The organism is Streptomyces chumphonensis (assembly GCF_014779715.1).
In the GTDB taxonomy this organism is placed as follows: Bacteria; Actinomycetota; Actinomycetes; order Streptomycetales; family Streptomycetaceae; genus Streptomyces; species Streptomyces chumphonensis.
In genome coordinates, this window is sequence record NZ_JACXYU010000014.1 from 1 (window position 1) to 57671 (window position 57671).

Consider the following 57671-nt stretch of genomic DNA (forward strand, 5'->3'; position numbering starts at 1 on the left):
ACACGCCGCAACCACCGCCTGACAGCCGCAGACGCCCGAGCCGCTCCCGCCACCGGGCTGACGGAACCGCCGGTCGGTCCGTGTGGCGGGGACCGGATCAGCCACGCCGCGGCGCCCCGGCGGGCCGTGGTCCCGGGTTGCCGGGTCTGGCGGTGAGGGGGCGTTGCGGGGCCTACGCTGGGGCACGTGCAGGATGTGAGGCGGCCTCCCCACAGAGGGGGCTGCTTCACCGTGCCCCGTGCTTAGCCCGACAGCTCCAGAAAGCGCGCCGTGTTCCGCACCTACCTGTTGCCCGTCGAGACGGCGGTCACCCTCTTCCCGCTCGTCGCCGCCGCGATCCTGGTGCCGGCGGCCGTCCGCGGGTACCGCAGGCGTGGGCGGGCCGGGGGCTGGCCGGTCCTGGTGTTCTACAGCTTCGTCTTCTACCTGCTGGCCGCGCTGCTGCAGACCGTGATGCCGCTGCCCGCCGACACCGAGGCCCACTGCGCGAGGGTCCACTACGCCAGGGAACCGCAGTTGGAGCCCTTCGCCTTCCAGGCGTCGATCGCCTCGGCGAGCGGGGGCGACTGGTCGGCGGGGCAGTTGGTGGGGCTCGCACCGACCTGGACGACCCTGCTCAACCTCGTGCTGCTGCTGCCGTTGGGCGTCTACCTGCGCTACTACCTGCGGCAGCGGTTCCTGCCGGCGACGGTGCTCGCGTTCGCCACCTCGCTGTTCTTCGAGACCACGCAGTACACCGGCCTGTGGTTCGTCTACGCATGCCCGTACCGGCAGTTCAACGTCGACGACCTGATCCTCAACACGGCCGGCGCCGTGCTGGGCTGGTGGGCCGTGGGCCCCTTCCTGCGCCTGCTGCCCGTCAACGACCCCGACCGGGAACGCCGTCGCTACGCCGCGCGCATCACCCTGACGCGGCGGCTGCTCGCCCTGCTCACCGACCTGGCGGGCTGGCTCGTCGTCTGGACGCTGGCCATCGGGCTGCTTGGCGTCACCACGTCCTGGTACACCGGCCGCCAGTACGCGCTGCCACTCGGCGCGGCCCTGGGGCTGCTCTGGTTCTGGCTGCTGCCCGCCGTGTTCGCCACGACGCCGGGCAAGCGCGCGGTGCTGCTGCGCCTGGCCCGGTACGACGGCGCCCGGCCGGGCCCGCTCCGGCTGACGGCGCGCGCGTGCCTGCTCTACAGCCCGCTCGCCGTGGCCTGGACCGCCCTGGCCCACCGCACCGGCACCCTTGAGATCCCCGAGCTCGCCGGACGGCTGCTTCCGCACCTCACCGTGCTGCTCGTCCTGCTGGTGTGGGGCGCGCCGGGGTTGGCCTTCCTGCTCCGCAGGGAGCGGGGGGCCTGGTACGAGCGGTGGACGGACACGGTCGACACGGCGGTCCTGGAACGCGGCGCGACCCCGGTGCCGCCCCGGCGGGAGGCCGAGAAGGCGTATGCCCCGGCCGCTCCGAACGCCTCCGACGGCGAGCCCTGACGCCGCCGCGTCCAGCCCTCAGGTCGGGGACGGGGTGGGGGCCGAGGGGTGCACGGGGGCGTCGGGGACGTCGGCGGGGCGATCGGCGGCGAACTCCTTGCGCAGCACGGGGACGACCTGCTCGCCGAGCAGGTCGAGCTGTTCCAGGACCGTCGTGAGCGGCAGCCCGGCGTGGTCGAGGAGGAACAGCTGGCGCTGGTAGTGCCCGGCGTACGCCCGGAAGCCCAGCGTCCGTTCGACGACCTGGGCGGGCGAGCCGACGGTGAGCGGGGTGCGGGCGGCGAACTCCTCCAGCGTCGGGCCGCCGCCGTAGACCGGGGCGCGGTCGAAGTAGGGCCGGAACTCCCGCACGGCGTCCTGGCTGCGGGGGCGCATGAAGACGTGCCCGCCGAGCCCGACCACGGCCTGGTGGGCCGCGCCGTGGCCGTGGTGCTCGTAGCGGCGGCGGTAGAGCTCGACCATGCGGCGGGTGTGCGAGGGGGGCCAGAAGATGTGGTTGGCGAAGAACCCGTCGCCGTAGTAGGCGGCCAGTTCGGCGATCTCGGGCGTGCGGATGGAGCCGTGCCAGACGAACGGGGGCACGCCGCCGAGGGGGCGCGGCGCGAGCCGGAAGTCCCGCAAGGGGGTGCGCAGCCTTCCCTGCCAGGTGACGGTCTCCTCCCGCCAGAGCCGGTGCAGCAGCCCGTAGTGCTCGACGGTCAGGGGGAGCGCGTTGCGGATGTCCTGGCCGAACCAGGGGTAGACCGCCTCGGTGTTGCCCCGCCCGAGCATCAGGTCGACGCGTCCGTCGGCGAGGTGCTGGAGGACGCTGTAGTCCTCGGCGATCTTGACGGGGTCGTTGGTGGTGATGAGCGTGGTGGACGTCGAGAGGATGATGCGCTCGGTCAGGGCGGCGAGGTGGCCGAGCAGGGTGGTGGGTGAGGAGGGGACGAAGGGCGGGTTGTGGTGCTCGCCGGTCGCGAAGACGTCCAGGCCGACCTCCTCGGCCTTGCGGGCGATGGCGACGGTGGCCCGGATGCGTTCCGCCTCCGTGGGCGCGCGGCCCGTGGTGGGGTCCGGGGTGACGTCACCGACGGTGTAGATCCCGAACTGTGTGCCGGTCATGCGCGGGCCCTCCCGTGGGCTGCGATCCAGCCGGGTCGACGCGGACCGTCGCCGGTCCGGGCGGGCCGCCGCGCGGGGTCGTCCGCCGGTCTCCGGGCCGGCTCCGGAGGCGGTGCGTCACCCGGACACGACCTCCACCACCTATCGGTCGCGGCTCGTGGCCTCGTCGAGGACGAAGCCAAGGCCGACGCCGAGCAGCCAGACGTCCTTGGCCAGGGCGGTGCCCTCCTGGGTGGGGCGCAGGCTGCCCTCCTCGCGCATGCCGGGTGTGCGCAGGTACAGGCCGACCAGTCCGGCCGAGAACGCCGTGAGGGCGGCCCCGGCCAGGGCGGTCGGCACGACGGGCAGCAGCAGGGCCGCGCCGAGCGCCGTCTCCCCGGCGGAGAGCAGCCGGGCGAACGTCGTCGGGGGGAGCTTGTCCAGGAAGGGGTAGGCGTGGGTGGCCATGCCGTGGAGCCCGGCGGCGCTCTCCGGGTCCATGCGGCGTTTGCTGAGGCCGGAGTTGAGGATGAAGGCGCCCGTGGCGAGGCGCGGCGCCACGTGGCGGAGCTGGAGGGGCGGACGCATGGGACTCCCCGCGGTGCGGACGGACGGTGTCCCGGTCGAGCGTAGGACGGGGCCCGCGCGTGGGCAGCCGGAGCGCGTCCGTCCGGACGGGCGGGCGGGTCGGACGGGCGGGCGGGTCGGACGGGCGGACGGGCGGGCGGTCGGGCGGGCGGTCAGCGAGGCCGGTGGGCGTCAGGGGCGGGCGTCCGGGGGTGGGGGGAGGCAGTCGCGGACGGCGTCGCGGGCGGCCTCGCGGTCGGAGGGCACCAGGGCGATGCGGGTGCGGCGTTCGAGGAGGTCGGCCTCGTCGAGCGCGCCCTCGTGGCGCAGGCCGAAGCGCAGTTCGGCGCCGGTGATCCCGGCGGCCAGCGGGCGCAGGAGGTCGGGCCGCCCGGCGGCCTCGGCGAGGACGGCGGGGGCCTCCGTGCCGTAGCGGGCGACGAGCCGGGCGGGTGCGTCGACGCGGGCGAGCTCGGCGGGCGTGGCGGCGCCGACCAGCGGCAGGTTCCGCGTCCGGCACGGGCCCACGGGGAGACCGGCGTTGGCGGCTGCGGTGTCGACGGCGTCCTCGGCCATGCGCCGGTAGGTGGTGAGCTTGCCGCCGACGACGGTGATGACGCCGTCGCGCGAGGTGAGGACGGCGTGTCGGCGGGAGAGGTCGGCGGTGCTGCCCGCGCGGGCCTGGAGGAGGGGCCGCAGCCCGGCGAAGGTGCCGATCACGTCGGTGCGGAGCAGCGGGGTCGCGAGGACGGAGTTGACGATGTCCAGGAGGAAGACGACGTCGCTCTCGGGGGCGGTGGGGACGTCGGGGAGCGGGCCGTCGAGGGGTTCGTCGGTGAGGCCGACGTAGACGCGCCCGTCGGACTGCGGCAGGACGAGGGCGAACCGGCCGCGCGCGCCGGGCACGGGGATCGTGAGCGCGCTGCGCAGACCGCCGAAGGCGGCTCCGGGGAGCACGAGGTGGGTGCCCCGGCTCGGGCGCAACCGGACGTCGGGGACGAGCCGGTCGGCCCAGACCCCGGTGGCGTTGACGACGGCGCGGGCGCGGAGCTCGACGCGCTCACCGGTCGCCGTGTCGCGCAGGACCGCGCGGTCGCCGTGCAGTTCCTCGGCGGCGCAGCGGGTGAGGACGCGGGCGCCGTGGGCGGCGGCGGTGCGGGCGAGGCCGACGACGAGACGGGCGTCGTCGACGAGTTGCCCGTCGTGGGCGAGGTGGCCGCCGCGCAGCCCGTCGGGTCGCAGGCCGGGTGCGAGTTCCAGGGCGCGGCGGCGGGAGACGCGGCGGGCGGCGGGGAGGGTGCGCCCTGAGGTGCCGGCGCTGAGCCGCAGGGCGTCGCCGAGGAGGAATCCGGCGCGCAGGACGGCGGAGGCGGGCCGGGGGACGCCGGGGTGCAGCGGCAGCAGCATGGGCAGGGCGCGCACGAGGTGGGGCGCGGTGCGGGTGAGGAGGAGGTGGCGTTCGCGGGCGCTCTCGTGGGCGATGCCGAGTTGCCCGGTGGCCAGGTAGCGCAGGCCGCCGTGGACGAGTTTGGAGCTCCACCGGCTGGTGCCGAAGGCCAGGTCGTGCCGCTCGGCGAGGACGACGGTCAGGCCGCGCGCGGCGGCGTCGAGGGCGATGCCGGTGCCGGTGACGCCGCCGCCGACGACGACGAGGTCGACGTGCGGGCGTTCGCCGAGTGCTTCGAGGTCGCGGCGGCGGCGGGCGGCGTTGAGGGAGGCGCGGGGGTCGGCGGTGGTCACGGGGTGTCCTCCTCGGGACGGAGGTAGGCGTCGAGCAGGCGGCGCAGCTCGGCGGTGAGCCGGGGCAGCGGCAGGACGTCGTCGACGAGCCGCCAGGACTGGACGGTGGTCTGCACGACGAGGAGGACCATGCGGGCGAGTTCGGCGGGTTCGCCGTCGCGGATGGACCCGTCGGCCTGCCCGGCGCGCACCTGCTCCTCGGTGAAGCCCAGGGCGTCGCGCTGGCTGGAGCCGAGCCGCTGGAAGGTGTAGGTGACCAGGACCTCGGGCTCGGTGTCGAGGATGCGGGCGAGCAGGGCGTGGTCGCGCAGCGCGGTGACGATGTGCGCGGCGCCGGCGACGAGCCGGGTGCGGCCGTCGTGGCCCTCGGCGGCGGCGCGGGGGACGGCGGCCAGGGTGACGGCGCGCATTTCGCGGGTGAGGAGGTCGCCGACGAGGGTGTCGATGTCGCGCCAGCGCCGGTAGATCGTGGGTCTGCTGACCCCGGCGCGGCGGGCGACGTCGGTGAGGGTGAGGCGGCGCAGTCCGAAGGTGGCGATGGCCTCGTGGGCGGCGTCCAGAAGGGTCTCCGCGAGGGGGTCGGGGCCCGCCTCCCGGTCGCGGGCTTCGGCGTCGACCCCGTCACCGTCGTTACTGATTGACATCATATGCAAGACTGTAACGCATGACGAAACCGAGCCGCCGCGTCGCGCCGATGTCCTGGAACGCCTGGGGCGACCCCGCACACGCCACGTCCCTGCCCGAGTCGGTGCGCGCCCTGGTCGCCGACGTGCTCGGGGCGCCCCCGTGCCCGAGCCCGAGCGTCGCCCGGGAGGAGCTGGAGCTGCCGCCGAGCGCACTGCCCGCCGCCGCCCGCACGGCGCTGGAGGCGGCGGTCGGCGCGGCGCACGTCGTCACGGACGACGCCGAGCGCGTCCTGCACACCGGCGGCAAGAGCACGCCCGACCTGCTGCGCCGCCGGGCCGGTGACGTGGCCGCCGCCCCGGACGCCGTCGTCCTGCCCGCCGACCACGCGGAGGTGGGTGCGGCCCTGCGGGCCTGCGCCGACCACGGCGTGGCCGTCGTCCCGTTCGGCGGCGGCACGAGCGTCGTGGGCGGGGTGGAGCCGCTGCGCGGCCGTTTCGGCGCCCTCGTCGCGCTCGACCTGCGGCGGCTGGACCGGCTGGTGGCCGTCGACGAGGTGGCCCGGACGGCCACCCTCCAGGCCGGGCTGCGCACGCCGGAGGCCGAGGAACTGCTGGCCGCGCACGGCCTGACCCTCGGGCACCAGCCGCAGAGCTACGAGTACGCCACCATCGGCGGTTACGCGGCCACCCGCTCCTCCGGCCAGTCCTCGGCCGGGTACGGGCGCTTCGACGCCATGGTGCTCGGTCTCAGGGCCGCCACCCCGCGCGGGACGCTCGACCTCGGCCGCTCCCCCGGCACCGCCGCCGGGCCCGACCTGCGGCAGCTCCTGCTCGGCTCCGAGGGCACGCTCGGCGTCATCACCGAGGTGACGCTGCGGGTGCGGCCACTGCCGGAGGCGCGGCTGGACGAGGCGTGGGCCTTCCCCGACTTCGCCACCGGCACCGCCGCGCTGCGCGCCCTGGCGCAGGGCGGCACCCGCCCCACCCTCGTGCGGCTCTCCGACGAGACGGAGACCTTCGTGAACGCCGCGCTCTCGGGCCGGGAGGCCGTCCCCGGCTGCCTGGCCGTCGTCGCGCACGAGGGCACCGCGGAGCAGGCCGCCGCCGTGCGGGAGCTGACCGCCGCCACACTGCGGGCCGCCGGGGGCACGGAGCTGGGCGGGGAGCCCGTCGCGCACTGGCGGCACAGCCGCTACTCCGGCCCGTACCTGCGCGACGCCCTGCTGGACGCCGGCATCCTCGCCGAGACCCTGGAGACCGCCACCACCTGGTCGGCGCTGCCCGGGCTGCGGCAGGCCGTCACCGACGCGCTCACCGGCGCCCTGACGACGGCGGGCGGGCCACCCGTCGTGACCTGCCACATCTCACACGTCTACCCCGAGGGCGCCTCCCTCTACTTCACCGTCGTGGCCGCCTCCGGCGCGGACCCGGCGGCCCGGTGGCACAGCGCGAAGCGGGCGGCCGGGGACGCGATCGCGGCGTGCGGCGCTACCATCAGCCACCACCACGCCGTCGGCACCGACCACCTGCCCTGGATGGAGGCCGAGGTCGGCGCGCTCGGACTGGAGGTGCTGCGGGCGGTGAAGGACGTGCTGGACCCGGCCGGGGTCCTCAACCCGGGCAAGCTCGTCCCGGAGCTGCCGTGAGCACCGGCGGCCCCGGCGCGGCGCGGCCCCGCCGGATGACCCTCCTGGTCAACCCGGCCTCCGGTGGCCGGGCCGGGGAGCAGGTCGCCGCCTCGGCGGCCCGGCGGCTCCTGGCCCACGGCGTCGAGGTGGACGTCGTCGCCGGGCGGGACGCGGCCGAGGCCCGCGCCCGGGCGGCGGCGAGCGTCGCCGCCGGGGCCGACGTGCTCGCGGTGGCCGGCGGGGACGGCATGGTGCACCTGGCGCTCCAGGAGGTCGCGGGCACGGGGACCGCGCTGGCCGTGCTGCCCTGCGGCACCGGCAACGACTTCGCGCGCGTCCTCGGCATACCGCGCACGGACCCGACGGCGGCGGCGGAGGTGCTCCTCGGCGGCCACCGCCGCAGGCTCGACCTCGGCCGCTGCACCGAGCGGTCCGGCGCCGCGCCCGCGTCCCGCTGGTTCGCCACCGTGGTCACCAGCGGATTCGACTCGCTCGTCCTGGAGCGGGCCAACCGCATGACCTGGCCGCGCGGCCAGGCCCGCTACCGGCTGGCCGTCCTCGCCGAGCTGGGCGTCCTGCGGCCCCGGGCGTTCACCCTGGAGGTGGACGGACGGCGCGAGGAGCTGGAGGCGACGCTGATCGCCGTCGGCAACACGACGACGTACGGCGGCGGCATGCCGATCTGCCCGCACGCCGTCCCGGACGACGGTCTGCTCTCCGTCACCGTCGTCCCGGCGCTGACCCGGGCCCGGCTGGTGCGTTCCTTCCCGCTGATGCAGCGCGGCGCGCACGTGGAGCGGCCGAACGTGCGGACCTTCCACGCCCGCAGCGTGGCGCTGGACACGCCGGACATGCTGGCCACCGCCGACGGGGAGCCGCTGGGACGGCTGCCGGTGGCCGTCGAGGCGGTGCCCGGGGCGGTCGACGTCATCGTGCCGGCGCCGGTTGTCGGTGCGGGGGACTAGCCTGCGTCGACATGAGCTACGCAGAGGTCCGGGAGCTGCAGAACGCGCTGAGCACCGCGAACGACATCGCCTTCAACCTGGACGGGCAGCCGCCCGCCGACCAGCTCGCCGAGGTGGCGGACGCCTTGGCGCGCGCGCTCGGCGCCGTCCGGGCCATCCAGTCCGCCCGGAGCGGGACGACGGGCTGCCGCGAGCACCCGATGGGCGCCGTCGACCCGCTGTACGGCGACAAGGACGACCCGCTGCCGCCCGGCTGGGGCAAGTGCCTGCTGTGCAACGACCGCCGCCGCCGGGCCATGACCGACCGCCGCCGCTACCACCGCTGACGGCGGGCGCGGGCGCACCGGGGCCGTGCGTGGGGGCCGTGCGTGGGGGCCGTGCGTCAGAACACCGACCAGTCGGAGCGTTCGGTGAAGTCCTCCAGGGCGGCCATGGCGCCCACCGAGTTCCCGACGGCGTCCAGCCCCGGGCTCCACGCGCACACCGCGCCCCGGCCCGGCACGATGGCCAGGATGCCGCCGCCCACGCCGCTCTTGCCGGGCAGCCCCACACGGTAGGCGAAGTCCCCGGCGGCGTCGTACGTCCCGCAGGTCAGCAGCACCGCGTTGATCCGCTTGGCGTCGCTGCGGCTCAGCAGCCTGCTGCCGTCGGCGCGCAGCCCGTGCCGGGCGAGGAAGCCCCCCGCCAGCGCCAGGTCGCGGCAGTCGGCCGTGACGGAGCAGTGCGCGAAGTAGTGCGCCAGGACCTCGTCGACCGGGTTGTGCAGGTTGCCGAAGGAGGCCATGAAGTGGGCCAGCGCCGCGTTGCGGTGGCCGTGTCCGGCCTCCGAGGCGGCCACGGCCGGGTCGACGGCGATGTCCGGGTTGCCGGACTCGGCGCGCAGGAAGTCCACCACCGCCCCCTGCGCGTCGCCCGTGAGGCTCAGCAGGGCGTCGGTGGTGACCAGCGCCCCCGCGTTGATGAACGGGTTGCGCGGGACGCCCTGCTCCGACTCCAGCTGGATGAGGGAGTTGAACGGGTTGCCCGACGGCTCACGGCCCACCCGGCGCCACAGGCTCGTCCCGCCGTGCGCGAGGGCGAGGGCGAGGACGAAGAGCTTGGAGACGCTCTGCACGGAGAACGGCTTGCGCCACTCCCCCACGCCGTGCACCTCGCCGTCCACCGTGGCCAGCGCCATCCCGAAGTCGTTCGGATCGGCGCAGGCCAGCGCGGGGATGTAGTCGGCCGGGACGCCGCGCCCCAGCACCCGCGCCGCCACGTCCCTGGACCGCTCCAGCAGCTCGTCGTAGTTCACCGGCCCATTGTGTCCGCCGTGCGCGCGGTGGGGCGGCAGGGGTCCGGGCGGCCGGGGTCTCGGGTGCGGCCCGGCGTCGTCAGCGGTCGATGACGCGCATCTCGAACCACGTGGTCTTCCCGCGCGGCAGCAGGTCCACGCCCCAGCGGTCGGAGAGCTTCTGGACGAGGAGCAGCCCGCGCCCGCTGACGTCCAGATCCCGCACGGGCAGCAGGCAGGGCAGCCCCCGGGACGGGTCGCGCACCTCGACCCTGATCCAGTTGCCGCGCCGGAACATGCGCAGGGAGAAGTGCTCGGCGCCGGTGTGCCGGACGGCGTTGCCCACCAGCTCCGAGACGAGCAGCACGCCGTCGTCGGTGACGGTGGCCGGCAACCGCCACCGGACGTGCAGGACGGACGCGGCCAGCCGCCGCGCGAGCGCCGCCGACTCGGGACGGTTGCGGAAGTCCACCGGCGCCACGGTCGGGTCGCCCAGCAGTTCCAACGCGCTGTGTTCGGCCGCGTCCGCGACGTCCCGGGCCGCCCGCGACGCCGTCTCCTCCAGTCCCGCCATGGCCCCCATCATGGCGGGGATCGCGCCCCGGCGTGGGCGACTCCGCCGAATCGGCGGCCGCCCGCCGCCCGTTCACGGCGACGCGGGCTTGAGCGGATCGTGCCCGAGGCTCATGAGCCGGAAGCGCCGGTCCTCGTGGCCCGCCGTCGGTTCCAGGTCCGCGCGGCACCGGGAGTTGACGGTGTCGATGACGTCGCGCATGACGGCGAGGTCGGCGTCCGTCAGGTCGACCCGGCGCTTGCGCAGGATGGCCAGGACGTGCCGGCCCGTCTCGCCGCCGGCCTGGTCCGGGACGTCCTCGGCGCGCTCCGAGGCGGCCTCGGTGCGCAGCCAGTCGCTCAGCTCCTGGGAGGTCATGTTCACGATGCGGTGGAACTCGTCCCACAGCACGTCCCGCTCGATCGGGGAGATGTCCGACACCGTCTCGCTCCTCCTCACGCCGCGTGCGGCAGCGCGTCCATCTCGGCGGCGGGCAGTTCCGTCGCGTACACGCTGGTGCCCGGCTGGTGCCTGCGTCCGCCCTGGCCGAGGTTCCCGGCGATAACGGGGTCGAGGCCGATGTCGCGCGTGAGCCCGGCGCCGACCGCCTTGGCCCGGTCGTCGCTGCCGGAGAGCGGCACCGCCACGGGCGGGACGCCGTCGCTCCGGTGCGCGTGGTCGCGCAGCCGCCGCCACGGCAGGGTGTTGAAGGCCTTGACCAGGTTGCTGCCGGCGGTACGCATGCGGCCCCGGGTGCCCCCGGGCGCGGGGGACGAAACGGGCCCGGCACCCCGCGCGCGGGGTGCCGGGCCCTGGCCGGAGCCGGTGGCTCAGCGGAACGTCGCCTTGCCGGGGCCGTCCTCGACGAAGCTGCGCATGCCGATCTCGCGGTCCTCGGTGGCGAACAGCCCGGCGAACCAGTTCCGTTCGATGGCCAGGCCCGTGTCGATGTCGGCCTCTAGGCCGAAGTCCACGGACTCCTTGGCCGCGCGCAGGGCGATGGCGGGGCCCTTCGCGAGCCGCGCCGCCCAGGCGTGGGCCGCCTCGTACACCTCCGCGGCGGGAACGACCCGGTCCACCAGGCCCATGGTCAGCGCCTCCTCGGCCCGCACCTGGCGGCCGGTGAAGATGAGGTCCTTGGCCCGCGAGGGCCCGACCAGCCGGGAGAGCCGCTGGGTGCCGCCCGCGCCGGGGATGAGGCCCAGCAGGATCTCGGGCTGGCCCAGCTTGGCGTTGTCGGCGGCGATCCGGATGTCCGCGCTCAGGGCCAGCTCGCAGCCGCCGCCCAGCGCGTACCCCGTCACCGCCGCGACGACCGGCTTGGGGATGCGGGCGACGGCGGTGAACGCGTCCTGGAGGTCGCGGGCGCGCGCCACCATGGCCGCGTGGTCCATCTCCCGCATCTCCTTGATGTCCGCCCCGGCCGCGAACACCTTCTCCCCGCCGTAGAGGACCACGGCCCGCACGTCGTCGCGGCGGGTGACCTCCCCGGCCAGCTCGCGCAGCCGGTCCTGGGTGGCGATGTCGAGCGCGTTCATCGGCGGACGGTCCAGCCGGAGGGTGCCGACGCCGTCGGCCACTTCGAGGTTCACAGTCATGGCGGCAGGGTAACGCCCGTTAACCCGCGTGTCCCCCGCCGCCGGTGGTGACGTGTGCCGACGCCCCTCCCGGCAGCCGGGAGGGGCGTCGTCGCGGGCGGGCGGCGGTCTACCGGCCCCACTCGCTCCAGTCCAGGTTCCAGCCGTTGAGGCCGTTGTCCGGGGCGATCGTCTTGTCCTGGCTGTTCTTCACCACGACGACGTCGCCGATCATGGAGTGGTCGTAGAACCAGGCGGCGTCGGCCGCGGGGTCCCCGCCGCCCCGCTGGTCGAACAGGCCGACGCACCCGTGGCTGACGTTCCGCGCGCCGAACGTGGAGCGGCCCGCCCAGTAGTTGCCGTGCACGAAGGTGCCCGAGGTCGACAGCCGCATGGCGTGCGGGACGTCCTTGATGTCGTACTCGCCGCCGAAACCGACCGTGTCACCGTTCATGCGGGTCACTTCGTGCTTCTCGCTGATGACCATCTGACCGTTCCAGGTCGGGGTCTGCGGCGAGCCGGCCGTGATGGGGAGGGTCTTCCAGACCTCGCCGTCCCGCTCCACCGTCATCGTCTTCTTCTTCGCGTCCACCGTGGAGACCATCGAACGTCCCACCGTGAAGGTGACGTCCTTGTTCTGGGTGCCGTAGACGCCGTCGGCCGCCTCGACGCCGCCCAACCGCAGGCTCAGCGTCACCTCGGTGCCCGGCTCCCAGTAGTCCTCGGGCCGGAAGTCCAGCCGCTGGTTCCCGAACCAGTGCCCCCGGACCTCCACGGCCGGGTCGGCGGTGACCTCGACGCCGCCCGCGACCGCGTCGCGGTCCTCCACCGGGCGGCTGAAGCGCAGCGACACCGGCATCCCGACGCCGACGGTCGAACCGTCCTCGGGCGTGAAGTAGCCGATGAAGGTGTCCCGCGCGACGACGGTGGTGAACGTGGCGGTCTTGGCCGCCGTGCGCCCCTCGGCGTCCCGCGCCACGGCGTTGACGTGGTACTCCGTCCCCGTCGCCAGCGCCCGCTTCGGCTTCCAGGACGCGCCGTCCTCGCCGATGCTCCCCTCGACGGCCTCGCCCTCGGAGGACTCCACCGTCACGTCCGTCAGCGCGCCGCCCCGCGCCGTCACCTTCAGCGCTCCCGTGGTGGCCACGTCCTCCGCGCCGTGCCGCGGGGCGATGTCGACCGTCGCCCGCGACGGCCCGTCGGCGACCTCGGCCGCCTTGCCGGGCTTCTCGCCCCCGCCGTTCGCCTCGTCCTCGCCGCAGCCGGTCGCCAGCAGCGTCAGCCCCAGCAGCACCGCGACCAGACCCCGTCCCGCCGGGCCCTTCCGTCCTCCACGACCCCGCACTGCGCGGCCGTCCCGCACCCGTATACCCCGCACCCGTTCATCCGCCTTCGCCTGTGGCTCCCCGACCGCCCCCCACGGCGGCCCGTCGCGCCTGGATCGCGCGCACGGCACCGAGTCAACCGGAGAAAGATCACAGCCGGGCCCCGCGGTGTGTCACCGTTCCGTCCCAGAATCCGCGGGCCGCCCCGGACGCCCGGCGGTCCGGTTGGCGCAATCGACGGCCCTCCGGGGTGAGCGCGGGCGCGAGCGAGGGAAGAATCGCGAGGAGACCCACCCGCCGGGGGAGGCCAGCCGATGACGCAGGAGCCGGGGAGCACGGCGCTCGGGGAGCGTGACCACGAACCGCGCCGCACCACCGCCGAGCCCGGGCCGGACGCGCACCGGACACCTCGCGTGGGCGGGCGCCCGGTGCGCGGGACGGAGCCCGGCGGCGCGCGGCAGGACGTCTGGCCGGGCAGCCCCCAGCCGCTCGGCGCGCGCTACCGCAGCGGGCCCGGCGGCCTGCCGGGCACGAACTTCGCCCTGTGGGCCGGCGGCGCCGAACGCGTCGACCTGTGCCTCTTCGACGACGCCGGCCGGGAGACGCGGCACCCCCTCACCGAGCTCACGCACGAGATCTGGCACGGCTTCCTCCCCGGCGTCCACCCCGGACAGCGCTACGGCTACCGGGTGCACGGGCGCTGGGACCCGTGGTCCGGCGCCCGCTGGAACCCGGCCAAGCTGCTGCTGGACCCCTACGCCCGGGCGGTGGACGGCGACTTCGCCCTACCGCCGGAGGTCTACGGGCACGTCCGCGACTGGCCGCACCAGCACCTCGCCGACACCGTGCGCGACGAGCGCGACTCCGCACCGTTCGTGCCCAAGGGCGTCGTCGTGCACGACGGCGCCCCGGCCGGGCCGCCCGGCAGCCCGCCCGACGACGACTGGCGCGACGACCGGCGCCCGAAGACCCCGTGGGCGGACACCGTCCTGTACGAACTGCACGTGCGCGGGTTCACCATGCGCCACCCCGACGTGCCCGCACACCTGCGCGGCACCTACGCGGGCCTGGCGCACCCGGCCGCGATCGACCACCTCTCCCGACTCGGCGTCACGGCGGTGGAACTGCTGCCCGTCCACCAGTTCGCACACGAGGACCACCTGCTGCGGCGCGGCCTGCGCAACTACTGGGGCTACAACTCCATCGGCTACTTCGCCCCGCACGCCGCCTACGCCGCCTCCGGCACCCGCGGCCAGCAGGTGGGCGAGTTCAAGCGCATGGTGCGGGCCCTGCACGCCGCCGGCATCGAGGTCATCCTCGACGTCGTCTACAACCACACCGCCGAAGCCGGTGAGCTGGGCCCCATGCTGAGCCTGCGCGGCATCGACAACCGCGGCTACTACCGCCTCGCGGGCGACCCCCGCCGCTACGCCGACTACACCGGCTGCGGCAACACCCTGCACGTCGTGCAGCCCCAGGTGCTGCGCCTCATCACCGACTCGCTGCGCTACTGGGTGCAGGAGATGGGCGTCGACGGCTTCCGCTTCGACCTCGCCGCCGCCCTGGCCCGGTCCATGCACGACGTCGACATGCTCTCCCCCTTCCTCGCCGTCATCGCCCAGGACCCCGTGCTGCGCCGCGTCAAGCTCATCGCCGAACCGTGGGACGTCGGCAACGGCGGCTACCAGGTCGGCGCGTTCCCGCCGCTGTGGACGGAGTGGAACGACCGCTACCGCGACGCCGTGCGGGACTTCTGGCGCGGCGCCCTCCCCGACGTCCGCGACCTCGGCTACCGCCTCTCCGGCTCCAGCGACCTCTACGCCTGGGGCGGGCGCCGTCCCTACGCCTCCGTCAACTTCGTGACCGCCCACGACGGGTTCACCCTCCGCGACCTGGTCACCTACCACCACAAGCGCAACCTGGCCAACGGCGAGGACAACCGCGACGGCACCTCGGACAACCGCTCCTGGAACTGCGGCGCCGAGGGCGAGACCACCGACCCCGACGTGACGGCGCTCCGCCGCCGCCAGCTCCGCAACCTGACGACGACCCTGCTGCTCTCCACCGGCGTCCCCATGCTCGTCGCCGGGGACGAGATGGGCCGCACCCAGAGCGGCAACAACAACGCCTACTGCCAGGACAACGAGACCGGCTGGGTCGACTGGAGCCTGCTCGACGAGCCCGGCTGGCGCGCCCTGTTCGACCTGACCGCCCGCCTCGTCCGGCTGCGCCGCGACCACCCCGTGCTGCGCCGCCGGGCGTTCTTCTCCGGCCGCCCCCACGGCCCCGACGGCCTCCGCGACCTGGCCTGGTTCACCCCGCAGGGCACCGAGATGACCGAGCCCGACTGGTACGCGCCCGGCGCCACGCTCGGCATGTACCTCTCCGGACACGACATCCCCAGCCGCGACGAACGCGGCCAACCCGTCACCGACGACAGCTTCCTCGCCGTCCTCCACGCCGGCCCCGAACCGGCCGCCTTCCCCCTCCCCGGCCCGCCCTGGGCAACGGCCTACGAACTCGTCGTCGACACCGCACGCGAGACCCAGGACGACGCCCCCGGCACCATCCACCCGGCCGGCACCCGCGCCACCCTCCCACCCCGCTCCCTCCACCTCTACCGCACCCTCCCCTGACCCTCGGTCGCCGCGACGCGCTGGCGTCCTGGCGTCGACTGACACCGCGTCGTCGGCGCACGGGGTCAGGGGGTCACGTGGGTGTGCACGGTCAGTTCGGCGGCGGAGAGGTCGAGGGTGACGGTCACGGAGCCGAGGGCGGCCGTCGAGGCGACGTGGGTGCCACCGCACGGGATGCGCGCCGTGCCGTCCGGGAGTGCGCAGGTCCACCAGCGACGGGCGTCCAGGTGCCGCTCGTCGCGTTCGACGCGGGCCGCGCCGCCGGCCGCGATCCACTGCGCCACCCGTGCGTTCACGGCGTGCTGGACCGTGTCCAGGCGTTCGGTCAGGGCGGTCGCGGAGAAGCCGGACTTGCGCAGCGACTTGCCGAGCCGGTACGTGTCCACGCTGCCGTTCGGCTCGATGCGGGAGGTGGTGATGGCGCTCTGGTCGAAGTCGGGGTGGCCGAGGCAGTCCGTCCGGCGGGGCTGCTTGGTCCACAGGTCGGCCAGCGCCTCGTTGAGGGCGAGCGCGACGAGGTGGCAGGCGGTGTGTCCGGCGCTCAGGCCCGCGCGGTACTCCCCGTCCACGGCCAGTTCGACGTCCTGGCCGACCACGGGGGCGGCGGCGTCGTCCAGCGGGCCGAGCACGTGGACGGCCACGAACGACCACTCCGGGTCCCCCCGGCGGACGGGAATCGCGTCCGCCACGAGCAGTCCGTCGGCGCCCGGGCCGACGGCGCCGGTGAGCGCGTCGAGCACCGGGTGGGAGGTGCCGCCGAAGGTCACGGTCCCCCGGTCGGCGGGCTGGTCGGGCCAGGTGTGGTCCAAAGGGTGGAAGGGGGTGCGGTCCGTGACCAGCAGCAGTCGGCCGTCCTGGTCGCGGTCGACGAGCTGGACGCGAGCCGTCGCCCGCGAGGTGCCCTCCGGGAAGAGCACCTCGGTGGCGGGTGGCCGGACGGTGGTCGGGGTCATGGTTCGCGGCGCCTCCTCGCGGGACCGGTGCACGGGTGAGCCGCCGTCGGGTCGGTGGCCCACCCGCATCATGCCCCCTCGCCCGCCGCCGGTGCGACGGGGTTCGGACCGGGGGACCAGGGCTTGGGGACGAGTGGGGATCGGACGGAATACGCATGCGCGTGTCAGCACCCATCCGTACGATCGGTGCTGATGAGTGCCGTGGAGAACCTTTCGGTGGCCGACCCGGGGAAGAAGCGGTCGGCGGTGCGGTCGCTGCTGCGGCTGTGGCCCTATGTACGGCCGGTGCGGGCGCGCTTCGGGACGGCGGCGGCCGTGGCGGTCGTCGCGTCCTGCACCGGTCTGATCGTCCCGCTCGTGCTCAAGTGGATCATCGACGGGCCGGTGGCCGCGCGGGACACCGCCGGGGTGTGGTGGGGCGGTGCGCTGCTGCTGGCCGTCGGTGTGGCCGAGGCGGCCCTGTTCGGCCTGCGGCGCTGGCTCGTGGCCCGGCCGCTGGCGGGGGTCGAGGCGGCGATGCGCGCCGACCTGTACCAGCGCCTCCAGCGTCTGCCGGTCGCCTTCCACGATCGCTGGTCCAGCGGCCAGTTGCTGTCGCGGGCCACGGCCGACCTGAACCTGCTGCGGCTGTTCCTCGTGTTCCCGCTGACGTTCCTCCTGGTCAACGGCGTGACGATCGTGGTCGGCTGCGTCATCCTGCTGGCGCAGGACTGGGCGCTGGGGCTGCTCGTGCTGGCTCCGGTGCCGCCGCTGATCGTGCTGTGCACGGTCTTCAGCCGCCGCTACGCGGGCGCCGCCCGCACGGCGCAGGACCAGGTCGGCGATCTGACGACCGGGGTCGAGGAGTCGGTGCTCGGCATCCGGATCATCAAGGGGTTCGGCCGGCACCGCAGTCAGGCGCGTGCCTTCCGCGCCCTGTCCGAGCGGCTGATGGGCACGGAGTTGCACAAGGCGCGGCTGCTGGGGGTGGTGTGGGGGTTGATCCTCGCCGTCCCCGAGCTGGCGCTGGGGACGGCGCTGGTGCTGGGTACGGTGCAGGTCGCGGACGGCGCGCTGTCGGCGGGCACGCTCGTGGCCTTCCTCTCGACGGCGCTCGCGCTGCGCTGGCCGGTGGAGTCGATCGGGTTCCTGCTGGCGATGAGCAACGAGGCGTCCGGCGCGGCCGACCGGTACTTCGAGGTCATGGACGAGCCGGTACCGCCGGAGGCGGCGGGCGCCAACCCCGCCCCCGTCGGTGGGCGCGCCGGGGACGGGCTGCGGCTGGAGGGCGTGCGGTTCCGCTACCCGGACGCCGATCCCGGCGCCCCGCCGGTGCTCGACGGGGTGGACCTGCACGTGCGCACCGGGGAGACCGTGGCCCTGGTGGGGGCGACGGGCTGCGGGAAGACGACGTTGACGGCCCTGGTCCCCCGGCTGCACGAGGTGACGGACGGCCGGATCACGCTGGACGGTGTCGACGTCGCCGCGCTGCCGCGCGCCGAGGTGCGCGCGCGGGTGGCGGTCGCCTTCGAGGAGCCGACGCTGTTCTCCGCCTCGGTGCGGGAGAACGTCCTGATGGGAGCGCCCGGGGCGGCCGACGAGGAGCTGTGGCGGGCGCTGCGGGTGGCGCAGGCCGACGGGTTCGTGGCCGCGCTGCCCGCGGGGGCGGACACCGAGGTGGGCGAGCAGGGGCTGAGCCTGTCCGGCGGCCAGCGGCAACGTCTGGCGCTGGCCCGGGCCGTGGTGGGACGGCCGCGCTTCCTGGTGCTGGACGATCCGCTGTCGGCGCTGGACGTGCACACCGAGGCGAAGGTGGAGGCGGCGCTGCGGAAGGTGCTGGCGACGACGACGGCACTGGTGGTGGCCCACCGGCCGTCGACGGTGCTGCTCGCCGACCGGGTGGCGCTGCTCTCGGGGGGACGGATCGCGGCGGTGGGGACGCACGAGGAACTGCTGGCGGCCAGTGCGGAGTACCGCCGTCTGATGGCCGGTGACGAGGCCCGGGACGACGTGGCCCGGGAAGGAGCGCTGTGACGACGGTTTCGACGAGCACGCCCCCGAGCGGACCCGAGGGGCCGCCGGAGGCGAAAGCACCCGAGCCGGACCCGTTCGACCGGGACGTCCTCCCGGCCCCCGCGAACGCGGCGCGCACGCTGCTGCGTTCGCTGCTCGGGCCGCACCGGGCGCGGGTGGTCGTCGCCGCGCTCCTGCTGCTGGCCCAGCAGGCGGCCGTCCAGGGCGGGCCGCTGCTGGTGGCGTTCGCGATCGACGACGCGGTGCCCGCGCTGCGGGAGGGTGACAACGGCCCACTGGTCGCGGTGGCCGTGGGGTACGCGGTGTGCGCGCTGGCGGCGGGCGGCCTGCAGTACGCGTTCATCGGGGCGTCGGCGCGGATCAACCAGTCGGTGCTGCTGGAGCTGCGGGAACGCATCTACCGGCACGCGCAGGTGCTGAGCGTGGACTTCCACGACCGCTACACCTCCGGGCGGCTCATCTCGCGGGCCACGACGGACGTCGAGGCGTTGCGGGAGCTGCTGAACGAGGGGCTGCGGGAGCTGCTGGGCGTCTTCGTCTCGGTGGCCTACATCGGGGTGCTGCTGCTCTACCTGGACCTCGGTCTGGGAGCGGCGGCGTTCGCGTCGTGCGTGCCGCTGTACCTGCTGGTGCGCAACTTCCAGGTGCGGTCGGTGCGGGTGTACCGGAAGCGGTCGACGGCGATCGCGGGCGTCATCGTGAAGTTCGCGGAGACGCTGAACGGCATCCGCCCGGTGAAGTCCTTCCGGCGGGAGCGGGCGAACGACGAGGTGTTCCGGCGGCTCAACGAGGACCACCTGCGGACCAACGGCGACGCGATCCTGGAGATGGCGCGCTACGTCGTCTCCTCGCGGCTGACGGCGAACGTCGCCATCGCCGCGATCGTGGTGTGGGGCGCGTACCGGGTCGCGGACGGGACGCTGGCGCTCGGTGTGCTCGCGGCGGCGGCCCTGTACGTCCGGCGGCTGTACGACCCCATCGACCGGCTGGGCATGTTCCTGAACTCCTACCAGGCGGCGGCGGCCTCGCTGGAGAAGATCGCGGGCCTGCTCGCCCAGACGCCGGGCGTGCCCGAGCCGGTGCGTCCGCGTCGGCTGCCGGAGGCGCGGGGTGCGGGGCCGGGCCGGTCGGTGGTGTTCGAGAAGGTCAGCTTCGGCTACCGGACGGGCGGCGAGATCCTGCCCGCCTTCGACCTGACGATCCCGGCCGGTCAGACGGTGGCGGTGGTGGGCGCGACGGGAGCGGGCAAGTCGACGCTGGCGAAGCTGCTGGCCCGCTTCTACGACCCGACGGACGGGCGGGTGCTGCTGGACGGAACGGACCTGCGGGACCTGTCGGTGCCCGAGCTGCGCCGGGGCGTGGTGATGGTGACGCAGGAGGCGTTCCTGTTCTCGGGCACGGTCGCGGAGAACATCGCGCTGGGACGGCCGGACGCGACGCGTGCGGAGATCGAGCAGGCGGCGAAGGATATCGGCGCGCACGGGTTCGTCGCGGAGCTTCCGGAGGGGTACGACACAGACGTGCGCAGGCGTGGCGGCCGGATCTCGGCGGGCCAGCGGCAGTTGGTGTCGTTCGCGCGCGCCCTGCTGGCGGACCCGGCGGTGCTGATCCTCGACGAGGCGACGTCGTCGCTGGACGTGCCCGGGGAGCAGGCGGTGCAGCGGGCGATGCACACGGTCCTCGGCGACCGGACGGCGGTGGTCATCGCGCACCGGCTCTCCACGGTGGAGGTCGCGGACCGGGTGCTGGTGATGGCGGACGGCCGGATCGTCGAGGACGGGACGCCGGCGCAGCTGCTGTCGGGGGGCGGGCGGTTCGCACGGCTGCACGAGGCGTGGCGGGACAGCCTGGCCTGAGGGGCGCGCCCCCGCCGGGGCGTCAGGCGAGGGCCGTCCGGGCCGCGTCCCGGATGGCGTCGGCCAGCGCCCGGGGCGCCGTCCGGTGGGCGTGGTGCCCGTGCCCGGCGAGGGTGACGACGCGGGCGTCCGGCAGGGCGGCCGCCAGGTCGGCCAGGCGGTCGCGTACCCGGGCCGGGCTCCGGTCGCCCTCCACGAGGGTGGTCGGCACGTCGAGCCGTCGGAAGCGCTCGACGCCGGTGCCCAGGGCGTCGAGCGCCGCGATGTCGGCGAGGCCGGCCGCCAGTCTCGGCGTCGGCGAGGTGGGCCTGCGCACCGCCGCGAGCAGCCGTTCGACCCGCTCCGGCGGTTCCCGGGCGATGTCCCGCAGGTGGATGCGCAGGGCCTGGTCGGGGTCTCCGGCGGCCAGGGCAGCGCGGGCGCGGTGGACCGCCTCGCCTCCGACGAGCGCCCGGGTGGGCAGCGGGGGTTCGTAGAGGACGAGGCCCGTGGCCACGCCCGGTGCCCGCAGCGCGGTCTCCAGCGCGGCGACCGCTCCCGAGGAGTGCCCGACGAGGACGAGGGGTCCGGTCAGGAGCCGGGCGATCGCGAGGACGTCCGCCACCTCCACGGCCACGGAGTGCGTCGCCGGGGCGTGGGCGCCGGGGGCGTAGAGGCGGCGGGCGATCCTGACCACCCGGAAGTCGCCGGTCAGCGACGGAAGCACGGCGTTCCAGGCGGCGGGGGTCTCGCCGCCGCCGTGCAGGAGGAGCAGCGTCGGACCGCGGCCGTCGTCGAGCGCGGTGACGGGTGTCCCGTCGGCGGACGTCGTGCGGAGTTCTGCCATGCCCACCAGTGTGCGGCGCGGCCCGCGACGGCCGTCCGCCGGCCGGCCTCGGCGGCGGGCGGCGGGCGGACGGCGAGCGCGTCAGCGCATCAGGACGCCGGACTCGACGGAGGCGGCGCCCGCGGGCGGCATCGCCGCCAGGCCGAGCTCGGTGGGCCCGGCGAGCAGCGGGTGCGTGGGCAGGACACGGACGGTGTAGCCGAACGGTCCGGTGCGGTCGAGCGCCAACTCCCCCTCGTAGAGCCGACTGCCGCCGAGGTCGGGGCGTCCGGCCGGTTTGAGGACGACGGTCGCTGGGTCGGTGATGGTGTCGTTGTGGTCCACGCGGCCGGTCACGGCCTGCACCTCCACCTCTCCCGGTTCCAGCCCGCCGAGGGTGACGCGGACGCGGAGGGTGAGGCAGCCGCCCAGTTCGAGGGAGTCGGACGCGGGCCCGGCGGCCTCGACGTGGTCGACGCGCACCTGCGGCCACTCGGTGCGCACGCGGTCCTTCCACGCCGCGAGCTGCGCCGAGGCCGTGGGGTCGGCCGCCGGGTCCAGTGTGCGGTGGGCGTGGGCGGCGGGGGCGTAGAGCCGCTGCGTGTAGTCCCGGACCATCCGCTCGGCCAGCACCTTCGGGCCGAGCCGGGTGAGCGTCCGGCGGATCATCTCCAGCCAGCGGTCGGGGTGGTCGTAGAAGCAGGGGGTGACCTGCTCCTCCAGGACGGAGTAGAGCGCGGCGGCCTCGATGGCGTCCCGGCGGTCGGGGTCGGCTCCGGGCCCGTCGGCGGTGGGGATGGGCCAGCCGAAGTCCGGCTCGTACCACTCGTCCCACCAGCCGTCGAGCACGGACAGGTTGAGGCCGCCGTTGAGCGCGGACTTCATGCCGCTGGTGCCGCACGCCTCCAGCGGACGCAGCGGGTTGTTGAGCCAGACGTCGCAGCCGGGGTAGAGCTTCTGCGCCATGGCCATGCCGTAGTCGGGCAGGAAGACGATCCGGTGGCGCACGCGCACGTCGTCGGCGAACCGCACCAGCTCCTGGATGAGCCGCTTGCCGCCGTCGTCGGCCGGGTGCGCCTTCCCGGCGACGACGAGCTGGAGGGGCCGGTCGGGGTCGAGGAGCAGGTTCCGCAGCCGGTCGCGGTCGCGCAGCATGAGGGTGAGGCGCTTGTAGGAGGGGACGCGCCGGGCGAAGCCCACGGTGAGGACGTCGGGATCGAGGACGTGGTCGATCCAGCCCAGCTCGGCGCGGGCGGCGCCGCGTTCGCGCCAGGAGTCGTGGAGCCTCCGGCGCACCTCCTCGACGAGCTGTTCGCGCAGCGTGCGGCGCAGGTCCCACAGCTCGCCGTCGGAGAGCCTCGGCGCCCGGTCGGTGACCTCGGGGGCGACCCAGGTGGGGGCGTGGACGCCGTTGGTGAGGGAGGTGATGGGCACCTCGGCGGCGTCGAACCCGGGCCACAGCCCGGCGAACATCTGCCGGCTGACGTCCCCGTGCAGGGTGGAGACGCCGTTGGCCCGCTGGGCGAGCCGCAGCCCCATCAGGGCCATGTTGAACAGCTCGGCGTCGCCTCCGGGGGCGGTCTCGGTGCCGAGGGCCAGGATGTCCGCCGGGTCGACGCCGGGGAGTTCCCCGTCGTCGCCGAAGTAGCGGGCGACGAGGTCGCGGTCGAAGCGGTCGATGCCGGCCGGGACGGGGGTGTGGGTGGTGAAGACGGTCCCGGCGCGGACGGCCTCCAGCGCGGCGGCGAACGGCAGCCCCGCGTCGCTGAGCTCGCGGACGCGTTCGAGGCCGAGGAAGCCGGCGTGGCCCTCGTTGGTGTGGAAGACCTCCGGCTCGGGGTGCCCGGTCAGGCGGCAGTAGGCCCGCACGGCGCGGACGCCGCCGATGCCGAGGAGCATCTCCTGGAGGAGCCGCTGCTCCCGGCCGCCCCCGTAGAGCCGGTCGGTGACGTCGCGTTCGCCCGGCGCGTTCTCCTCGACGTCGGAGTCGAGCAGCAGCAGCGGGACGCGGCCGACCCGGGCCAGCCAGACGTGCGCGTGCAGCGCCCGGGCGCCGGGGAGGGCGAGGACGACGTCGACGGGGGCGCCGTCCGGCTCGCGCAGCAGCTCCAGGGGCAGCTCGTCGGGGTCGAGCACCGGGTAGCTCTCCTGCTGCCAGCCGTCGCGGGAGAGGGACTGCCGGAAGTAGCCGTGCCGGTAGAGCAGGCCGACGCCGACGAGGGGGGCGCCGAGGTCGCTGGCCGCCTTGAGGTGGTCCCCGGCGAGGATGCCGAGGCCGCCGGAGTACTGGGGCAGTGCGGCGGTGATGCCGAACTCGGGCGAGAAGTAGGCGATGGCGGCGGGCAGCTCGTCGTCGGCGTTCTGGTACCAGCGCGGCTCGGTCAGGTAGTCGTTCAGATCGCCTGCGCCCAGTTTGAGCCGACGCAGGAAGCGGCGGTCCTGGGCGAGTTCCGCGAGCCGGCCGGCCGACACGGACCCGAGGAGCCGCAGCGGGTCGCCACCGGCCGCCCGCCAGCCCTCCGGGTCGGCGTACCGGAACAGCTCGCGGGTCTCGGGGTGCCAGGACCAGCGCAGGTTGCGCGCCAGGTCGCCGAGGGGTCGTAGGGACTCGGGAAGGACGGGACGTACGGAGAAACGACGAATGGCCTTCACGGTTCGACCGTAGCCGGGCGGCACGGGGGATCGCGCGGGCGCGCGGGCGTTCGCGCGCCGAGTCCACCCGTCTCACGCCCTGCGCGCGCCCTGTGTGCGCCGGTCGCACACCCGGTGACGCTCCGGTGCGCCGTCCGTGGCGGACGGGGTGGCCACGGTGGCGTCGGAGCGTGCCCTCCCCGCCGCCCGGCCGCGAAACGCCCGGCCACACCGGCCACCCGAACGGACGCGGCCACCGCTCGGGCGGCGGGCGGGGCTGCTGCTCCGTCCGGAGGACGCCGCCGATCACGCTCAGTTGGCGCACACCTACGAGTAGTTCACCTTTTCGGGGTAAGCGAGGGACAGGGGTGGGCAGGTAATCCACCTGCGCGACGAGACCCCCGGCCGAGTGAACGCGGGCAGGAGCGGTCATGCCCGCACGGCCTCCTGGACCCGCAAAGCGGATACAAAGTACGAACGCCCTCTTTGCCCCCGATATCGACCACAGGTGAGAGCCCCATGATCGGTCGCATTCCCGTCCTGGACGTCCAACCGCTTGTCGAGTGCGGGCGTCGGCCCGCGAAGGCGGTGGTCGGCGAGACCTTCCAGGTGTCCGCCACCGTCTTCCGGGAGGGACACGACGCGGTGGCCGCCAACGTCGTCCTGCGCGACCCGAGCGGGCGCGGCGGCCCGTACACGCCGATGCGCGAGCTGGCGCCCGGCACCGACCGATGGGGTGCGGAGGTGACGCCGGACGCCGAGGGCCGCTGGACGTTCGTGGTGGAGGCGTGGAGCGACCCCGTCGGGACGTGGCTGCACCACGCGGGCGTCAAGGTGCCCGCGCGGGTCGACGTCGAGCTGACCTTCGCCGAGGGGGCCCGACTGCTGGAGAGGGCGGCGGCCGAGGTGCCCAAGAGCGAGGGCCGTGCCGTCGTGCTGGACGTCGTGGACGCCCTGCGCAACACCGCGCTCAGCGACGCGCGGCGGCTCGCCGCCGCCCAGCACGCGGAGCTGGCCGAGGTGCTGCGACGCCACCCGCTGCGGGAGCTGGTCACCGCCTCGCGGTCGATGCCGGTGCAGGTGGAGCGGCGGCGGGCGCTCGTCGGCTCCTGGTACGAGCTCTTCCCCCGCTCCGAGGGCGCCGTCGTCGGCCCCGGCGGCGAGCCGCAGCGCTCCGGGACGCTGCGGACGGCCGCCGAACGGCTCCCGGCCGTGGCCGCGATGGGCTTCGACGTCGTGTACCTGCCGCCCATCCACCCCATCGGGACCTCCTTCCGCAAGGGACGCAACAACAGCCTGGAGCCCGGCCCGCTCGACGTGGGCTCGCCGTGGGCCATCGGCTCCGCCGAGGGCGGGCACGACGCCATCCACCCGGACCTCGGCACCTTCGCCGACTTCGCCCACTTCGTGGAGACGGCGCGGGACCTGCGCATGGAGGTCGCGCTGGACTTCGCGCTCCAGGCGTCCCCGGACCACCCCTGGGTCACCGAACACCCGGAGTGGTTCCGCACACGGGCGGACGGCACCATCGCCCACGCCGAGAACCCGCCCAAGAAGTACCAGGACATCTACCCCATCCACTTCGACAACGGCCTCAAGGCCTACCGGGGCCTGGTGAACGAGACGCAGCGGGTGCTGCGGTTCTGGATGGAACAGGGCGTGCGCATCTTCCGCGTGGACAACCCGCACACCAAACCCGTGCGCTTCTGGGAGAAGGTGATCACCGAGATCAACCGCACCGACCCGGACGTCATCTTCCTCGCCGAGGCGTTCACCCGTCCCGCCATGATGCGGGCGCTCGCCCAGATCGGCTTCCAGCAGTCCTACACCTACTTCACCTGGCGCAACGACAAACGTGAGCTGACGGAGTACCTGACCGAACTGTCACAGGAGACGGCCGCCTACATGCGGCCCAACCTCTTCGTCAACACGCCCGACATCCTGCACGCCTACCTCCAGCACGGCGGGCGCGCGGCGTTCGAGGCGCGGGCCGTGCTCGCGGCCACCCTCTCCCCCACCTGGGGGGTCTACGCGGGCTACGAGCTGTGCGAGGGCACGGCGGTGCGGGAGGGCAGCGAGGAGTACCTGGACTCGGAGAAGTACGAGCTGCGCCCCCGCGACTGGGCGGCCGCCGAACGGGAGGGGCGCTCGATCGCGCCGCTGATCACGACGCTGAACCGGCTGCGCCGCCGGCACCCGGCGCTACAGCAGCTCCGCTCGCTGCACTTCCACCGCACGGACAACGACCAGATCATCGCCTACTCCAAGCGCAGCATCGAGCCCTACGCCGACTCAGTGCTGGTCGTGGTGAACCTCGATCCGTACCACACCCACGAAGCGACCGTGTCGTTGGATGTGGAGAAGCTCGGACTGACCGCCGCTCAGGAACGCGGCGCCGAGCTCTTCCCGGTGCGCGACGAGCTCACCGGCGAGACCTACCACTGGGGCAGGGACAACTACGTGCGGCTGGAGCCCGGACGACCCGGTGCACCGGCACCCGCGCACGTCCTCTCCCTGCGACCGTCCTCACCGACCGGAGGGTCACCCAACGATGAGCGTCAATGAGCCCGTCCCCGACACCTTCGAGGACACACCCGCCAAGGACCGCGATCCCGAGTGGTTCAAACGAGCCGTCTTCTACGAGGTCCTGGTCCGCTCGTTCCAGGACAGCAACGGTGACGGCATCGGGGACCTGAAGGGCCTCACCGCCAAGCTCGACTACCTGCAATGGCTGGGGGTCGACTGCCTGTGGCTGCCGCCGTTCTTCAAGTCGCCCCTGCGCGACGGCGGCTACGACGTCTCGGACTACACCTCCGTCCTCCCGGAGTTCGGCGACCTCGCCGACTTCGTGGAGTTCGTCGACGCCGCCCACCAGCGCGGCATCCGCGTCATCATCGACATGGTGATGAACCACACCAGCGACCAGCACGAGTGGTTCCAGCAGTCCCGAACGGACCCGGACGGGCCCTACGGCGACTACTACGTCTGGGCGGACGACGACAAGCGGTACGCCGACGCGCGCATCATCTTCGTCGACACCGAGCAGTCCAACTGGACCTTCGACCCGGTACGGAAGCAGTACTACTTCCACCGGTTCTTCTCCCACCAGCCGGACCTCAACTACGAGAACCCCACGGTGCAGGAGGAGATGATCTCCGCCCTGCGGTTCTGGCTCGACCTCGGCATCGACGGCTTCCGGCTGGACGCCGTGCCGTACCTGTACGCCGAGGAGGGCACCAACTGCGAGAACCTGCCCGCCTCGCACGACTTCCTCAAGCGCGTGCGGGCCGAGATCGACGCCCACTACCCGGACACCGTGCTGCTCGCCGAGGCCAACCAGTGGCCGGAGGACGTCGTCGACTACTTCGGCGACTACGCCAAGGGCGGCGACGAGTGCCACATGGCGTTCCACTTCCCCGTCATGCCGCGCATCTTCATGGCGGTGCGGCGGGAGTCCCGCTACCCCGTCTCGGAGGTCCTGGCCAAGACCCCGGCCATCCCCTCGGGGTGCCAGTGGGGCATCTTCCTCCGCAACCACGACGAGCTGACCCTCGAGATGGTGACGGACGAGGAGCGGGACTACATGTACGCCGAGTACGCCAAGGACCCGCGCATGCGGGCCAACATCGGCATCCGGCGGCGGCTGGCCCCCCTGCTCGACAACGACCGCAACCAGATCGAGCTGTTCACCGCCCTGCTGCTGTCCCTGCCGGGCTCGCCGATCCTCTACTACGGCGACGAGATCGGCATGGGCGACAACATCTGGCTGGGCGACCGGGACGCCGTGCGCACGCCGATGCAGTGGACGCCGGACCGCAACTCCGGCTTCTCCTCCTGCGACCCGGGCCGGCTGTTCCTCCCGGCGATCATGGACCCGGTCTACGGGTACCAGGTCACCAACGTCGAGGCGTCGATGAGTTCGCCCTCCTCGCTGCTGCACTGGACCCGCCGCATGGTGGAGATCCGCAAGCAGAACCCGGCGTTCGGGCTCGGCGACTACACGGAACTGCCCTCCACCAACCCGGCCGTCCTCGCGTTCCTCAGGGAGGTGCGGCTGCCCAGCGGCGAGGAGGACCTGGTGATGTGCGTCAACAACTTCTCCCGCTTCCCGCAGCCCACCGAGCTGGACCTGCGGACGTGGCGGGGCATGCACCCGGTGGAGCTCATCGGCGGGGTGCGCTTCCCGGCGATCGGTGAGCTGCCGTACCTGCTGACGCTGGCGGGGCACGGCTTCTACTGGTTCCGGCTGCGCCGCCGGCCCACCCCCGAGACGGCTCCGGAGCTGACCCGCTCCGCCGAGTCGGTGCCGCCGGCCGCACCGGTCGGGCCGGAGAACCCCGGCCCCCCGGTCCGTCCCACCTCACCCGTGCGCTGACGGCACGTCAGATGCACGCCCAGGGCGGCCCGGCGGGTTACTCCCGGGCCGTCCCGGGCACATGGAGAAGGACCCGTGCGGCCCGGCACCGCGCTCCGCCGCACGGTCGATCTCCCCTCAACACGTCCCGCACAGCCGGACACACCCTGCCGCAAACCGGGACACTTCGCGTACGTTTCGTGTGCCCGGGGGAAGGACGTCATGACCGCCACGCCGGACGGCTCCTCGCCCCGCACCGCTCTGTCCGTGGGCGGCGGGGCGGGCTCTGATCTCCTGCGCTCCCTCAGTCCCATACTGACCCGGTGGCTGCCCCGGCAGCGCTGGTTCGCCGGGAAGGGACGGCCCCTGGACGGACTGTCCCTCGCGGCCGCGACCGAGCTGCTGCCGTGCGCCGGAGGCGGCCGCGCGGACGGCGCACCCGGGCTGCTGCACCTGCTCGTCTCCGCGCACCAGGGCGGGAGCACCGACTGCTACCAGCTGCTGCTCGGGGTCCGGGCCGGCCTGCCGCCCTCGCTGACGCCGGCCCTGATCGGACGGCCCGCGTGCGGCCGGCTGGCGGGGCTGGCGGTCTACGACGCCTTCCCCGACGACCGGCTCACCGGCGTCCTGCTGGAGCGGCTGCGCACCGAGGGGACGCTCGGCCCGCTGCGCTTCGTGCGGGAGAAGGGCGCCGCCATCCCCGCCGGGCTGCCGGCCAGGCCCCTGCGCGCCGAGCAGTCGAACTCCTCGCTGGTGTACGGCGACACGTTCATCCTCAAGCTGTTCCGCCGCGTCAGCCCCGGGCTCAACCCCGATCTGGAGCTGCCGCTGGCGCTGGCCCGCACCGGCTGCACCCGCGTCCCCGCCCCCGTCGCCTGGTTCGAGGCCGAGGCCGAGGACCCCGTCACCCTCGGGGTCCTCCAGCCGTACCTGTCCGGTTCCAGCGACGGCTGGCGGCTGGCGCTGCACGCCCTGCACCGCGGGGCGGACTTCACCGGCGCGGCCCGCTCGCTGGGCCGGGCCACGGCCGAGGTGCACATCGCGCTCGCCACCGCCCTGCCCACCACGGAGCTGCGCGGCTCGCCGCTCGCCTCGCTGGCCGGGGACATGGCGACCCGGCTGAAGGAGGCCTGCGACGCCGTGCCGCAGCTGCGCCCCTACCGGGCCGGGCTGCGGGACGCGTTCGACGCCGTGGACGACCTGTCCCGCACCGGCGCGGCCTGCCCCGTCCAGCGCGTCCACGGCGACCTCCACCTCGGCCAGGTGCTCCGCACCCCCGGCGGCGGCGAGGGCGGACGGTGGTCGCTGATCGACTTCGAGGGCGAGCCCGCCAAGGAGCTCGCCGAGCGGCGCCGCCCCCAACCGGTGCTCCAGGACGTCGCCGGGATGCTGCGCTCGTTCGACTACGCCGCCTGCCAGCGCGGCGCCACCCCGGCCGCCCGCCGCTGGGCCGAGGCCAACCGGGACGCGTTCTGCGCCGGTTACGCCGAGGGCAGCGGCTCCGACCCCCGTGAGCACACCGTCCTGCTCCGCGCCTACGAGACGGACAAGGCCGTCTACGAGGTGCGGTACGAAGCCCACCACCGCCCCGACTGGCTGCCCATCCCGCTCGCCGCGATCCGTCGCCTCGCGCAGACACCGCACGCCCCCAGGAGGACGCTCTCGTGACCCCCCGCCCCGAGGTTCCCGACACCTTCCGCGCCGCTCCCCCGGCCGCGCCGTCGGGTCCGCAGTCCACGCCCCGGCCGCGCCACCCGGTCGCCGGGGAGGCATCCGCCCAGACCCTCACCGTCCGGCCGGCCCCCGCCGTCGCTGCGGAGGAACGGCGGCGGCTCCTCGACGGCGCGCACCACGACCCGCACGCGGTGCTCGGCGCCCATCCGGTGACCGGCGGCGTCGTCGTGCGCGCCCTGCGCCCCTTCGCCCGCAGCGTCACCGTGCTGACGGCGTCCGGCGCCGCCGAGCTGCCGCACGAGGCGGACGGCCTCTTCTGCGGCCTCCTCCCCCGCGAGGCACTGCCCGAGGACGGGCTGCCCGCCTACCGGCTGCGCGTCGCCTACGAGGGCGGCACCGTCGTGGAGACCGAGGACCCCTACCGCTTCCTGCCGACCCTGGGCGAGCTGGACCTGCACCTCATCCAGGAGGGCCGGCACGAGCAGCTGTGGCAGGCGCTCGGCGCCCACCCCCTCACCGTGGACGGCGTCACCGGCACCCGCTTCACCGTGTGGGCGCCGAGCGCGCACGGCGTGCGGCTGGCCACGGACCTCACCTACTGGGACGGCACGGGCCACCCGATGCGGTCGCTCGGCGCCAGCGGCGTGTGGGAGCTGTTCGTGCCGGGCCTCGGCGAGGGCACGCGCTACAAGTTCGACATCCTGCGCGCCGACGGCACCCACGGGCTGCGGGCCGACCCGATGGCGCGCCGCACCGAGTGCCCGCCGAACACGGCGTCCGTCGTGACCTCGTCCGACTACGCCTGGGGCGACGCGGAGTGGCTGGCGCGGCGCACGGCGCGTCCGGTGCACCGGGCGCCGTTCTCCGTGTACGAGGTGCACCTGCCCTCCTGGCGGCCGGGCCTCGGCTACCGCGAGCTGGCCGAGGAGCTGCCCGCCTACGTCAAGGACCTCGGCTTCACCCACGTCGAGCTGATGCCGGTGTGCGAGCACCCGTTCGGCGGATCGTGGGGCTACCAGGTCACCGGCTACTACGCGCCCACGGCGCGGCTGGGCTCGCCCGACGACTTCCGGTACCTCGTGGACGCCCTGCACCGGGCGGGCATCGGCGTCCTGATGGACTGGGTCCCGGCCCACTTCCCCAAGGACGACTGGGCGCTGGCCCACTTCGACGGCACAGCGCTGTACGAGCACCCGGACCCGCAGCGCGCCGAGCATCCGGACTGGGGGACGCTGGAGTTCAACTACGGCCGCACCGAGGTGCGCAACTTCCTCGTCGCCAACGCCGTGTACTGGTGCGAGGAGTTCCACATCGACGGGCTGCGCGTCGACGCCGTCGCCTCCATGCTCTACCTGGACTACTCGCGCGAGTACGGCCAGTGGTCGCCCAACGCGTACGGCGGCCGGGAGAACCTGGACGCGGTCCGGTTCCTTCAGGAGATGAACGCGACGGTCTACCGCCGCTGCCCCGGGGTGGTCACCGTCGCCGAGGAGTCCACCGCCTGGGACGGCGTCACCCGCCCCACCCACGAGACCGGGCCGCACGGCGTCGGCGGGCTGGGCTTCGGGCTGAAGTGGAACATGGGGTGGATGCACGACTCGCTGGTCTACGTCTCCAAGGAGCCGGTGCACCGCAAGTACCACCACAACGAGATGACCTTCTCGATGGTGTACGCCTACAGCGAGAACTACGTCCTGCCCATCTCGCACGACGAGGTCGTCCACGGCAAGGGCGCCCTGGTGGCCAAGATGCCCGGCGACTGGTGGCAGCAGCGGGCCAACCACCGCGCCTACCTCGGCTACATGTGGGCCCACCCCGGCAAGCAACTGCTCTACATGGGGCAGGAGTTCGCCCAGGGGGCGGAGTGGTCCGAGGAGCAGGGGCCCGACTGGTGGCTGCTGGACCCGGGCTACTCGGCCCGCGGCGACCACGCGGGCGTCCGCGATCTGGTGCGGGACCTCAACACCGCCTACACCGCCACCCCCGCGCTGTGGGAGCGGGACACCGAGCCCGCCGGGTTCGCCTGGGTCGAGGCCGACGCCGCCGACGACAACGTCTTCGCCTTCCTGCGGTTCGCCGCCGACGGCACGCCCCTGCTGGCCGTCAGCAACTTCTCCCCCGTCGTCCGGCACGCCTACCGCCTCGGCGTACCGGACGGCGTCCCGGCCTGGCGGGAGGCGCTCAACACCGACGCCGCCCGCTACGGCGGCTCCGGCGTCGAGGTGCCCGAGGCGGTGAGGAGCGAACCGGTCACGGCGCAGGGACGGCCGTCCAGCATCGCCCTGACGCTGCCGCCGCTGGCCACCCTCTGGCTGCGGCCGGCCTGAACCCGGGCCCGGGCCGGCCCGGGCCCGGCTCGCGGACCGTTCCCCGCTGGGGCACCGTGGGGAGGGAGGTACACCCCGACGGGAGGACGGTCCATGAGCGAGCACACGTACCGGGTGACGGAGATCGTCGGCACCTCGCACGAGGGGCTGGACGCGGCGATCCGCAACGGTCTCGGCCGCGCGGCACAGACCCTGCACGGCCTGGACTGGTTCGAGGTCACCCAGATCCGGGGGAACATCGAGGACGGCCGGGTGGAGCACTACCAGGTCGGCCTCAAGGTCGGCTTCCGGCTCGACGAGCCCGGCTGACCCGGCGGCCCCCGCGGGCACGGTGTCCCGGCCCCGGCCCGGTCCCCCGACCGTGGCCGGGGCCGGTCGCGGCCACGGTCAGGGCCGGGCGCCGTCGTCGGGGGGTACGCGCAGAGCCAGCAGGGCGACGTCGTCCTCCTCGGCCGCCGGCCGCGACCGGCGCAGCAGCTCGTCGCAGAACGCGTCCAGCGGCAGGTGCGCGAGCTCGGCGGCGTGCCGGGTCAGCAGCGCCAGCCCCTCGTCGACCGGCAGGTCCCGGGCCTCGACCAGCCCGTCGGTGTAGAGCACGAGGGTGCTGCGCGGCGGCAGGTCGATGGCGGCCTCCTCCCGCTCGACCGGCAGTTCGGTGCCCAGCAGCAGCCCGCTGCCCTCCTCCAGCAGCCGGGCGCCGCCGGCTCCGTCCAGCAGGAGCGGCGGCGGGTGCCCGGCGTTCGTCCAGCGCAGCCGCCAGCCGCCGTCCGGGCCCGCCGGAGTCAGCCGGGCGAAGACGAGCGTCGCCGTCTCGGCCTCGCTGATGTGCACCAGCGAGCGGTCCAGCCGGTCGACGGTCACACTCGGCCCGTCGGCCTCCTGCCAGGCGAAGGCCCGCAGCATGTTCCGCACCTGCGCCATGCACGCGGCGGCCTGGAGGTCGTGGCCCAGGATGTCGCCGATCACCAGCGCCGTGGCGCCGTCCGGCAGCCGGAAGGCGTCGTACCAGTCCCCACCGACGCGCGAGGCCTGCGGCGCCGCCCGGTACCGGCACTCCATCTCCAGCCCCGGCACGTCCGGCGGACGCGGCAGCAGGTGCCGCTGCATCGTCTCGGACACCCGCTGCTGACCGGCGTAGAGCTGCGCGTTGTCCACGGCCAGCCCGGCGCGGCGGGAGATGTCGTCGACCAGGGCCAGCTCGGCGGCGTCGTAGGGCTTCGGGTTGTCCGTGCGGGCGAGCGTCAGCGCACCGTGCACCCGGCGCGGCCCCGGCAGCGGCGCGATGATCGCCGAGCGCATCCCGATCAGGTCGAAGAGGTCGTGCTGCACCGCCGCGACACCCGAGTCCGGCGGGCCGACGTAGTCGTCCCGGCTCACGAAGAGTGAGGCCGTGGCACCCCGCAGCACCCGCGACAGCGGCCTGCGGGACGTCTCCAGCAGCGGCGGCATCGGACCCGCCAGCTCGGCCACCTCCACGTGCCGCCCGTTCTCCATGTGCACGACGGCCACCCGCTGGAGGCTTCCCGTCTCACTCAGCAGATCCACCACCGCCCAGTCCGCCAAACGGGGGACGACCAGCCGCACCAGCCGCCGCAGCCCCTCCTGGAGGTCCAGCGTGGAGGTCAGCACCGCCGTCGTCTCGGAGACCAGCGCCAGCCGGTCCGCCAGGTCCGCCAGCGCGGCGACATGGTCGGGCGGAGCCGGATCGTTCCCCAGGGCGGTGGACGCCCGCTCGTAGAACGCGACGGCGGCCCCCTCCCGCGACCCCGCGAACAGGTACGGCATGATCATTCCCGCGACGGGCAGCAGCCCCCCGTCCCCACGCTGGAACCACTGGTGGTCGAACTGCTCGGTGTGCCCGGCCAGGAACGCCCGCATCAGCGGGCACTGCGACCGTGGCAGCGGCTCTCCGGCCGGACCCCGGTGCAGCAGGTCGTGCGCGTCGCGCCCGATCATCTCCCGTCCCGTACGGCCCAGCAGCTCCCGTGCCCGCCGGTTCACCGCGACGACCCGCCCCCGGGCGTCCTGCACGGTCACCCCGGCCACCAGTCCGGTCAGCACATGGTGGATGTAGACGTCCTCAGCGGTACGCCACGCCACGGCAGGCCCTCCTCCGCACGTCTGCCCTGCCTTCAGTCTCCCGGCTCCCCCGCCCCCTCGCGCGCCCGGTCGCGCGCACGGGGCACGTCGCGGCCGCAGCGCCCCGCGACACCCGCACCGGCCCGGTGCACCGCCCACAGCACCGCGTGCAGCAGCGCCGTGTGCACCATGCGGCCGTCCGGCGAGGGCGGTGTGTGCCAGCTCAGCGGCCACGTCCCACCCGCCAGCGCGGGCACCCCGACATAGCTGCTGCGCGGGTCGCGGGAGGTGCCCCCGCTCGTCAGCAGCTCCGCCCCGGCGGGCCAGCGCCGCCGCGCCTCGCTGCCGGGGGCGATGAGGAAGTACACCGCCCGCTCCCCGTCCCGCTCCAGGATCACCGGGCCGGGATCGCCCCCGGTCAGCTCGGCGAACCGCAGGGCGATGTGCCGCCCCTGCGGGCCCCGCACCCGGACGGCGTCGAAGTAGACCCCCGCCAGACGCAACTGCACTCCGAGCAGCGGCACCCACGGGACGTTCGGATCACGCATTTCCCTGTTCACGGGACCACTGTCAGCGCGGTCACCTACTTTATGTAACGAAGTGAACTCGACGAGTCACCGACTGTCGAGCCTGCTCGAACGCGGGTTGTGGCGTGTTGAGCCATGTTGAAAGGGGAGAACACCATGGCCACCGAAGAACAGCGGGAGTCAGCCTCCGGTACACGCCGGGCCATCGCGGATCTGGTGCGCTCGGCACGCGAGGAGAAGGGGTGGTCCCAGGAGGAGCTCGGCCAGCGCATCGGCTACACGGCGGCGGCCATCAGCAAGCTGGAGACGTGCAAGGACGGCGTCACCATGAAGATGCTCGCCCTCCTCGACCGAGAACTCTTCGACGGCCGCCAGGTCTTGTCGAAGCTGGGTCCGCACCTGGAAGCCGACCGCTACCCACCCCACTTCAAGGACTACGCGCTCCTCGAACAGACCGCTCTGAGCGTGGCTGCCTACGAGAACATGGTGGTTGACGGTCTCCTACAGACCGAGGAGTATGCGCGCGCTGTACTTGAGTGCGGCTACCCGCCCCTTGAGGTCGACGAGATCGATCATTTGACGCAGGCACGAATGGACCGGAAGTCGACGCTCAGTCGCAGGACTCCAGTCCCATTGATCGAGGTGGTCATGGACGAGTCCGTGATTCAACGCCAGGTCGGTGACCGCAGGTGTATGTACCAGCAGATGCAGCACCTGGCTGAGGTCTCTGAGGCACCCAACGTCACCGTCCAGATCACTCCGCTGGACAGAGGATCACGCCGCTCGCACGCTGGCCTGCCCGGACCCATGCACATCGTGGTCACGCCGCAGCACCGGCAATTCGTACACCTCGAAGTGCAGCACCACAGTCGGCTCATCACGACCCCGGACCGCGTAACGGAGTTGGTTCAGCGCTATGCGATGATCCGCGCACAAGCTCTCAGCCCTGACCAATCGCTGGAGCTGATTCGGAAATCCGCGGAGGAGTGGAAGCAGTGATCGACTTGCACTGGTTCAAATCCAGCTACAGCGACTCCAGCGGCGGGGCATGCGTGGAGGTGGCGGCCTGCTCCCGCGCGACCGTGCACGTGCGGGATTCGAAGCAGACCGGGCGGGGCACGTTGAGCTTCCCGTCCGACGCGTGGTCGGCGTTCCTGGTGGACGTCGCGAAGGCGTGAGCGGGTCCACGGGTCTGTGGGAGCCGGACGCGGCGGGGGTGCTGCGGTTGCCGTCCGGCGTCCTGCTGAGGGGGCGGGCGCTGCGGAACGGACTCCCCGAGGGGCCGTCTCCTGACTTCGGGCTGTACCTGCTCGGCGAGGAGCCGCCGCCCACACCGTGGGAGGCCGCCTGGGTGCGGTGGCCCGACTTCCGGCTGCCGAAGGACCCGCGCGGCGCGCGGGAGCGGTTCGCCGAGGCACTGGTACGGGCGGCGTCGGAACGGGTGGAGGTCGCGTGCGGGGGCGGCGTCGGCCGGACGGGCACGGCGCTGGCCTGCATGGCCGTGCTGGACGGCGTCCCGGCGGACGGTGCCGTGGCCTACGTCCGCCGCCGCTACCACCGGAGGGCCGTCGAGACGCCCTGGCAGCGCCGTTTCGTCCGTCGCTTCGGGCGGGACCGCGTCGGCTGACGGTCGGGCCTCGCAGGGCGCGCCGAGCAACTACGGAGCACCTACACGCGTGTTGGATGGTGGAAGATCCACACGCAAGGGAGGCGACGCGTGGTGAGCGCAGACGTACGACCGGCCCGCCGGGCCGTCATGGCGATGGGTGCGGGGACGGTCCTGGCCGCCGGGCTGGCGTCGGCCTCGGACGGCACCGCGCGGGCGGAGGCGCCGGGCGGCGGCGAGGGCGTCGTGCGGGAGTTGCGGCGGCTGGAGCGGGAGCACACCGCGCGGCTCGGGGTGTTCGCCCGCGACCTGGCCACCGGCAGGACCGTGGTGCACCGGGCCCACGAGCGCTTCCCGATGTGCTCGGTCTTCAAGACGCTCGCCGCCGCCGCGATCCTGCGGGACCTTGACCGCGACGGGGAGTTCCTGGCGCGGCGGATCCGCTACCGCCTGGAGTACGTGGAGGCGTCGGGGTACGCCCCCGTCACCAGCAGGGCGGAGAACGTGTCGGGCGGGATGACGGTCGAGGCGCTGTGCGCCGCCGCCGTCAGCGAGAGCGACAACGGCGCGGCGAACCTGCTCCTGCGTGAGCTGGGCGGCCCCACGGCCGTGACCCGCTTCAGCCGCTCGCTCGGCGACCGCACGACACGCCTGGACCGCTGGGAGCCGGAGCTGAACTCGGCGGAGCCGTGGCGCGTCACCGACACCACCAGCCCGCGCGCGATCGGCCGGACGTACGCGCGCCTCGTCGTGGGCGACGCGCTCACGCGGGGCGACCGCGAACGGCTGACGGGCTGGCTGGTGGCCAACACCACCAACGGCGCGCGCTTCGGGGCGGGGCTGCCGGACGACTGGGTGCTGGCGGACAAGACGGGCGGGGGCAGCGACTACGGGGTGGCCAACGACGTCGGCGTCGTCCGGCCGCCGGGGAGGCCGCCGATCGTCATGGCCGTGCTGACGACCAAGCCGACGCTGCCGGAGGGGCCGAACGACAACGCCCTGGTGGCGAAGACGGCCGCGCTGCTGGCCGACGTCCTCGGCTGAGGGGATCGGCCGAGGACACCGACCGAGGGCATCGGCGGCCGTCACTCGCGCGGGAAGCGGTCCGTTTCGAGGACGAGGCCGAGGTCGGTCTGGGTGAGGTCGATGGGCTCACCGAAGTCGGCGATGAGCTCGGTGCGGTACGCGCCGTCCTTGGGGTGGGTGTAGAGGTGGCAGCGGCCGACGTAGGGGTCGGCGATGAGGTAGACCGGCACCTCGGCGGCCGCGTACGCCCGCAGCTTCACCCCGTAGTCGTTGACCCCGGTGCCCTTGGAGATGACCTCCAGCACGAACTCCAGGTCCTCCGGCGCCAGCCGCCCCTTGGCGTCGGCCTCGGCCCCCTCCCTGACCTTCGTCAGGTCGGGGGCGAAGCCGTTCAGGTGCCCGGGGAAGTCGAAACGGACATCGGAATCGATGCTCTCATCGTCACCGAAGTGTTCGACCAGTTGAAGGTGCACCCTGCTGATGATCTTCCAGTGGATGCGGCGCTGCGGCGACATGTGGACTGTCCCCTCGACAATTTCGACCTTGTAGCCCTCGGGGACGGGCAGCAGTTGATCGAACAGCGCATCCAGCGTCAGCTCTTCTGCGTCGTCGTCGGCCATCTCGATCCTGTCAGCCAGTTCGACGGTCACGGTGCCGCTCCCTCCCCGCCGCGCCACACAGCGCAGCCGCACGGTCAACGATACGCACGGGCGACAGGACACGGGGGTGGTCGACGGACGACGGGTCACCCGCCCGGCGGACGCCGGGAGGTGACCACGGTGGCGGGCGGGTCCGCCGAGTGGTGCACACGCGGCAGCAGCCCGCTCCCGGCGAGGACGGCGACCGCCGCCGCGCTCTGGCGTTCACCGGTCTCGACCAGGAGCCGGCCGCCGGGGGCCAGCCAGCCGGCCGCCTCGGCGGCGACCCGGCGCAGGACCTCCAGCCCGTCCCCGCCGCCGTCGAGTGCGGCGCGCGGCTCGTGGAGCCGGGCCTCGGGCGGCAGCAGCGCCACCTCGCCGGTGGGGACGTAGGGCACGTTGGCCGTCAGGAGCTCGATACGGCCACGCAGCGCGGGCGGGAGGGGTGCGAAGAGGTCGCCCTCGTGGACGGTTCCGCCGTAGGGGGCGAGGTTGCGGCGGGCGCAGCGGACGGCGGCGGGGTCGACATCGGCGGCGTGCAGCTCGGCCGGGGCGAGGGCGTCGGCGAGCGCGGCGGCGACGGCGCCCGAGCCGCAGCACAGGTCGACGACGACGTCCGCCCGGCGGTTCCCGGCCAGCGCCCGCCGGACGAGGTGTTCGGTGCGGCGGCGGGGCACGAAGACGCCGGGTTCGAGGGCGATGCGCAGTCCGCAGAAGGCGGCGTGGCCGAGGACGTGTTCGAGCGGCTCACCGGCGACGCGCCGCTCCACCATGCGGGCGAGGCCGGACGGCCCCTCGGCCGTGGCGAGCAGCAGGCGGGCCTCGTCCTCGGCGAAGACGCACCCGGCGGCGCGGAGTCGGGCGACGAGCGGCCCGGGAAGAGGGCCGGACAGGGGTGGTACGGCTGGTTCGGAGATGCGCACGGCGTGCCTTTCGGTACCGAAGGGCGCTCACGCGGTCGCGTTCCTACGCGGGGTGAGGTGAGAGCGCCCGGCCTGCAACGGCGTTGATGGGTCCCACCTCCTCAGTCCCTCGTCCTGCTCCGTGATCCGGACAGCGTACCGCCACGTGTCGCGCCGCCGACGGGACCCCGGCGATGACTAGCGTCCTTCGGGGACGACGCCGGAGGACGCGATGCAGCAGGATGACACGCCGTCAGGGCGAGGCGCGACGCGGTACGACCCGAAGGGCGTGCCGGGCACGCGGCTGCGGGAGCGGCTGCGGGAGCCTCCGCCGGGCCCGGCGCGTCCGGGGTTCTGGCGCAGCCCGGTGCGCGGGGTGCGGTTCACCTCGGTGCTGGGCGCGGTGCTGCTGGTCGGCGTGCCGGTGCTGTTCGTGACGGGGCTGCTGTCGTACGCGGCGTACAACCCCGATCTGCGGGGCAACGACACCACACCGGACCGGGGGTGGCTGGGCTTCTACCTGTTCGCCTGGCCCACCGACCCGCACTGGCTGTACCGGCTCACGCAGGGGGTGCACGTCACCCTCGGCATCGTGCTGGTGCCGGTGCTGCTGGCCAAGCTGTGGTCGGTGGTGCCGAAGCTGTTCGTGTGGCCGCCGCTCCGGTCGGCGGCGCACGCGCTGGAGCGGCTGTCGCTGCTGTTCCTCGTCGGCGGTGTGCTGTTCGTCTTCGCGACCGGCATCCTCAACGTGCAGCTGGAGTACATCTTCCCGGGCTCGTTCTACCCGCTGCACTTCTACGGCTCGTGGGTGTTCATCGCCGCGTTCGTCGTGCACATCGCCACGCGTGTGCCGGTGATGGTGCGGGCCCTGCGGGGACGACGGCACACCGGGGACGAGGACGGGCTGGCCTCCCCCGCACCGGCGGCTCCGACGATCTCCCGGCGCGGCGCGCTGGGCGTCGTCGGGGCCGGTTCGCTGCTGCTGTTCGTGACGACGGCGGGGCAGAGCATCGGCGGCTCCCTGCGCGGGACGGCCCTGTTCGCCCCGCACGGCCAGGACCCGGGGCCGGGGCCGAACGGCTTCCAGGTCAACAAGACGCCCGCCGCCGTCGGCATCCGGCCCGAGGAACTCGGCGACGACTGGCGGCTGGTGGTGCGGGCCGGTGGGCGGGAACGGGTGTTCACGCGGGCGCAGCTCCTCGCGCTGCCGCAGGACGAGGCGGCGCTGCCCATCGCCTGCGTGGAGGGCTGGTCCACCGGTGACCAGCTGTGGAGCGGGGTGCGGCTCGCCCGGCTGGGCGCGCTGGTCGGCGGGACCGCAGGGGAGGACGAGGGCGTGTTCGTCGAGTCGGTGCAGAGCCGTGGAGCCTTCCGCTCGGCGGCCCTGCGCGACAACCAGGTCGGCGACCGGCGGTCGCTGCTCGCCCTGCGGGTCAACGGCGCCGACCTCTCCCCCGACCACGGCTACCCGGCGCGGGTGATCGTCCCGGCGGCGCCGGGGGTGCACAACACCAAGTGGGTCACGCGGCTGACGTTCGGAGCGGTCTGATGCGGCGACTGCGGCGCTGGTACGGCGCCTCCCCCCTGCACCTGCTGCTCCTGCTGGCCTCGCTGACGGTGACGCTGTACGCGGGGGTGCGGCTGCTGGACGGCGACACGGTCGGCGTCCTGGTGTGGTTCGTCGGCGCGGCCCTCCTCCACGACCTGGTGTTCCTGCCGCTGTACGCGGGCGCGGACCGGTTGGGCGGGGCGGCGCTGCGCAGCCCGCCGGGGAGGTGGGTCAACCATGTGCGGGTGCCGGTGTTCCTCGCCGGCCTGCTGCTGCTCGTCTGGTACCCGCTGATCCTCCGCCGGGTGCCCCACTTCACCCGCAACACCGCCCTGCCGGACGACGTCTTCCTCGGCCGCTGGCTGCTGGTGACGGCCGCCCTCTTCGCCGCCTCGGCGCTCGCTCTCCTCCTCCGCGCCCGGTGGTCGAACCTGTTCAGGTCCGCGCCACGCTGAGGTGGACGACGTAGTGCTCCTCGACCGTGCCCTGCGGGAAGAGGCGGGCCAGCCGGGCGCGCTCCTCGGCCAGGAACGCCCGACCGTCGTCGCCACGGACGAGGAAGGCCGAGTGGCTGCCGAGGTCGGCCAGGTGGGTGTCCGGGGTCATGGGGCGGGGCGTCCTTCCGGCTGGTGTTCGGTCCGGGGGTCGGCGGGTGCGGCCGGGTCGAGGGGGGAGGCGGGGTCGGCGGGGTGATGGGGCGTCTCGGGGGCGCCCTCGGCGGGGACGTCCTCGTCGCGGGTGGCGAGGAGGGACCAGCCGAGGGAGACCGTGATGGTGACCGCGATGAAGCCGAGGGTGAGGGGGATCGGGAGCTTGCCCACGGGGGTCTCGGACAGGATGAGCTTGGCCCCGGCGAAGACGAGGAGGGCCGCCAGGCCGTAGTGGAGGTACGGGAAGCGGCGCAGGAGTCCGGCCAGGCAGAAGTAGAGGCTGCGCAGGCCCAGCACGGCGAACGCGTTGGCCGTCCACACCAGGAAGGTGTTGGTGGTGATGGCCAGGACGGCGGCGACGGAGTCGACGGCGAAGATCAGGTCGGTGGCCTCGATCGCGACGAGCACCACGAACAGCAGCGTGGCGACGCGGCGTCCGTCGACGCGGATGAAGAAGCGGTCCCCGTGTAAGCGGGAGTCGGTCGGGATGGCCTTCTTCACCAGGCGGACGACCGGGTTGCGGTCGGGGTGGACCTCCTCGTCCTTCGAGAAGGCCATCTTCCAGCCGGTCCAGACGAGGAACGCCCCGAACAGGTAGGCGGTCCAGAAGAACACCTGGAGGAGTTCGGCGCCGACGAAGATGAACACCAGCCGGGCCGCCAGGGCTCCGACGACCCCCCAGAAGAGGACCTTGTGCTGGTAGGCGTCGGGGACGGAGAAGAAGGAGAAGATCAGCGCGAAGACGAAGACGTTGTCGATGGACAGGGCCTTCTCGATCAGGTACCCGGCGTAGTAGGTGGAGGCCACCTCCCCGCTCTGCCACGCCCACAGGACGAGCCCGAAGCCGAGGCCGGCCGCGATCCAGACGGCGCTCCAGATCGCGGCCTCCCGGAAACCGATGACGTGGTTGTCGCGGTGGGCGAGCAGGTCGACAGCGAGCATCACGCCGATGCCGAGCGTGACGGCGGCCCACACCCACAGCGGGACCGGGAACGAGAGGTCATTCATGGTGGTGGGTTCCTCGGGGCGGTACGGGTGGGTCGACCCGGAACCGGGCGGGCCCGGCCGGGGTGCAGGAACAACGCGTCGGGCGGTGGGTCGACGGGCCCGCCGCCGGGGGTACGGCACGGACGGCGGGCCGGCCACGGGCGGCGGTGGCCGCGATGAGCGTGTGCGCGTCGACGCCTCCCGGGTTGGCGCAGGACGCGTGCACGAGGGGCGCGTGGTGCCGGACAACGAGGTCCAGCAGCCCGGTCGCCGCGCGCAGCCCGCGTTCCGGCCGTCCGTCGGCCTCGGGCGGTCGGTAGACGGCCGGGATGTAGCCGATCCGCGCCCGGCCGACCGTCGGCAGGACCCGGCTCAGCACGGCGAGGGCGTCGAGGTCGGAGACCGGGCTCGGGGGCGCGGGCGGCAGGACCGAGATGAGCAGCAGCGGCACGCCCCGGGCGGCGGCGGTGCGGGCGGCGTGGTCCACCACCCGCACGTCCTCGGGGTGGTCGGTGAGGACGGCGGCGCCCGGCCGGGGAAGGGAGGTGCGGCCGGGCGGCGGCGCGGCGTGGGGCGTGAGGGAGAGGTGCACGGAACGGCTCCCTTCCGGGGAGGCGGTGTGACACGTCCAGCTTCACCCGAACAGTTTTGCGCGTCAATATTTACGCGAAATAATTTTCGTCAATATATGTTCGCCCGAAGCGCGTAGCCTGTGCCCATGAGCGTTCCCCCGACCCGCGGCGAGAGCTGGACCTTCCTGACCAACCACGCACGCGTCCTGCTGTGCCTGGCGCGCGACCCCGAAGCGCGGCTGCGGGACGTCGCGTCCGTCATCGGCATCACCGAACGCTCCGTGCAGCTCATCGTGGCCGACCTGGAGAGGGCCGGGTACCTGACCCGGACCCGTGTGGGCCGCCGCAACCGGTACGCCATCGACACCGGCCTCGCCCTGCGCCACCCCAACGAGGCCGACCATCCCGTCGGCGACCTGCTCAACACCTTCCTCCACCGCGAGGACGCCCCGCAGGAGGAGACGGGTCGGTGAGCACTGGAGCTTTCTACAGTTTGTTGATTCGGGTGAACGCACTGTAGGTCACGCGCTGTCACCGGGCTTAGCGTGACCGGAATGCACGCACGACCGCCCTTCGATGCCGCGGCGGCCCGCCGCCTGCGGGAGTCCCTCGGCATGACGCCGGCGCACGTCTCCTACGGCATGTGGGCCGCCTTCGGGCTCCGGATCGCCCCCGAGACCATCGCCGCCTGGGAGCTCCAGGAGGCCGGCCCGAACGAGACGGAGCTGGCCGCGCTCGCGGGCGCCCTGTGGTGCGCACCCGGCGACCTGCTGGGCACCCCGCGCACCCTGCACGAGTACCGCCTGCTCAAGGGCATCGCCCAGTCCGACGTCGCGCTCCGCATCGGGATGCCGACGGCCCGGTACGCGGAGGTCGAGCGGACGGGGAAGTGGACCGGCAGCGACCAGCAGGCCGCGACGCTCGCCGTCACCCTGGACCTCTCGCCGAGGACGCACATCGAGCTGATCGGCAAGGACGGCGCCCTGCGCGGGTACCTGCGCAGCGCGGCCGGATCGCGCTGGCAGGCGTACGTGAAGCCGGTGCACAAGCTGCTGCCGACCCTGGAGCGGTCCACGGTCGAACGCGTGCTGGAGCGGCTGAACGACGAGTTCCACAAACGCAGCTTCTCCTCCCTGAGCTGGATCTCCACCGAGACGGAGACCGGCAGCAACTCCGTGGACGCCGGGCGGCAGTACCTGGACGAGGTGACCGAGCACTTCTGGGCCCACCTGGCCGCGCTGCGCGGCACCGGCTGACGTGGGAACGACCGCCGCGCCGGGCGCGTTACCTGGAGAGAACGCAGGGCCCCGGAGGCGGCCGGTGCGGGCGCGCGGGGCAGCCGTACCGAGGGGACCGCCATGACGACCTCCGCCACCACCGCCCTCCGCGCGTTGTGCGGAAGCCTGCTCGCCGCCGGTCTGCTCGCGGCTCCGGTCCCCGCCCTCGGCGCGGCCCCCGCCCAGGACGGGGTGAGCGCCGTCGCGGAGGAGCTGCGGCAGGACCCGGTCTACGTCCATCCCGAGGCCCGGTCCGAGCTGTCCTCGGGTGAGGAGGCCCGACTGGAGGCCCGCATCGAGGACGCGGACAAGCCGGTCTTCGTCGCCGTCCTGCCCGCGACGGACGAGTTCCCCCCGGACACCGTGCTGGCGGACCTGCGGGCGCTCACCGGCGTCACCGGCGTGTACGCCGTCCAGCTCGGCGACGGCTTCAGTGCCGGGGCCGACTCCCAGGTGATGTCGCGCGACGCCGTGGCCAACCTGGAGGGCGCCGTCGAGCGGGAGCACGAGGACGCCACCACGCAGCTGACCTCCTTCGTGGACGAGGCGCTGCCCCAGGCCGACGGCACCGCACCGGCCTCGTGGGACGAGGGCGGCACCGAGGGCTCGGGCGCGGCCGGGCTCGCGACCCTCGGCGGGCTGCTCCTCGCGGGCGGCGTCGGCTTCTACGCCCTGCGCCGCCGCTCCCGCAGGCGCGAGGAGGAGCGGCGGCGCGCGGAGCTGGAGAAGCTGCGGGTCGTCGTCGACGAGGACATCACCGCGTTCGGCGAGGAGCTCAACCGGCTCGACTTCCGGCCGGGCGAGCCGGGCGCGGACGACGCCATGCGCACCGACTACACCCGCGCCCTGGACGCCTACGAGGGCGCGAAGGAGGGCATGGCCGGCGCCCGCGAGCCGCGCGACGTCCAGCCGGTCACGCAGCGGCTGGCCGAGGGGCGCTTCGCGCTCGCCACCCTCGACGCCCGGCGCACGGGGGCGCCGCTGCCGAAGGAGGACCGCACGCCGTGCTTCTTCGACCCCCGGCACGGCCCGTCCGTCACGGACGTGCGGTGGGCGCCGCCGGGCGGGACGACACGGCCGGTCCCGGCCTGCGCGGCGGACGCGGAACGCCTCGCCGAGGGTGAGGAGCCCGACTCCCGGATGGTGCCCACCGACCGCGGCCCGCAGCCCTACTGGAACGCCGGGCCCGTGTACGGGCCCTGGGCGGGCGGCTACTTCGGCGGCGCGCTGCTGCCGGGGCTGCTCATGGGCACCATGCTCGGCGGCATGATGACGGGCCCCGGCGCCTACGGCTACGGCGCCGGCACGGACGCCGCGGGCGGCGACGTCTCGGGCTCCGACTTCTCCCCCGGCGACTTCGGGGGCGGCGGGTTCGGCGGGGACGTCGGCGGGTTCGGCGGCGGCGACTTCGGCGGAGGGTTCTGACCGGCCGCCTCCCGGCGGCCTCCGCACCGGGCGGCCTCCGCGCCAGAATGCGGGGATGCGGAACCGGCCCAGCCTCGCCCGGCAGCTGTTCGTCCTCCAGCTCGCGGTGATCGTCGTACTGGTCGGGGCGGGCGCGCTCCTGGTCGTGCTCGACGCGCGCGACGACAGCGAGGAGGACGCCGAGCGCAAGGTGACCACGCTCAGCCTGGGCGTGGCCGAGCTGCCGAGCGTGCGGGACGCCTACGCGCGGCCGGCTCCGCGGCGCACGCTCCAGCCGCTCGCGGAGTCGGTGCGGGCGGCCACGGGCACCGACTTCGTCGTCTTCATGGCCCCCGACCGCACGCGCTACTCGCACCCGGACCCGGACCGGGTGGGGCGGCCGTTCCTCGGGACGATCGCCCCGGCGCTGGAGGGCGGCGTCGTCACCGAGACGTACCGGGGGACGCTCGGGCCCTCGGTACGGGCGGTGGTACCGGTGCGGGACGCGGCCGGACGGGTGCGGGGGCTGGTGTCCGTCGGCATCCTCCAGGAGCAGATCGGGGACGACGTGCGGCGGCGGCTGGCGCCGGTCGGTGCCGTGTCGGGCGGGGCGCTGGTGGTGGCGGCGACCGGTTCCTGGGGCATCAGCCGACGGCTGCGGCGGCAGACGTTCGGCCTCGGCGCACCCGGCATCGCCCGGTTGTACGAGCACCACGACGCCGTGCTCCGCACCGTCCGCGAGGGGCTGCTCATCGTCGATCCGGGTGGGCGGCTGACGCTGGCCAACGACGAGGCGCGGCGGCTGCTGGGCCTGCCCGAGGGCGCGGAGGGGCGTCCCGTGGCCGGGCTGGGGCTGAGCGCCCCGCTGGGCGGGATGCTGGCGTCGGGCACGCCCGTGCACGACGCGCTGTGCGTCGTCGGTGACCGGGTGCTGGTGGTGAACCAGGAGCGGTTCCGGCACGACGGCCGGGAGCTGGGCGCCGTCATGACCCTGCGCGACCACACCGACCTGGAGGCGCTGGCCGGGGAGCTGGCGTCGGTGCGGGGCTTCGCCGAGGCGCTGCGGGCGCAGGCGCACGAGTCGGCCAACCGGCTGCACACCGTGGTGACGCTCGTGGAGCTGGGCCGCACGGAGGAGGCCGTGGAGTTCGCGACGGTGGAGCTGGCCTCCGCGCAGCAGCTCACGGACCGGCTGACGGGCTCGGTGGAGGAACCGGCGCTGGCGGCGCTGCTGCTGGGGAAGGCCGCCCAGGCGGCGGAACGCGGCGTGGAGCTGGACGTCACCGACGACACCGCCGTCACGCCCACCCGGATCGCCCCGCGCGACCTGGTCACCCTGGTGGGGAACCTGGTCGACAACGCCATCGAGGCCGCGCTCGCGGGCGAGACCCCGCGCCGGGTGCGGGTCACCGCCCGCACGGAGGGCGACGGCGCCCTGTACGTCCGCGTCGCCGACTCGGGGCGGGGTGTGGACGGCGCCCACCTGGACGCGATCTTCCGGCGGGGCTTCTCCACCAAGGACGCCCCCGGCGGCGGCTTCGCGGACGGTGACGGCGGCCGGGGTGCGGGGCGGGGCCGGGGGCTCGGACTCGCACTGGTCAAACAGGTCATCAACCGGTATGACGGTGAGGTCGGCGTGCACAGCGGCGACGGCGCGGTCTTCACCGTGCGGCTGCGTACCGGCCCGGCGGGCCGGGGAACCGAGGCACCGTGATCAGAACCCTCGTCGTGGAGGACGACCCGCGCATCGCGGACGCGCACGTGCAGTTCGTGGAGCGGGTGCCGGGTTTCACGGCGGTCGGGGCGGTGCACCGGGGCGTCGAGGCCCTGGACCGCACCGCGCGCGAGCCGGTGGACCTGGTGCTGCTGGACTTCTACCTGCCGGACATGACGGGGCTCGCGGTGTGCCGGGCGCTGCGGGCCCGGGGCGATCTCACCGACGTCATCGCGGTCACCTCGGCGCGGGACGTCGAGATCGTGCGGTCCGTCGTGGCGCACGGCGTCGTCCAGTACCTGCTGAAACCCTTCACCTTCGCGGCGCTGCGGGACAAGCTGGAGCGGTACGCCGAGTTCCGCGAGCGGCTGGTGGCGCACAGCGGGGCCCCGGCGCAGCAGGACGTGGACCGGGCGTTCGCGGCGCTGCGCGGCAGCGTCGGCGGGCCGCTGCCGAAGGGCATGAGCAACCGGACGCTGGAGGCGGTCGTCGACCACCTGCGGAACGCGGCGGAGGGGCTGTCGGCGAGCGCCGTGGGGGGCCTGACGGGAACGTCCCGGGTGACGGCCCGGCGGTATCTGGAGCACCTCGCGGAGCAGGGGCTGGCGGAGCGGGCCCAGCGCTACGGAGCGGGGCGGCCGGAGCACCTGTACCACTGGCGCCGGTGAGGCGCGGCCGGGCGCGGGGCGCGGCGGGGTGGTGCGGAAGGGGCTGCCCCACGCCGTTGGGGGGCAGGACGCCGGATGCGGCGGCGGTCGTGCGGTGGTGCGGCATTCGGTGGTGCGGTGACCGGTGCGGCGGGTGTCAGAAGACGGCTTCGGTCTCGTCCATGCGGGCCTGCGGGACGGTCTTCAGCTCGCGGGTGGCGTCGGCGAGCGGCTCCATGACGACGTCGGTGCCGCGCAGGGCCGTCATCATGCCGAAGTCGCCCCGGTGGGCGGCCTCCACGGCGTGCCAGCCGAAGCGGGTGGCGAGGACGCGGTCGTAGGCGGTCGGCGTGCCGCCGCGCTGGACGTGGCCGAGGATGACGGGGCGGGCCTCCTTGCCGAGCCGGTCCTCCAGCTCGCGGGCGAGCCGGTTGCCGATGCCGGTGAAGCGCTCGTGGCCGTACTGGTCGATGACGCCCTTCTCGTAGGCCATGCTCCCCTCGGCCGGGCGGGCGCCCTCGGCCACGCAGATCACGGCGAACTTCTTGCCGCGCGAGAACCGCTCCTCGACCATCTTGCACAGCGCGTCGACCTGGAACGGCCGCTCCGGCAGGCAGATGCCGTGCGCGCCGCCCGCCATGCCCGCCTCCAGGGCGATCCAGCCGGCGTGGCGGCCCATGACCTCCACGACCATCACGCGCTGGTGGGACTCGGCCGTCGTCTTCAGCCGGTCCATCGCCTCGGTGGCGACGCCGACGGCCGTGTCGAAGCCGAAGGTGCGGTCGGTGGCGGAGATGTCGTTGTCGATGGTCTTCGGCACGCCGACGACGGGCAGCCCGGCCTGGGAGAGCATGCTGGCGGCGGTGAGGGTGCCCTCGCCGCCGATGGGGATGAGGGCGTCGATGCCGAGCCGCCCGAGCAGCTCCTCGCCCTCCGCGCACGCCTCCGCGAGACGGCCGCGCTCCAGCCGGGCGGAGCCGAGGATGGTGCCGCCCCGGGCGAGGATGCCCGCGACGGAGTTGAGGTCCAGCTCGCGGTAGCGGCCGTCCAGCAGCCCCTTGTAGCCGTCCTCGAACCCGATGACCGTGTCACCGCGGTCGACCACCGCGCGGTGCACGACCGAACGGATGACGGCGTTCAGGCCGGGGCAGTCGCCGCCGGCGGTGAGGACTCCGATACGCATGTGATCGCTACTCCTGATCGGGGACGGTCCGACGTTGGGCGGGGGGATTGTTTCATGTTCTGAACGCACGGCCGCGTGCCCGTCCGCATGCTGCGCCCGCCGTGCCCGGGGCGCCGCGGCGCCCGGGAAGGCGTCGCGCCGGGGGCGCGGCGGGGTCGCGCACCGCACGTGCGGGGGCGCGCGGTGCGCGCGTATCGTCGAGGCGGACGCAGGTCACAACGGGCCGGAAGCGGGTACGCGTCCTGCGGGAAGGGTCCGGGCGGGCCTGCCGCGCGGCCGCTTCCCCCTTCTCGCACGGACGTCCTCGCACCGCACCGTAGACCCAGGGGAGCTGACGGGTGAACCGCAGTGTGTACATCACCGGTATCGGCCGGGGCGACGGCCGACAGGTCGTCGAGCTGGGGGTGATGGAGCTGCTGACCCGGCAGGTCGGCAGGATCGGCGTGTACCGGCCGCTCACCCACGACGGCCCCGATCCGATGCTGGACCTGCTGCGCAGCCGCTACCGGCTGAGTCAGCCGCAGGGGGCGATGACCGGCCTCGGGTACGACGAGGCCGCCGCCCTCCAGGCCGACCGGGGCACCGACGAGCTGATCTCCCGCCTGGTCGACCGCCACCACGAGATCGCGGCCGACTACGACGCCGTCCTCGTCCTCGGCACCGACTTCGCCGACACGAACCTCCCCGCCGAGCTGTCGCTGAACGCCCGGCTGGCGAACGAGCTGGGCGCGCCCGTGCTGCCGGTCGTCGCCGGACTGGACCGCGGCGCGGACTCGGTGGTCGCCGAGGTGCGCAACGCCCACCACGCCTACGCCTCGCTGGGCTGCGAGGTGCTGGCCATGATCGCCAACCGCGTCCGCAACGGGCACGCCGCCGAGGCCGCCCGCTGGCTGGGCCGGCACCTGCCCGAGCCGGTCTTCGTCATCCCCGAGGAGCCCGCGCTCTCCGCCCCGACCGTCCGGCAGGTCGTCGACGCCCTGGACGCGCGGGTGATGCTCGGCGACGTGACGGGGCTGGCCCGCGACTGCCGGGACTTCGTCTTCGGTGGTGCGATGCTGCCGGCGTTCCTGCCCGCCCTCACCGAGGGCTGCATGGTGATCACCCCAGGCGACCGGGCGGACCTCGTCGTCGGGGCGCTGGCCGCGCACTCGGCGGGCGCGCCGCCCATCGCGGGCGTCCTGCTCACCCTGGACGAGCACCCGGGCAAGGAGACGCTGGCGCTGGCCGAGCGGCTCGCCCCCGGCACCCCCGTGCTCGCGGTGCCCGGCGGCTCCTTCCCGACCGCCGTGGAGCTGTTCTCGCTGGAGGGCAAGCTGAACGCGGCCAGCCCGCGCAAGGTGGAGGTGGCGCTCGGGCTCTTCGAGTCGCACGTCGACACCCGGCAGCTCACCGACCGGCTCGCCGTCGTCCGCAGCGACCGCGTGACGCCGATGATGTTCGAGCACGAGCTGGTCGAGCGCTCCCGCACGGCCCGTCGCCACATCGTCCTGCCGGAGGGGACCGAGGAGCGGGTGCTGCGCGCGGCGGAGGTCCTCGTGCGCCGCAACGTCTGCGACCTGACGCTGCTCGGCGACGAGACGGCGATCCGCCGGCGCGCCGCGGAGCTCGGCGTCGAGCTGCGCCTCCCGGGCACGGACGAGGCCGAGTGGGGCGGCGAGGGTGCGGCCGCCACCGTCCGCGTCGTGGACCCGGAGACCTCGCCGCTGCGGGAGCGGTTCGCCGACACCTACGCCCGGCTGCGCGCCCACCGGGGCGTGACGTGCGAGCTGGCCTACGACATCGTCGCCGACGTCTCCTACTTCGGGACGCTCATGGTGCAGGAGGGCCTCGTCGACGGCATGGTCTCGGGCGCGGCGCACTCGACGGCGGCGACGATCCGGCCCGCGTTCGAGATCATCCGGACCAAGCCGGACGCCTCGATCGTCTCGTCGGTGTTCTTCATGTGCCTGGCCGACCGGGTCCTGGTCTACGGGGACTGCGCCGTGAACCCGGACCCGGACGCCGAGCAGCTCGCGGACATCGCGATCCAGTCGGCGGCGACGGCGGCCCGGTTCGGGGTGGAGCCGCGCATCGCGATGCTGTCGTACTCCACGGGCAGCTCCGGTTCGGGCGCGGACGTGGACAAGGTGCGGCAGGCCACCGAGCTGGTGCGGGGTCGGCGTCCCGACCTGCTGGTGGAGGGGCCGATCCAGTACGACGCGGCCGTCGAGCCCTCCGTCGCGGCGACGAAGCTGCCGGACTCCCCGGTGGCCGGGCGGGCCACCGTCCTGATCTTCCCGGACCTCAACACCGGCAACAACACCTACAAGGCCGTGCAGCGGTCGGCCGGGGCCGTGGCCGTGGGGCCGGTGCTCCAGGGCCTGCGCAAGCCGGTGAACGACCTCTCCCGCGGCGCGCTGGTGCAGGACATCGTGAACACGGTCGCGATCACCGCCATCCAGGCCCAGCAGCGCGGAGCCGCACCACCGGACCCGGCGTCGGCCACCGCCGACGCACCCTCGCAAGGGAGCACCCCCGCATGACCGCCCGCCACGTCCTCGTCCTCAACTGCGGTTCCTCCTCGGTGAAGTACCAGCTGCTGGACATGGCCGACCACACCCGGCTCGCCGTGGGCCTGGTGGAGCGGATCGGGGAGGCCGCGCCCCGGCTGACGCACACCCCGGCCGACGGCGCGCGGCGCGAACGCGCCCTGGCGGCGCCGGACCACGAGAGCGCGCTGAAGGCCCTGGCCGCCGAGCTGGCGGCGGACGGCCTCGGCTTCGACTCCCCGCACCTCGCCGCCGTCGGGCACCGGGTGGTGCACGGCGGGCGCGCCTTCACCCGTCCCACGGTGGTCGACGACGCCGTGCTCGCGGAGATCGAACGGCTGGTGCCGGTGGCGCCGCTGCACAACCCGGCCAACCTCGGCGGCATCCGCGTCGCGCGGGCGATGAACCCCGGCCTGCCGCAGGTCGCCGTCTTCGACACCGCCTTCCACACGACGATGCCCGAGCACGCCGCCCGGTACGCGATCGACGTGGCGACGGCCGACGCGCACCGCATCCGCCGCTACGGCTTCCACGGCACCTCGCACGCCTACGTCTCGCGGCGCACCGCCGAGCTGCTGGGCAAGGAGCCCTCCGAGGTCAACGTGATCGTGCTGCACCTGGGCAACGGCGCCTCGGCGTCCGCCGTCGCGGGCGGGCGGTGCGTGGAGACCTCCATGGGGCTCACGCCCCTGGAGGGGCTGGTCATGGGCACCCGTTCCGGGGACATCGACCCGGGGGTCGTCTTCCACCTCGCCCGGGTGGCGGGCCTGAGCGTCGACGAGGCGGACACCCTGCTCAACCGGCGCAGCGGGCTCGTCGGCCTGTGCGGGGACAACGACATGCGGGAGATCGTCCGCCGGATGGACGAAGGGGACGACGCGGCGCGGTTGGCGTTCGCGATCTACACGCACCGGCTGCGGAAGTACCTCGGCGCCTACACGGCGGTGCTGGGGCACGTCGACGCCGTGGCCTTCACGGCGGGGGTCGGGGAGAACTCGGCCCCGGTGCGGCGGGCCGCCGTGGCGGGCCTGGAGGTGCTGGGCCTGGCGGTGGACGAGGAGCTGAACGTCGAGCGGGCGTCCACGGCGCGGCTCATCTCGCCGCAGTACGCTCGGGTCGCGGTCGCGGTGGTCCCCACCGACGAGGAACTGGAGATCGCCACGCAGACGTATGCCCTGGTCACAGCCGCGAACGGGTGAGCCAGATCACCCCCAGTACGTTTGGCTTCTAAACAAAACGATAGGATCGCACGCATGCGCCGTTCCAAAATCGTCTGCACCCTGGGCCCCGCCGTCGACTCCTTCGATCAGCTGAAGACGCTGATCGAGGCCGGTATGAACGTGGCCCGCTTCAACATGAGCCATGGCACCCAGCGGGAGCACGAGGAGCGGTACGCCCGACTCCGCAAGGCCTGCGAGGAGACCGGCCGCGCGGTGGGCGTGCTCGCCGACCTCCAGGGCCCGAAGATCCGGCTGGGCACCTTCGCCGAGGGGCCCGTCGAGCTCGTCCGGGGCGAGGAGTTCACGATCACCGTGGAGGACGTCCCCGGTGACCGGACCATCTGCGGGACCACCTACAAGGGCCTGAACGCCGACGTCTCCAAGGGCGACCCGATCCTCATCAACGACGGCAACGTCGCGCTGCAGGTGACCGAGGTCGACGGGCCGCGCGTCCACACCATCGTCATCGAGGGCGGCGTCGTCTCCGACCACAAGGGCATCAACCTGCCCGGCGCGGCGGTCAACGTGCCCGCGCTGAGCGAGAAGGACGTCGACGACCTCAGGTTCGCGCTGCGGATGGGCTGCGACATGGTCGCCCTGTCCTTCGTCCGGGACGCGAAGGACGTCCGCGACGTGCACCGCGTCATGGACGAGGTCGGCCGCCGCGTGCCGGTCATCGCGAAGGTGGAGAAGCCGCAGGCCGTCGAGAACATGGAGGAGGTCGTCCTCTCCTTCGACGGCGTCATGGTGGCCCGTGGCGACCTGGCGGTGGAGTACCCGCTGGAGAAGGTCCCGATGGTGCAGAAGCGCCTGGTGGAGCTGTGCCGGCGCAACGCCAAGCCGGTGATCGTGGCGACGCAGATGATGGAGTCGATGATCACCAACTCGCGGCCGACGCGCGCCGAGGCGTCCGACGTCGCGAACGCGATCCTCGACGGCGCCGACGCGGTGATGCTGTCGGCCGAGTCCTCCGTCGGCCAGTATCCGATCGAGACCGTCAAGACGATGTCGAAGATCGTCATCGCGGCCGAGCAGGAGCTGCTCTCCAAGGGCCTCCAGCCGCTCGTGCCGGGCAAGAAGCCGCGCACCCAGGGCGGGTCGGTGGCCCGCGCCGCCGCCGAGATGGCCGACTTCCTGGGCGCGAAGGCCCTGGTGGCGTTCACCAAGTCCGGGGACACCGCCCGCCGGCTCTCCCGGTACCGGGCCGAGCAGCCGATCCTCGCCTTCACCGAGGAGCCGGGCACGCGCAACCAGCTCACCCTCAGCTGGGGCGTGGAGACGTTCGTCGTCCCGCACGCGGAGAACACCGACGCGATGGTGGACCTCGTCGACCGGGAGCTCCTCAAGCTCAAGCGCTACAACGAGGGCGACGTCATGATCATGACGGCGGGCACCCCGCCGGGCGTCGTCGGCACGACCAACATGGTGCGCGTCCTGCACCTCGGCCACGACAGCTGAACCACCTCGTGCGGGCGCACCGCACGAGGAGCACCGAAGGGCCCGGGTCGCGGGCCCTTCGGCATGTCCTCAGTCGTGGTACTGGTTCATGCCGGGGATCGTCAGCGTGCCGCCGAACTGCCCGGCCTGCTTGACGTTGACGTCGGTGAAGACGGCGTAGGGCACGTTCAGCGGAGGCGGCGTGTCCGGGCTGAACGTCACGGGGATCAGCCCGAAGAGGTTGCCCTTCAGCTCCTCGGTGTACATGGTCACCGTGCCGTTCCGGATGGTGGACGTCGAGCCGCGCTCCGCCTCGACGTGGGTCGTCCCGCCGAGCGCGCCGGTGACCCGCTGGTGCAGGTCGCCGATGTCCACGGACTCGCTCGTGAACTTCAGGACCTTCTTGATCGCACCGCCGGCCGTCCTGACCTCCACGATGCCGTGGTAGTCGAGCTCCCTGAGCACGAGCTTCGAGGACTCCAGCAGCCACGGCTCGTCCGGCAGCAGCGGAAGGCCGGGCTCCAGCTCGGCGTCGGCCAGCGCCTCGGGGTCGTGCGTGGGGCAGGGGAAGGGTTCCTTGCCCCCGGGCGCCGGTGACTCCTGACCGGCCTCGACGGCCCCGGCGGCGTCCTCGGCCCCCTCCGACTCCTCGTCCGGCGACGCCTCGGGGAGCTCCTCGACGTCGGCCCCCGCCTTCTCGGCCGCGTCGCGGATCTCCCGCTCGGCCCGCTCCGCCGCCTCCTCCTCGGCGGCGGAGCCGGGCTTCCCGGCCGGCTCGGGAGCGCTCTCGGCGGGCTCCTCCTGCGACGGCGTGCCGTCTTCCGGGGACGACGTCCCGGGCTCGGCGTCGGCGCGCTCCGCGGTGGCCCGCTCCGGTTCCTCGCCGAGGCCGAAGAGGTCCTTCAGCGCGTCCCCCACCCCGAGGGGGTCCCAGGGGTTGTCGGGCTCGGGCTCGGCCGGCTTCTCCGGCTCCGGCTCGGCCGGCCGTTCGGGCTCGGGTGCGGCGGGTTCCTCCGGCCGCGACGGCTCCTCGGGCTCGGGTGCTTCGGGCTCCTGCGGCGTGTCGGTGGCGTCGTCCCGCTCGGGCTCGGGCCCGGTGCCGGGCTCCTGGTCGGCGGGCTCCTCCTGCGGCGGTGTGCCGTCCTTCTCCTCCGCGGGGTCCTCGGGCTGGGTGACGCAGGGCCCCGGAGCGAAGGGGTTGCCCGGCTCGTCGGCCAGCGCGATCTTGGGCGTCAGCCCCATGCCGAACAGCAGTGCGCTCGGCATGGCCGCCAGCGCGATCGCCCGGCCGGCGGGGGCCTGCACCTTCGTCAGGAGCGATCTGCGGGGGGCGGCGTGCCGGGGGCCGGTGCTGCCCCCGCGCGCGGGTGTGTCGTCACGCTGCACTGGGCTTCCCCCCGGTCGTCTCTGGCGTGGCGGCCGGCGCCCCGGGCTCGTCCCCCTCGCGGGCGCCGGGCACGGTCACGGCGTCGGCGGCGGGGGCCGCGGCCGGGGGCACGTCGTCCTCGGCCGCGGTGCCCCGTTCGTCGTCCGGCTCGTCCGGCGCGCCCGGCTGGTCCGGCTCGTCCGGGTCGTAGGGGGCCCAGGAGATCGACAGCGCACCGCCGACGAGCGAGAGGAGGAAGCCCATGAAGAAGCCGCCGAGGTTCGACACGGGTATGGAGATCAGGGCGAGCAGGATCGCGGCGATGCCCGCGAAGACCCGGACCACCGACTGGAACCACATCGTCAGGCCCAGGGTGACCAGGAGGACGCCGATGATCAGCGAACCGGCCCCGGCGGTGGTGGCCATCGTCAGCGTCAGATGGCCGAGCTTGAGGTTGGCGTAGGGGAAGTAGGCGATGGGCAGACCGCCCAGCAGGGTCAGCAGCCCGGCCCAGAACGGCCGGCTGCGCCGCCAGGCGCGGAACCGCAGCCGCCAGTCGGTGAATCGGCCGCGGGGACCTGGAGACTCGGCGCTCATGGAAAACAGCTCCCTGGAACCGGCAATGCCGTGGAGAACGGTGGTGAGAGGGGTGACGCGGGCGGGGGCGGGCCGCCCCCGCCCGCGTCAGGCGGTGCTCAGTAACACTCCTTGACGCCCTTGTGCAGGCGCAGGCTCAGGTTGCTGAGGTTGAACGTGCCGGCGGTGGTCGCCCACGCGCGCTGCTCCACGTTGGTCAGCACGGCCTCCTCGGCCTGCTGCGCGAAGCCGTACGGGTTGACGTTCTTCTCGGTCCCCGGCTGGATGCCCGGGCCCTTGTCCGCGTCCTTCGCCGCCACACCGATGTCGATGTTGGTGAAGGTCGCGTCGGCGTCGAGGTCGGCGACGTCCAGGTAGAGGTTCTTGGCCGTCACCGGGGTGTCACCGGTGCCCGCCGTCAGGTTGAGGCTGACCGAGCCGATGAACGGCACGTCCGGCGTCACCACGGACTGGCACATGTTGGTGATGGTCGCGCTTCTGAACCCGGAGACGGCGACCGGGTGGTGCGCCTCCTTGCCCTTGAGGTCGTACCCGTTGGTGTAACTGCCGTACTGGACGAAGTCTTTGCCGACCAGCTTGTCGGCGGAGACCTTGAACGACTGGCCGGAGACGCTGAACGACGCGGCGAGCGCGCCCTGCGCCAGGCCGATACCGACGGCGGCCGTCGCGGCCAGACTGGGCACCATCACGACGGCGAACCGCTTCCATCTGGTCCCGCCACGAACTTGGGACTTCATGACTTTCCTCCTTCTCGGACGTACATCCCTCGCCGGGCGCCCGCCGGGCGGGGATGGGAGAAGTGCTACGTCCTCGGGAAGAAGCACCGCCGACGACGACGCGTCACCCGCGTCGGGCCGACGGCGGTCACCCCCCGAGCGACAACCACTGCCCGTGCTGGCGCACGGGCCGCGGGACAGGCTCCGCCGTCGGCGAAGACCCCCCTGTCCACACTCCACCGGGGCATGGGGCTCCCCGGTCGCTCGGTGGGGACTTTCGTCGTCCCTGGGCGCCGGCCGGCTGCCGGGCCACGACGACGAACCGAGCGTGGCGATCGTCGTTCATGGACGGGGGGCGGCACAAGAGGTGCATTACCTGCGAGTAACGGCAGGATGACGACCGCGCGCCGGACGCGCGCCGTCCGACACCGTGGGTAGTCGCCGCTCTGGGGTGTTATGACACGAAATGGCGACCCCCTTGCGGACCAAGGGAAGCCGCCGACTTACCGGAAGTAACAGCGGCCGCGTTGGCCAAGATTTGGCAAAGCGCGGCCGCTGTTTGTCGCTATGTCAATAGGTGGTGACGCTCCGGCCCGGCAGAGCTCTCAGAAGAGCACCCGGGCGAGGGCGCCCCGGGCGGCGACGACCCGCGGGTCCTCGCCGCCGATGACCTCGAACAGCTCCAGGAGCCGCAGGCGGACCTTCTCGCGGTCGTCCCCCACCGTGCGCCGCACGGTGTCCACCAGCCGCCCGAAGGCGTCCTCGACGTGGCCGCCCACCAGGTCCAGGTCGGCCGCGCGCAGCTGCGCCGCCACGTCGTCCGGGCGGTCCGCGGCGTCCGTGCGGACCTGTCCCGCGTCCAGCCCCTGCACCCGGCCGAGCAGCTCCGCCTGGGCGAGGCCGAGCCGGGCCTCGACGTTGCCCGGGTCGCCGGAGAGGACGTTCTTGTACGCCTGCACGGCCCCGCCGAGGTCACCGGCGTCC

The 57671-nt window shown here is 73.9% G+C and carries 51 protein-coding genes (1 of these 51 running past the window's edge); 26 read left to right on the forward strand and 25 right to left on the reverse strand.

From position 1 onward, the window contains the following. The first annotated feature begins 270 nt into the window (after positions 1-270). On the forward strand, positions 271-1476 hold the full coding sequence (locus IF129_RS21340; RefSeq protein WP_191211396.1) for a VanZ family protein: 1206 nt from the start codon (positions 271-273) through the stop codon (positions 1474-1476). A gap of 18 nt (positions 1477-1494) precedes the next feature. Here IF129_RS21340 and IF129_RS21345 read toward each other — a convergent pair whose 3' ends face one another. The 4 genes from IF129_RS21345 to IF129_RS21360 form a co-directional block, all read right to left on the reverse strand. Beyond that, positions 1495-2580, reverse strand: coding sequence for a CE1758 family FMN-dependent luciferase-like monooxygenase (locus IF129_RS21345; RefSeq protein ID WP_191211397.1), 1086 nt, complete (start codon positions 2578-2580; stop codon positions 1495-1497). 141 nt (positions 2581-2721) lie between these two features. Next, on the reverse strand, positions 2722-3147 hold the full coding sequence (locus IF129_RS21350; protein WP_191211398.1) for a hypothetical protein: 426 nt from the start codon (positions 3145-3147) through the stop codon (positions 2722-2724). 171 nt (positions 3148-3318) lie between these two features. Continuing rightward, positions 3319-4866, reverse strand: coding sequence for a glycerol-3-phosphate dehydrogenase/oxidase (locus IF129_RS21355; RefSeq protein ID WP_191211399.1), 1548 nt, complete (start codon positions 4864-4866; stop codon positions 3319-3321). Continuing rightward, a complete protein-coding gene (locus IF129_RS21360; RefSeq protein ID WP_191211400.1) occupies positions 4863-5513 on the reverse strand; it encodes a TetR/AcrR family transcriptional regulator in 651 nt (216 codons plus the stop codon). The genes IF129_RS21355 and IF129_RS21360 overlap by 4 nt, the downstream gene beginning before the upstream one ends. Positions 5514-5560: 47 nt before the next feature. On the opposite strand from IF129_RS21360, the gene IF129_RS21365 reads away from it, so the two are divergent. The 3 genes from IF129_RS21365 to IF129_RS21375 are packed head-to-tail and all read left to right on the forward strand — an operon-like array spanning position 5561 to position 8411. After that, positions 5561-7138, forward strand: coding sequence for an FAD-binding oxidoreductase (locus IF129_RS21365; RefSeq protein WP_191211510.1), 1578 nt, complete (start codon positions 5561-5563; stop codon positions 7136-7138). Next, positions 7135-8085 (forward strand): diacylglycerol kinase, encoded by a 951-nt coding sequence (locus IF129_RS21370; RefSeq protein WP_318153876.1) that lies wholly within the window; start codon positions 7135-7137, stop codon positions 8083-8085. The genes IF129_RS21365 and IF129_RS21370 overlap by 4 nt, the downstream gene beginning before the upstream one ends. Positions 8086-8096: 11 nt before the next feature. Then, positions 8097-8411: a hypothetical protein gene (locus IF129_RS21375; RefSeq protein WP_191211401.1), complete on the forward strand. Its 315-nt coding sequence runs from the start codon at positions 8097-8099 to the stop codon at positions 8409-8411. A 56-nt stretch (positions 8412-8467) separates the two neighbouring features. Here the strand turns inward: IF129_RS21375 and IF129_RS21380 are convergent, their stop codons facing one another. The 6 genes from IF129_RS21380 to IF129_RS21405 all read right to left on the reverse strand — a co-directional run bounded on the left by IF129_RS21380 (position 8468) and on the right by IF129_RS21405 (position 12791). Then, the gene (locus IF129_RS21380; RefSeq protein ID WP_191211402.1) at positions 8468-9379 is read right to left on the reverse strand and encodes a glutaminase; all 912 of its coding nucleotides are present in this window, start codon (positions 9377-9379) and stop codon (positions 8468-8470) included. 79 nt (positions 9380-9458) lie between these two features. Beyond that, positions 9459-9932 (reverse strand): ATP-binding protein, encoded by a 474-nt coding sequence (locus tag IF129_RS21385; RefSeq protein ID WP_318153877.1) that lies wholly within the window; start codon positions 9930-9932, stop codon positions 9459-9461. A 72-nt stretch (positions 9933-10004) separates the two neighbouring features. Next, a complete protein-coding gene (locus IF129_RS21390) occupies positions 10005-10352 on the reverse strand; it encodes a DUF3140 domain-containing protein (protein ID WP_191211404.1) in 348 nt (115 codons plus the stop codon). A gap of 14 nt (positions 10353-10366) precedes the next feature. Further along, entirely contained in the window at positions 10367-10654 is a 288-nt protein-coding gene (locus tag IF129_RS21395; RefSeq protein ID WP_191211405.1) for an NAD(P)-binding domain-containing protein, read from the reverse strand. An 87-nt stretch (positions 10655-10741) separates the two neighbouring features. After that, the gene (locus IF129_RS21400; protein WP_191211406.1) at positions 10742-11509 is read right to left on the reverse strand and encodes an enoyl-CoA hydratase/isomerase family protein; all 768 of its coding nucleotides are present in this window, start codon (positions 11507-11509) and stop codon (positions 10742-10744) included. 109 nt (positions 11510-11618) lie between these two features. Continuing rightward, positions 11619-12791 carry a L,D-transpeptidase gene (locus IF129_RS21405; protein WP_224755370.1) on the reverse strand — a complete coding sequence of 391 codons (1173 nt, stop codon included), beginning with the start codon at positions 12789-12791 and terminating at the stop codon, positions 11619-11621. Between the two features lie 336 nt (positions 12792-13127). Between IF129_RS21405 and glgX the strand changes: the two genes are divergently transcribed. Then, on the forward strand, positions 13128-15449 hold the full coding sequence (glgX, locus tag IF129_RS21410; RefSeq protein ID WP_191211407.1) for a glycogen debranching protein GlgX: 2322 nt from the start codon (positions 13128-13130) through the stop codon (positions 15447-15449). A 65-nt stretch (positions 15450-15514) separates the two neighbouring features. Here glgX and IF129_RS21415 read toward each other — a convergent pair whose 3' ends face one another. Continuing rightward, a complete protein-coding gene (locus IF129_RS21415) occupies positions 15515-16402 on the reverse strand; it encodes an alanyl-tRNA editing protein (protein WP_191211408.1) in 888 nt (295 codons plus the stop codon). A gap of 192 nt (positions 16403-16594) precedes the next feature. On the opposite strand from IF129_RS21415, the gene IF129_RS21420 reads away from it, so the two are divergent. Next, positions 16595-18415, forward strand: a complete 1821-nt coding sequence (locus tag IF129_RS21420) for an ABC transporter ATP-binding protein (protein WP_191211409.1) — start codon at positions 16595-16597, stop codon at positions 18413-18415. Further along, on the forward strand, positions 18412-20271 hold the full coding sequence (locus IF129_RS21425) for an ABC transporter ATP-binding protein (RefSeq protein ID WP_191211410.1): 1860 nt from the start codon (positions 18412-18414) through the stop codon (positions 20269-20271). Before IF129_RS21420 ends, IF129_RS21425 begins: the two co-directional genes overlap by 4 nt. 22 nt (positions 20272-20293) lie before the next feature. On the opposite strand, the gene IF129_RS21430 is transcribed toward IF129_RS21425, so the two are convergent. Together IF129_RS21430 and glgP are read right to left on the reverse strand one after the other, a co-directional pair. Then, complete coding sequence (locus IF129_RS21430) at positions 20294-21097, reverse strand: alpha/beta fold hydrolase (protein ID WP_191211411.1); 804 nt, start codon at positions 21095-21097, stop codon at positions 20294-20296. 81 nt (positions 21098-21178) lie between these two features. Further along, positions 21179-23728 carry an alpha-glucan family phosphorylase gene (gene glgP, locus IF129_RS21435; RefSeq protein WP_191211412.1) on the reverse strand — a complete coding sequence of 850 codons (2550 nt, stop codon included), beginning with the start codon at positions 23726-23728 and terminating at the stop codon, positions 21179-21181. Positions 23729-24226: 498 nt separating this feature from the next. Between glgP and IF129_RS21440 the strand changes: the two genes are divergently transcribed. From IF129_RS21440 to IF129_RS21460, 5 genes are all read left to right on the forward strand, one after another. Then, complete coding sequence (locus IF129_RS21440; RefSeq protein ID WP_191211413.1) at positions 24227-26272, forward strand: alpha-1,4-glucan--maltose-1-phosphate maltosyltransferase; 2046 nt, start codon at positions 24227-24229, stop codon at positions 26270-26272. Next, complete coding sequence (gene treS, locus IF129_RS21445; protein ID WP_224755362.1) at positions 26259-28082, forward strand: maltose alpha-D-glucosyltransferase; 1824 nt, start codon at positions 26259-26261, stop codon at positions 28080-28082. Before IF129_RS21440 ends, treS begins: the two co-directional genes overlap by 14 nt. Positions 28083-28283: 201 nt before the next feature. Continuing rightward, complete coding sequence (locus IF129_RS21450; RefSeq protein WP_191211414.1) at positions 28284-29729, forward strand: maltokinase N-terminal cap-like domain-containing protein; 1446 nt, start codon at positions 28284-28286, stop codon at positions 29727-29729. Continuing rightward, on the forward strand, positions 29726-32062 hold the full coding sequence (gene glgB / locus IF129_RS21455; protein ID WP_318153879.1) for a 1,4-alpha-glucan branching enzyme: 2337 nt from the start codon (positions 29726-29728) through the stop codon (positions 32060-32062). The genes IF129_RS21450 and glgB overlap by 4 nt, the downstream gene beginning before the upstream one ends. 93 nt (positions 32063-32155) lie before the next feature. After that, a complete protein-coding gene (locus IF129_RS21460; protein ID WP_191211415.1) occupies positions 32156-32371 on the forward strand; it encodes a dodecin in 216 nt (71 codons plus the stop codon). A gap of 78 nt (positions 32372-32449) precedes the next feature. Here the strand turns inward: IF129_RS21460 and IF129_RS21465 are convergent, their stop codons facing one another. Then, positions 32450-34162, reverse strand: a complete 1713-nt coding sequence (locus IF129_RS21465) for a SpoIIE family protein phosphatase (protein WP_191211416.1) — start codon at positions 34160-34162, stop codon at positions 32450-32452. A 32-nt stretch (positions 34163-34194) separates the two neighbouring features. After that, positions 34195-34701, reverse strand: coding sequence for a hypothetical protein (locus IF129_RS21470; protein WP_191211417.1), 507 nt, complete (start codon positions 34699-34701; stop codon positions 34195-34197). A 123-nt stretch (positions 34702-34824) separates the two neighbouring features. Here IF129_RS21470 and IF129_RS21475 point away from each other — a divergent pair, with 123 nt between their 5' ends. From IF129_RS21475 to bla, 4 genes are all read left to right on the forward strand, one after another. After that, complete coding sequence (locus tag IF129_RS21475; protein ID WP_191211418.1) at positions 34825-35667, forward strand: helix-turn-helix domain-containing protein; 843 nt, start codon at positions 34825-34827, stop codon at positions 35665-35667. Then, complete coding sequence (locus IF129_RS21480) at positions 35664-35846, forward strand: DUF397 domain-containing protein (RefSeq protein WP_318153880.1); 183 nt, start codon at positions 35664-35666, stop codon at positions 35844-35846. Before IF129_RS21475 ends, IF129_RS21480 begins: the two co-directional genes overlap by 4 nt. Next, positions 35843-36295: a protein-tyrosine phosphatase family protein gene (locus IF129_RS21485; RefSeq protein ID WP_318153881.1), complete on the forward strand. Its 453-nt coding sequence runs from the start codon at positions 35843-35845 to the stop codon at positions 36293-36295. Before IF129_RS21480 ends, IF129_RS21485 begins: the two co-directional genes overlap by 4 nt. 129 nt (positions 36296-36424) lie before the next feature. After that, the gene (gene bla / locus IF129_RS21490; protein WP_191211515.1) at positions 36425-37318 is read left to right on the forward strand and encodes a class A beta-lactamase; all 894 of its coding nucleotides are present in this window, start codon (positions 36425-36427) and stop codon (positions 37316-37318) included. Between the two features lie 41 nt (positions 37319-37359). Here bla and IF129_RS21495 read toward each other — a convergent pair whose 3' ends face one another. Beyond that, positions 37360-37950 (reverse strand): Uma2 family endonuclease, encoded by a 591-nt coding sequence (locus IF129_RS21495; protein ID WP_191211420.1) that lies wholly within the window; start codon positions 37948-37950, stop codon positions 37360-37362. 95 nt (positions 37951-38045) lie between these two features. Next, positions 38046-38855: a putative protein N(5)-glutamine methyltransferase gene (locus IF129_RS21500; RefSeq protein ID WP_191211516.1), complete on the reverse strand. Its 810-nt coding sequence runs from the start codon at positions 38853-38855 to the stop codon at positions 38046-38048. 217 nt (positions 38856-39072) lie between these two features. Here IF129_RS21500 and IF129_RS21505 point away from each other — a divergent pair, with 217 nt between their 5' ends. Further along, entirely contained in the window at positions 39073-40389 is a 1317-nt protein-coding gene (locus IF129_RS21505; protein ID WP_191211421.1) for a molybdopterin-dependent oxidoreductase, read from the forward strand. Next, a complete protein-coding gene (locus IF129_RS21510) occupies positions 40389-40844 on the forward strand; it encodes a hypothetical protein (protein ID WP_191211422.1) in 456 nt (151 codons plus the stop codon). The genes IF129_RS21505 and IF129_RS21510 overlap by 1 nt, the downstream gene beginning before the upstream one ends. Here the strand turns inward: IF129_RS21510 and IF129_RS21515 are convergent. The 3 genes from IF129_RS21515 to IF129_RS21525 are packed head-to-tail and all read right to left on the reverse strand — an operon-like array spanning position 40825 to position 42618. Further along, a complete protein-coding gene (locus tag IF129_RS21515) occupies positions 40825-40995 on the reverse strand; it encodes a hypothetical protein (RefSeq protein ID WP_191211423.1) in 171 nt (56 codons plus the stop codon). The two genes, IF129_RS21510 and IF129_RS21515, sit on opposite strands and share 20 nt — an antisense overlap. Continuing rightward, positions 40992-42047: a TerC family protein gene (locus IF129_RS21520; RefSeq protein WP_191211424.1), complete on the reverse strand. Its 1056-nt coding sequence runs from the start codon at positions 42045-42047 to the stop codon at positions 40992-40994. The genes IF129_RS21515 and IF129_RS21520 overlap by 4 nt, the downstream gene beginning before the upstream one ends. Further along, a complete protein-coding gene (locus IF129_RS21525; protein WP_191211425.1) occupies positions 42040-42618 on the reverse strand; it encodes a universal stress protein in 579 nt (192 codons plus the stop codon). The genes IF129_RS21520 and IF129_RS21525 overlap by 8 nt, the downstream gene beginning before the upstream one ends. 126 nt (positions 42619-42744) lie before the next feature. On the opposite strand from IF129_RS21525, the gene IF129_RS21530 reads away from it, so the two are divergent. The 5 genes from IF129_RS21530 to IF129_RS21550 all read left to right on the forward strand — a co-directional run bounded on the left by IF129_RS21530 (position 42745) and on the right by IF129_RS21550 (position 47661). Next, entirely contained in the window at positions 42745-43071 is a 327-nt protein-coding gene (locus IF129_RS21530; protein WP_191211426.1) for a helix-turn-helix transcriptional regulator, read from the forward strand. 81 nt (positions 43072-43152) lie between these two features. After that, on the forward strand, positions 43153-43854 hold the full coding sequence (locus tag IF129_RS21535) for a helix-turn-helix domain-containing protein (protein WP_191211427.1): 702 nt from the start codon (positions 43153-43155) through the stop codon (positions 43852-43854). Between the two features lie 102 nt (positions 43855-43956). Then, positions 43957-45300: a hypothetical protein gene (locus IF129_RS21540; RefSeq protein WP_191211428.1), complete on the forward strand. Its 1344-nt coding sequence runs from the start codon at positions 43957-43959 to the stop codon at positions 45298-45300. Positions 45301-45355: 55 nt separating this feature from the next. Continuing rightward, a complete protein-coding gene (locus IF129_RS21545) occupies positions 45356-46993 on the forward strand; it encodes a sensor histidine kinase (protein WP_191211429.1) in 1638 nt (545 codons plus the stop codon). Further along, positions 46990-47661 carry a response regulator gene (locus tag IF129_RS21550; protein WP_191211430.1) on the forward strand — a complete coding sequence of 224 codons (672 nt, stop codon included), beginning with the start codon at positions 46990-46992 and terminating at the stop codon, positions 47659-47661. Before IF129_RS21545 ends, IF129_RS21550 begins: the two co-directional genes overlap by 4 nt. A 136-nt stretch (positions 47662-47797) precedes the next feature. Here the strand turns inward: IF129_RS21550 and IF129_RS21555 are convergent, their stop codons facing one another. Next, positions 47798-48823, reverse strand: a complete 1026-nt coding sequence (locus IF129_RS21555) for an ATP-dependent 6-phosphofructokinase (RefSeq protein ID WP_191211431.1) — start codon at positions 48821-48823, stop codon at positions 47798-47800. Between the two features lie 338 nt (positions 48824-49161). Between IF129_RS21555 and pta the strand changes: the two genes are divergently transcribed. Genes pta through pyk form a run of 3 tightly spaced genes read left to right on the forward strand, consistent with a single transcriptional unit; the run spans position 49162 to position 54029 of the window. Continuing rightward, the gene (pta, locus tag IF129_RS21560) at positions 49162-51345 is read left to right on the forward strand and encodes a phosphate acetyltransferase (protein WP_191211432.1); all 2184 of its coding nucleotides are present in this window, start codon (positions 49162-49164) and stop codon (positions 51343-51345) included. Continuing rightward, on the forward strand, positions 51342-52550 hold the full coding sequence (locus IF129_RS21565; protein WP_191211433.1) for an acetate kinase: 1209 nt from the start codon (positions 51342-51344) through the stop codon (positions 52548-52550). Before pta ends, IF129_RS21565 begins: the two co-directional genes overlap by 4 nt. Positions 52551-52604: 54 nt before the next feature. Then, entirely contained in the window at positions 52605-54029 is a 1425-nt protein-coding gene (gene pyk, locus IF129_RS21570; protein WP_191211434.1) for a pyruvate kinase, read from the forward strand. Between the two features lie 69 nt (positions 54030-54098). Here pyk and IF129_RS21575 read toward each other — a convergent pair whose 3' ends face one another. From IF129_RS21575 to IF129_RS21590, 4 genes are all read right to left on the reverse strand, one after another. After that, complete coding sequence (locus tag IF129_RS21575; RefSeq protein WP_191211435.1) at positions 54099-55394, reverse strand: hypothetical protein; 1296 nt, start codon at positions 55392-55394, stop codon at positions 54099-54101. Then, positions 55384-55971, reverse strand: a complete 588-nt coding sequence (locus IF129_RS21580; protein WP_191211436.1) for a DUF6114 domain-containing protein — start codon at positions 55969-55971, stop codon at positions 55384-55386. Before IF129_RS21580 ends, IF129_RS21575 begins: the two co-directional genes overlap by 11 nt. A gap of 98 nt (positions 55972-56069) precedes the next feature. Then, the gene (locus tag IF129_RS21585) at positions 56070-56708 is read right to left on the reverse strand and encodes a DUF6230 family protein (RefSeq protein ID WP_191211437.1); all 639 of its coding nucleotides are present in this window, start codon (positions 56706-56708) and stop codon (positions 56070-56072) included. A gap of 584 nt (positions 56709-57292) precedes the next feature. Continuing rightward, positions 57293-57671: the 3' end of a tetratricopeptide repeat protein gene (locus IF129_RS21590; RefSeq protein ID WP_191211438.1), read on the reverse strand. Its footprint extends 596 nt past the window's final position; only the last 379 of its 975 coding nucleotides appear in the window; its start codon lies beyond the right edge, outside the window — the gene reads right to left on this strand; the stop codon is at positions 57293-57295.

Bases quoted from the DNA above. Each gene is read 5' to 3' on its own strand.
- IF129_RS21345 (WP_191211397.1), bottom strand. From the start codon at position 2,580: ATGACCGGCACACAGTTCGGGATCTACACCGTCGGTGACGTCACCCCG.
- IF129_RS21350 (WP_191211398.1), bottom strand. From the start codon at position 3,147: ATGCGTCCGCCCCTCCAGCTCCGCCACGTGGCGCCGCGCCTCGCCACG.
- IF129_RS21360 (WP_191211400.1), bottom strand. From the start codon at position 5,513: ATGATGTCAATCAGTAACGACGGTGACGGGGTCGACGCCGAAGCCCGC.
- IF129_RS21365 (WP_191211510.1), top strand. From the start codon at position 5,561: ATGTCCTGGAACGCCTGGGGCGACCCCGCACACGCCACGTCCCTGCCC.
- IF129_RS21375 (WP_191211401.1), top strand. From the start codon at position 8,097: ATGAGCTACGCAGAGGTCCGGGAGCTGCAGAACGCGCTGAGCACCGCG.
- IF129_RS21385 (WP_318153877.1), bottom strand. From the start codon at position 9,932: ATGGCGGGACTGGAGGAGACGGCGTCGCGGGCGGCCCGGGACGTCGCG.
- IF129_RS21395 (WP_191211405.1), bottom strand. From the start codon at position 10,654: ATGCGTACCGCCGGCAGCAACCTGGTCAAGGCCTTCAACACCCTGCCG.
- IF129_RS21400 (WP_191211406.1), bottom strand. From the start codon at position 11,509: ATGACTGTGAACCTCGAAGTGGCCGACGGCGTCGGCACCCTCCGGCTG.
- glgX (WP_191211407.1), top strand. From the start codon at position 13,128: ATGACGCAGGAGCCGGGGAGCACGGCGCTCGGGGAGCGTGACCACGAA.
- IF129_RS21415 (WP_191211408.1), bottom strand. From the start codon at position 16,402: ATGACCCCGACCACCGTCCGGCCACCCGCCACCGAGGTGCTCTTCCCG.
- IF129_RS21420 (WP_191211409.1), top strand. From the start codon at position 16,595: ATGAGTGCCGTGGAGAACCTTTCGGTGGCCGACCCGGGGAAGAAGCGG.
- IF129_RS21430 (WP_191211411.1), bottom strand. From the start codon at position 21,097: ATGGCAGAACTCCGCACGACGTCCGCCGACGGGACACCCGTCACCGCG.
- IF129_RS21440 (WP_191211413.1), top strand. From the start codon at position 24,227: ATGATCGGTCGCATTCCCGTCCTGGACGTCCAACCGCTTGTCGAGTGC.
- treS (WP_224755362.1), top strand. From the start codon at position 26,259: ATGAGCGTCAATGAGCCCGTCCCCGACACCTTCGAGGACACACCCGCC.
- IF129_RS21450 (WP_191211414.1), top strand. From the start codon at position 28,284: ATGACCGCCACGCCGGACGGCTCCTCGCCCCGCACCGCTCTGTCCGTG.
- IF129_RS21460 (WP_191211415.1), top strand. From the start codon at position 32,156: ATGAGCGAGCACACGTACCGGGTGACGGAGATCGTCGGCACCTCGCAC.
- IF129_RS21475 (WP_191211418.1), top strand. From the start codon at position 34,825: ATGGCCACCGAAGAACAGCGGGAGTCAGCCTCCGGTACACGCCGGGCC.
- bla (WP_191211515.1), top strand. From the start codon at position 36,425: ATGGCGATGGGTGCGGGGACGGTCCTGGCCGCCGGGCTGGCGTCGGCC.
- IF129_RS21505 (WP_191211421.1), top strand. From the start codon at position 39,073: ATGCAGCAGGATGACACGCCGTCAGGGCGAGGCGCGACGCGGTACGAC.
- IF129_RS21510 (WP_191211422.1), top strand. From the start codon at position 40,389: ATGCGGCGACTGCGGCGCTGGTACGGCGCCTCCCCCCTGCACCTGCTG.
- IF129_RS21515 (WP_191211423.1), bottom strand. From the start codon at position 40,995: ATGACCCCGGACACCCACCTGGCCGACCTCGGCAGCCACTCGGCCTTC.
- IF129_RS21520 (WP_191211424.1), bottom strand. From the start codon at position 42,047: ATGAATGACCTCTCGTTCCCGGTCCCGCTGTGGGTGTGGGCCGCCGTC.
- IF129_RS21530 (WP_191211426.1), top strand. From the start codon at position 42,745: ATGAGCGTTCCCCCGACCCGCGGCGAGAGCTGGACCTTCCTGACCAAC.
- IF129_RS21535 (WP_191211427.1), top strand. From the start codon at position 43,153: ATGCACGCACGACCGCCCTTCGATGCCGCGGCGGCCCGCCGCCTGCGG.
- IF129_RS21540 (WP_191211428.1), top strand. From the start codon at position 43,957: ATGACGACCTCCGCCACCACCGCCCTCCGCGCGTTGTGCGGAAGCCTG.
- IF129_RS21545 (WP_191211429.1), top strand. From the start codon at position 45,356: ATGCGGAACCGGCCCAGCCTCGCCCGGCAGCTGTTCGTCCTCCAGCTC.
- IF129_RS21555 (WP_191211431.1), bottom strand. From the start codon at position 48,823: ATGCGTATCGGAGTCCTCACCGCCGGCGGCGACTGCCCCGGCCTGAAC.
- IF129_RS21565 (WP_191211433.1), top strand. From the start codon at position 51,342: ATGACCGCCCGCCACGTCCTCGTCCTCAACTGCGGTTCCTCCTCGGTG.
- pyk (WP_191211434.1), top strand. From the start codon at position 52,605: ATGCGCCGTTCCAAAATCGTCTGCACCCTGGGCCCCGCCGTCGACTCC.
- IF129_RS21580 (WP_191211436.1), bottom strand. From the start codon at position 55,971: ATGAGCGCCGAGTCTCCAGGTCCCCGCGGCCGATTCACCGACTGGCGG.
- IF129_RS21585 (WP_191211437.1), bottom strand. From the start codon at position 56,708: ATGAAGTCCCAAGTTCGTGGCGGGACCAGATGGAAGCGGTTCGCCGTC.